Below are 57,233 nucleotides of genomic sequence, written 5' to 3'. Positions count from 1 at the left end.
TGGAATCCATCCAGCGTATCAGCGACCAGAAACTGGCACGGCTGGACACCCGCACCGGCGTTACCCGGGAAGAGGTCATCAAGGACCTGGTGCGCTGTAGCTATGTGAAGACTGCAGACCTGGCAGACCGCTTCGGCGACCCCTCCACCCTCAACCCGGAGATGGATCCGGATATCGTCGGCCCTTCGGGTATCTTTACCGCGAGCGAATTCAGTAACGAACGGGAGTTCCGCAAAACCGCCTCGGTGATGAAACTGGTGCTGAACGGCTTTGCCGGCGCCGGCACCATCACCATGGGCGGCTACGACTACCACACCGGGGAACGGGCCACCGGCGAACGTCGGGACCTGCTGGCGGGACGCTGCATGGGAGCCTGCCTGGAATATGCCGCACGGGTGGGCATGCCACTGATGCTCTATGTGTTCAGCGATGGCTCAGTGTCCAGTAACGGTCGTATCGACGACTCCATGGACGGCCGTGGCAAGGGCGAGTGGACCTCGGACAACCAGCAGACGGCGGCGTCGTTCTACCTGGTCTACAACCCCAATGGCCGGCCTGCAGCCATCCGCAACCAGGTGGGCTGGATGCGGGAAGACGGCAACGTGGAAACCTCTTCCAGCCCTGCCGCCAACAACGTCAATCAGCTGGTGCAGACGGTGTTGCTCAACTATATGGCGCTACACGGCGAGCAGGGGGATTTCGGATCCCGATTCGCCGGGCATGGGCTTGGCAATAGCGCCTCACAGGACCGGCTCATCGGACTTGAACCCATCGTCAGCGGCACCATCGGCTGACGCCGTCCCCGCCCGCTACAGAATCGCACTGAGCGGGCGGGACCCTGACGCTACTCCCCGGACATCAGGCCCCGGGAATAATGCATGCGACGCTTACCGTCGATCACCACGCCATCGATCCCATCAAGGCTGTCAATCAGCGCCAGGCCCTGCTCGGCACCCAGCACGAAAACCGCTGTCGACAGGGCATCGGTGGTCACAGCGTCGTCGCCGAGAATGGTCACGCTCTGTACCTCACCCACGGGACGGCCCGTGGCCGGTGACAGGATATGGTGCACCCGCTGACCTGTGTCATCGATAAAGAAACGCTCGTAGTCACCGGAGGTGGAGATCGCGGTGTCTTCCAGAGGAATCACCACCGCCTGACGCTCCCGGTGGCGCGGGTCCCGCACCCCGACCATCCATGGGCGCCCCCGCCGGTCCCCCAGCAACCGCATATCACCGCCAGCGCTCAGGCGCGCGTGCTCAATTCCCGCCTGCCTCAGAACCTCAATGCCCTGATCCACTGCGTATCCCTTGGCGATGCCTCCCAGGTCCAGCATCAACCCCGGGTTACCGAAGCGTACAGTACCGCTGCCCTCGTCCAGCGAGACGTCCCGGTAGTTAACCCGTGTCAGCCCTTCCCGCACCTCGTCCTGACCGGGCTGGTGCCCCGCCCGGAAATCATACAAATGTCCCACTGAGGCAAAGCTGACATCGAAGGCCCCGCCACTGAGCCGGGCAATGTCCCCGGCCCGGGCCAGAACCTCGAACAGGGGTTTACTGACCCGCACCTCACGCTCGGCCGCCTCACGGTTTACCCGGGACAGTTCCGAATCCTCACGGTAACGGCTCATCATCCTGTCAACGGCCGTGAACTCGGCAAACACCGAGCGCCAGAGGGCTTCCGCCCGTTGCCCGTCCTCCGCCCAGAGCTCCAGGGAAACCGGTGTGGTCATGGCACTGTCGCTGAAACGGAACCATTCCGCCCTGGCAGTTGTGGCCACCACCAGGCCGGCGAGAAATAATGTCAGGCATTTCGACAGGATAGGTACAGGCATGGTGTTCTCCCGAAAAACAGCTGGCTTATTGTGCCACCGAAAATCATCGGTTACCGGCACTGAATCTCAGCCACAGACCATCTGACTCAGCCAGCCATAACCGGTATACTCCCGCCAACAGTCACTCTTATTCAGCCAGGTTTCATTCATGCTTAATGCGGACGCGCTCAACCAGTTGCGCCAGCTCAAAACCGACATCAAGGAAAACAAGGTGGTCTACCCCGGCACCGTCAAGGCCACCAACGGTCGTTTCGGGTTTGTGGCACTGGACGAAGGTCGCGATGTGTTCCTGCCGCCGGAGGAAATGCAGAAAGTACTGCCGGGTGACCGGGTTACGGTGACCGAAGTGCCAGGCGAGAAAGGCCGCACCCAGGGCGTCGTGGACGAATTGCTGGAAACCAGCCTGACGACTTTCGTGGGCCGTTATCTGGTGAAGGGCAAGGGGCATTTTGTGGCGCCGGAAACCCCGGGCATTGGCCGCTGGATCTTTATTCCGCCCAAAGAGCGTAACGACGCGAAGCCGGATGACTTCATCTACTGTCGCATACTTCGTCACCCCATCAAGGACGGCAAGGGCCAGGCCCAGGTTATCCGGGTGATCGGCAAGGCTGGTGATCCCGGCATCGAACGCAGCTTTACCCTTGCCAGCTTCGATATGGACGATGCCTTTCCTGAAGCCGTGGAGCAGCAGGCTGAGGGTCTCTCTGAAGAGTCCATAACGCCCCTGCGCGAAGGGCGTGAGGACCGCACCACACAGCCCTATGTCACCATCGACAGTCCCGGTACCCAGGACATGGACGACGCTCTGCTGGCGGAGCCCAATGCCACCGGTTGGCGCCTGTCGGTTGCCATTGCTGACCCCACGGCGCTGATTCCGGAGGGCTCACCCGCTGACCAGGAAGCCCGTAACCGGGCGACGGCGATCTACTTTCCCGGCGAGCCGCGCCCCATGCTGCCGGAAGCCATCAGCACCCGGCTTTGTTCGCTGATGCCGGACACCGACCGGCTTGCCCTGGTGTGTGATCTGCAGGTGAACAACGACGGCAGCCTCGGCGAGTTCAGTTTTCACCGGGCGGTGATCCGTTCCCGGGGCAAGCTCAGCTATGAACTGGTCAGCCAGTTGCTGGAAGACCAGCACAACGAGGAAACCGATGCCCTGACACCGGAGGTCACCAACAACCTGGACCAGCTACACCAGGCAGCCACTGCGTTGCGCAAATGGCGCTCGGACCATGCCCTGCTGAACAGCGACCGGCCGGAATTCCGCCTGCGACTGGACGAAAATCGTCGCATCCGCACCATTGAGCCGACGGTCCAGAATGAAGCCCACCGGCTGGTGGAAGAGTGCATGGTGGCGGCCAACCGCTGCGCTGCAGATTTCCTGGGCAAGCAGGACCATGGTCTGTTCATTGCCCACCCGGGCCTGCGGGACGACCGCGCGGACAATATCCGGGCCCTGCTGGAGCGCTACGCTCCGGAACTGGCCAGCATCGACCCGGCCACGCCGGAAGGCTTCCGCGAGCTGATGGTACGGACCTCTGACCTGGATGCAGAAGTGCCGGTCAGGACCATCATCGCCCGTCAGCTGGCCCGGGCGGAGATGGTGTTCGAGGCAGCGCCCCACCAGGGTATGGGGCTGCCTGCCTATACCACCTTCACCTCACCGCTGCGACGCTATGTGGATTTCTACGTGCATCGGCTGATCAAGGCGGCACTGTGGGATGAACACCACGACCGGCTGGCAGACACAGGCCTGAACCAGCTGCAGTCCGCCCAGATACAGGCTCGCCAGGCATCAAGCACCCTGGAGAGCTGGCTGAAGAGCGATTACGCCCGTCAGTTGGACGGGGGGGCCACCTTTACCGGCGTGATTACCCGCACTGTGCCGGCAGGCTTTTTCGTGCGACTGGACAGCAACGGGCTGGAAGGCTTTGTCAGCTGCAAGACCCTGTCAGGCAAGTTCAGCTTTGACCCGGTCACCCTGCGCCTGGAAGCCACCAAGGGAGCCCGGACCTTCCAGCTGGATCAGGCTGTAACCGTAAAGCTCGCGGGTATTGATGAGGAGCGGCGCCAGATCAACCTGGAGCTGGTCTCTGACAGCACTGAAGAGGTATCGCCTCCCCCTGAGGACTGATGGCTCGGGCAAGGGCTCAGCGGCTGACGCTGGGCTCTCCCTTGCCGGCCTCCGTCAGCATTCGCTCCAGTCGCTGGTCTTTCTCCCGCCACAGAGCTCCCAGCCAGTCCTTGAGCTGACGGCGATACTCAGCGTCTTTGGCGTAGTCCCGCCCCTTGAGGGCTTCCGGAATGGGGTGGGTATGGATTTCCATGCGCACCTCACTGACCCGGCCGCACACGAAATCCCAGAAGCTGGGGGCGCCACCCGGGTAGGCGATGGTGACATCCACCAGCGTTTCCATGGCGTCTCCCATGGCATCAAGCACGAACCCCACACCGCCGGCCTTGGGCTGCAGCAGGTGCTGATAGCGTGATTTCTGCTTAAGGTGCTTCTCGGGGGTAAACCGCGTACCTTCCACAAAGTTCATAACGCTGACCGGCGTAAAGCGGAACTTCTCACAGGCCTTGCGGGTGGTCTCCAGGTCCTGCCCGCGCTTTTCCGGGTGCTTTAACAGGTACTGGGGGGAATGCCGCTTCATGAAGGGGAAGTCCAGCCCCCACCAGGCGAGACCAATCACCGGCACCCAGATCAGTTCCTTTTTCAGGAAGAACTTGAGAAACGGCGCGCGGCGATTGAACACCCACTGCATGGCCAGGATATCCACCCAGCTCTGATGATTGCTCAGCACCAGGTACCAGCTTTCCCGCTCCAGCTCCTCGGCGCCTGCCACATACCAACGGGTACGCTGGGTCAGGCGCATCCAGGCGTTGTTACCGGCCACCCAGTTCTCTGCCACCCAGATAATCAGACGGGTACAGCCCACCCGAAAGCCCTTGTGGGGCACCACCAGCTTGAGCAGCGCCGGTATATAGAGAAAGAGTGCCCAGAACAGGGTATTGAGGATCAACAGGGTGACCGCGATCACGCCAATCAGGGGCTTAGGCAGGAATCCCAGCATCTTGTCTTCCGTTTTCCGGTGTTATAAGGCGTGCATGATAACAACGCAGGGCTCGATTGGGCAGGCCTATGGCGTGCTACACTGCATTCATGAAATCCGTTGATCAATTCCACCTCGACACCCGCTCGCTGGAGGTGTTTCTCGCCGTACTCCGGGAAAACAGCGTTTCCCGGGCGGCGGTGACCCTGGGCATGAGCCAGTCTGCGGTCAGCCATACCCTGGAGCGGCTGCGCCAGACCCTGGGGGATCCGCTGTTCGTCAAATCGGGCCGCGGTATCGCGCCAACCCGTTATGCCCTGAAAACCGGGCCCCATATCCAGCAGATCCTGGACGAACTGCGCGCCCTGTCGGCCGGGCCGCCCTTTGACCCGGCCACCGCGGAATTCACCTTCACCATTGCCGCCAACGACTATCAGCGGGACCTGCTGTTGCCGCCGCTGATGAAGCAGTTGGCTACAGACGCCCCCGGCATCCGGCTGCAGGTGATTCCTTCCGGCATCCCCGGGCCAGAGTTGCTGCGGGAGGATGTTTGCGATCTCATCATCACCCCCCATGCCCCGGAAACCGGCGACATCATCCAGAAGGGCCTGTTACGGGACCAGATGGTGATTTTCTATGACCCTTCGGTACGCGCAGCACCGGCCACACTGGCGGAGTATCTCCGGGCCCGGCATGTCGACGTACTGTTCGGCACCGGCGAGCGCACCGGGCTGGAAAACGCCCTGCGGGCCCGCGGCCTGAGCCGGAATATCGCGGTCACGGTATCCAACTTTTCCGGCCTGCCGGAGTTCCTGCGGGGTACCGACCTGCTGGCCTCCGCGCCGTCGCGCATGCGCCACCAGCTGTTGCGGGGCTTCGCCACCGCGCCGCTGCCCTTCGATTACCGTGACGTGCACCTGCTGATGATCTGGCACCAGCGTTACCAGGCCGATACTGGCCATCGCTGGCTACGCAACCGGCTGGCGACGGTAGCCCGGAACATCAGCAACTGATCGATATCCTGCATAGGTCCTATGACCGGCCAGGCCGTTATCTTTCCGGTGACAGGCCGTATAGTAGGCCTCTCACTTTTTTTCACCGGAACACCCATGCTTGCACTGACCAGTATCTGGACAACGATATTGTTGGCGGCGGCCGTGGCCCTGGGGCCACTGGCCACCGACATGTACCTGCCGGCGCTGCCCGCCATGGGGCAGGCCTTGTCGGCAGGCCCTGACCAGGTACAGCTTACCCTGAGCCTCTACATGGCCGGATTTGCCGTCGCCCAGCTGTTCTGCGGACCGCTGGCGGACCGGTTTGGCCGCAAGCCTGTCATGATCGGCGGCCTGTTGCTGTTCTTCCTTGCCAGTATCGGCTGCGCCCTGGCCAGCAACGTGGAAACCCTGATGCTGTTCCGCTTCCTGCAGGCCCTCGGTGGCTCGGCCGGCCCGGTTCTTGGCCGGGCGGCTATCCGCGACATCTATACGCCAAGGGAGGCCGCCCGCATCATGGCGCTGCTAGCCAGCATCATGGCCCTTGCCCCGGCAGTGGCACCCACCGTTGGCGGCTTCCTGCTGGCCGGTTTCGGCTGGCCTTCCATTTTTGTGGCACTCGGTGTATATGGACTGATCGTGGCCGGGATTGTCGCCTTTGGTATCCGCGAACCCATGGCTCCGGAAAACCGGCAGTCCCTCAGGCTGCGGTCGCTGGCCAGTAATTACCGGTACATAGGCACCGACCCGAGCTTTATCGGATACACCCTGACCAATGCCTTTGCCTTCGCCGGCCTGTTTGCTTTCCTGTCCGGTTCTTCCTATGTACTGATCGATTTTCTCGGTGTCCGGCCAGAGCATTTCGGGCTCTATTTCGCCTGCGTGGTGGCGGGCTACATTGCCGGCAACCTGGTGGCGATGCGCCTGGGCCGGCGCTGGCTGCCTGATCAGATCCTGGTGCGGGGGCTCCTGGTCAGCGTCGCCGGCGGAACATCCATGGCGGGGCTGGCCATGGCCGAGGTCTATAGCGTGTGGGCGGTAATGATTCCACAAAGCCTGTTCATGGCCGGCGTGGGCATGACCCTGCCCCAGACCATGGCCGGGGCACTGGCCAATTTCCCCCGCATGGCCGGGTCGGCTTCGGCCCTGTTCGGGTTCGTGCAGATGGCCCTGGCAGCCTGCGTGGGGTCTCTGGTGGGCTATCTCTACACGGGCACTTCGCTGGTTATGGCCAGCGTCATCGCTATCTGCGCCGTGGCTGCCATGGGCGCCTACCTGCTGCTGGTACAGCGTTATCCTGCGCCGGGTTTCGAACCGGTGAAGGCCACCCATTAACTCCCTGACAGTCAGGGTTTATCCGGAGCGGAAGGACGTTTTCCTGCTCGACGGGTCATCCAAAATGCACTAAACAGGTGTATGTTACGGATACCGGAAACGGAAACACCAACCCGAAAGTCAGGAGACACCCATGAGCAAAGTTACACTCGACGGCAACCCGCTGGACGTCAGCGGCACCTTTCCCCAGCCCGGCGACGCGGCACCGGATTTCACCCTGACCACCGGTGATCTGCAGGATGTGGGGCTGGACAGGTTTGCCGGCAAGCGCAAGATTCTCAATATCATTCCCAGCATCGACACCGGGGTCTGCGCGACGTCAACCCGCAAGTTCAACGAGAAGGCCGGCAGCCTGGACAACACGGAAGTACTGGTTGTATCCGCTGACCTGCCCTTCGCCGCTGGCCGTTTCTGCGGGGCTGAAGGCCTGAAGAATGTGCAGACCCTCTCCACCTTCCGCAACTACAGCTTCCAGCAGGACTACGGCGTCGCGTTGCAGACCGGGCCGCTGGCCGGTCTCTGTGCCCGCGCGGTTGTGGTACTGGACGAGGACAACAAGGTGCTGCACAGCGAACTGGTCGACGAGATCAAGAAAGAGCCGGATTACGACGCGGCACTGGCCGTACTCTGACCGGCCCCGCAGTCGTTGCCATAAAAAAGGGGCGTCCCCCACGGGCTCGCCCCTTTTTTCGTGATCAACCGGTAAATCAGGACACCTTGATTACCAGCTTGCCGCGATTACGGCCCTGCAGTAGTCCCTGGAAGGCGTTAAGGGTGTTCTCGATACCCTCGACCACGTCTTCCTGGTATTTCACCTTGCCTTCCTTCAGCCATTGCCCCATATCCCGGCGGAAATCCGGCAGCAACTCGTTATGGTCGGACTGGATAAAGCCCCGGAACATCAGTCGCTTGATCAGGATCTGTCCCATGAACGGGATCAACCGGTCCGGCCCTTCCGGTAACTTCGTCTGGTTGTAATGGGCAATGCGACCACACACCGGGATGCGGGCAAAGTCATTGACCAGCTTCATCACCGCATCGAAGACCTTGCCGCCCACGTTTTCGAAGTAGACATCAATGCCGTCCGGACAAGCCGCCCTGAGCTGGTCCTCGAAGTCATCTTCCTTGTAGTTCACGCAGGCATCAAAGCCATAGTGCTCCACCACGTGCTGACACTTGTCGTCGGCGCCGGCGACACCCACTACCCGGCACCCCTTCATCTTCGCAATCTGGCCCACAACCTGGCCCACCGCTCCGGAGGCGGCTGAGACCACCACGGTTTCACCGGCTTTTGGCTGACCGAATTCCCGCAGGCCTACGTAGGCGGTAAAACCAGGCATGCCGATAACGCCAAGCCAGGCGCTCGGGGGAGCCAGGTCCGGATCGATCCGGAAGAGTATGTCGGGACTGGCCACGGAGTGGGTCTGCCAGCCGGTACGACCAATGACCAGGTCCCCGGGTGAAAGATCAGGGTGCCTGCTTTCGAGCACCTCACTGACCGCCTCACCCGTCATCACCTCGCCCAGGCCGACGGGCGTGGCGTAGGAGGCGGAGTCATTCATGCGACCACGCATATAGGGATCCAGGGACAGGTAACGGGTCTTCAGCAGCACCTCGCCATCGCCGGCAGTGGGCATATCCACCTCTTCCAGCTTCAGGTGGGTTTCATCGGGCATGCCAACCGGACGCTGTACCAGCGTGTATTGTTGTTTCTTGGACATATCACACCTCTTTGTTCTGGGGGAGTTTTTGTTGTTGCACCGAAAGCCCGGGTCCATGAGAATAGCTTACGAAATTGATTTTCGCGAAACGGAACCAGGAGACAATAATGACAAGTATCGCACTCGAAGATCTGCCGAACCACAAGGGCAAGGTTGTAGGCCAGAGCACCTGGAAAAACGTCAGCCAAGAGATGATCCAGGCCTTTGCCGACGCCACCGGCGACCACCAGTGGATTCATGTGGATGTGGAACGGGCAAAGAAAGAAGCCCCCTGGGGCGCACCGGTCGCCCACGGCTTCCTGACCCTGTCACTGATCCCTCAACTCAATCAGCAAGCCATGACCGTGACAGGTCCGGCCGCAACCATCAACTACGGCATGAACAAGGTACGCCTGCCCGCCGCGGTCAAGTCCGGCTCGGATATCCGTTCCACCGTGGAACTGGTGGATATCCAGGACGTGGATGAGAAGCGGGTTCTGGCCACCTACAAGACAGTGATCGAGATCAAGGGCGAGGACAAGCCAGCCGTAGTAGCGGAAAACCTGGCCATGTACGTCAAGCCGTAAGTTTAATCGGTTCCGGGGAATACCTGGTATTCTCCGGACATGAAAAAAGGGGGCCGAGGCCCCCTTTTTTATGGAAGATTACCCAGGCAATGCCTCAGAACTCTTCTTCCACGATTTCGCCATCCTTCACCACCGCCATGGTGGGCTGGACAACAAAGCCACCTTTCTCATCGATTTCCTGAACCGAGTATGGGTTCTTGTTCCCGTCCATGCTGGTCACAGCTTCGCTGAGGTTTTCCCGAATCTCCGTGGGATCTGTGGATTCGGCAATATCCATCGCTTCAACCAGAGCATGCAAGGCCAGGTAGTTATAGGCCGCTTCTGAACCAGGTGTCTTGTCGAACTTCTCCTGGTAGCGCTTGACGAAATTCTGCGCCGCTTCGGTCTGCTCGGCTGCCAGCGGAACTACGCCAACGGTCCTGTCGAGATCGTTGAGGCCACCGGTAACATTGGCAGCTTCGTCAATCTTGGCCTGGTCCATCATGATGAAACCGCCCTGATAGCCCAGCTGGCGCGCCTGCTGGATGACCAGGCCGGTCGGCTCGGAAGCACCGCCCACGAACATGACGTCCGGCTTCTCGGAGATGATACGGCTAACGCCGGTAAAGAAGTCGGCGGACTTGTTGTAGTCCATCGCGTTTTCTGCGACGACTTCGCCACCCTTCTCGGTCCAGGCCTTCTTGATCATCTGGCCCCAGATCTTGGCGTACTCGTGGGTAGCGCCACCCATACCCAGCTTGGTGCCCCAGTTCTCAAGGGCGTAGTCGGTGAAGGCGTCTACGTAGCCGTCAAAGGTCGGCGGAATACGCAGGGTCAGGGGATTACCCTGTTCAGTCACTGACGGAACACTGGTGTAGGCCATCACCAGGAAGTCGTCTTCCACGTTGAAGTCCATCAGTGCAAAGATACCACCGGAATGGGGAACGAAGACGGCAGGAACATCGTCCTCCTGCTTCAGGCGCTTGGCGTTGGTCGCCGCCTGTGAGGGTGAATATTGATCGTCCAGGGCGACAACATTTACGGTGTACTTTTCACCATTGATGTCGAACCCACCCGCCTCGTTGATTTCGTCGGCGGCCATGCGCAGTCCGGAGAGAGTGTTCTCACCGTAGAGAGCGGCGCCACCGGACAAAGGACCGGTAAAGCCGATGTTGACCTCACCGGCCATGGCGGAGCTCATACCCATTGTGGTTGCTACAGCAACTGCCAGTCCAAGTTTCTTCGCTGTTTTCATTGTTTTCTCCTGGTTTTATTTCGCCTGTTCACAGGCGCTTGTCAGGTATATTTACAAGCGAGCCGGGGTTATCACGCCCCGATGTATGCTTTGCGCACTTCCTCGTTACCCAGCATCGTTTCACGGTCGCCGTCCATAACGAGCTGGCCGTTCTCCATAACGTATGCGTGTGTGGCAATTTTAAGTGCCGCAAAGGCATTCTGTTCAGCCAGCAGCACAGTGGTGCCAAGGCTGTTGATCTGTTGGATGGTCTCGAACATCTGCTTGACCACCAGAGGCGCCAGGCCCAGCGACGGCTCATCCAGCATCAGCAGGCGCGGGCGGCTCATCATGGCACGGCCGATGGCTACCATTTGCTGCTGACCACCGGAGAGCGAACCCGCCGGCTGGTGGGCCTTCTCCTCAAGGATGGGGAACAGCTCCAGCACCTCGTTGAGGCGCTTGCGATTGCCGTCCTTGTCCTTGCGGTGAACATAGGCGCCCAGCATCAGGTTGTCGTGAACGCTCATCTGGGGGAACAGCTGCCGGCCCTCCGCACACTGGACCACACCAGCGGAGACGATGGCGCTGGGCTTCATACCGTTGAGAATCTTGTCCTCAAACTCGATGTTGCCGGCAGAGGGCTTGATCAGGCCGCTGATGGCATTGAACAGGGTAGACTTGCCGGCACCGTTGGCGCCGAGCAGCACGACCAGGCCGCCGGTATCAACCGTCATGTTGATGTTGTTCAGTGCCTTGAAGCTACCGTAGTGGACGTCGACGTTTTTAAGCTGCAGCATCGTGATCACTCCCCAGGTACGCTTCAATGACCACCGGATCGTTTTTCACTTCTTCCGGCGTGCCTTCGGCGATCTTCTCGCCATGGTCCAGCACCATGATCTTGTCGGCCATGCCCATGATCATGTCCATCTTGTGCTCAATCAGACAAACGGTGAGGCCGTGTTTCACCATCTTTTTCATCAGTTCGGCAAGACCTTCGGTTTCTTCCGGGTTGACCCCGGCCGCCGGCTCATCCAGCAGAACGATCTTGGGGTCTGTGGCCAGCGCCAGGGCGAAGGCCACACGTTTGCGCTCTTCCTGGGTGCAGTCCGCGATGTAGCGGTTCTCGGCATGGCTCAGGCCAACAAAGTCCAGTGCCGCACGGGCCTTTTCACGGGCCATTTTCTCCTCCGCCTGCAGGCGTTTGGAGTTGATCAGCACGTCCCAGAGCCCGGAATGGGTTCGCAGACGGTGACCGACGATCAGGTTGTCCAGCACCGTCGCTGTCTCGAACAGGTTGGTGGTCTGGAACGTCCGGCCAACACCCAGCTTGGCCACATTGTCACAGCGCATGGTGGTGACGTCCGTGCCGTCCAGCAGGATCCGGCCGGACGTGGGCTGATGCACGCCGGAGATCAGGTTAAAAAAGGTACTCTTGCCAGCCCCGTTGGGGCCGATAATGGCGTTGATCTGGTTGGCACCGAACTCCACGGACACATCGTTAACCGCAGCCAGGCCGCCAAACATCTTGGTCAGGTGTTCTACCTTAAGCATTGTTCTCTACCTCCCGGGCGGTGTTGACCTTGCTTGCCTGCTGCACTTTCTTGGGGCCAAGACCAAGGGCCTGTGCCTTGCGGTGCATCCAGGTGAGGAAGGAGCCGGAGATACCCAGCGGGAAGAAGATCACCAGGATCACCAGCAGCGGACCGAAGATGATCATCCGGTACTCTTCCAGGAACTGCAGCGACTGGGTGATCCAGACGATACCCAGTGTGCCGACCAGCGGGCCGAACAGGGTGCCGATGCCGCCCACCAGCAGGTAGGTGATCATGTTGAAGGTATGCAGGATATTGCCGTCTTCCGGACCCACGAAGCGGATCATGCCCGCGTACAGGGCGCCAGCGAGGCCTGCGTAGGTGGTGGAGATCACAAAAGCCAGGATCTTGTTCTTCATCAGGTTGATACCCAGGGACTCGGCCAGGTCATCACCGTTACGGATCGCGATGAAGGTGCGGCCCAGCAGCGACTTCTGGATGCGGCTGGTGAACCAGATGATGAAAACCAGGAAGAACAGGATCAGGTAGTACACAGGAATGGTTTCCCGGAAATTCACCAGGCCGAAACCGTCTGGTGCGGCGATACCGCGCACGCCGATGGCACCATGGGTCAGCTCTTCCCACTTGTCCAGCAGCAGGTAGATGATGAAGCCGACACACAGGGTGAAGATGGCGAAGTAATGCTCCTTGAGGCGGAGGGATACCGCACCCACGAGCAAACCGAGAACCGCGGTAAGAACCAGGGCAGCGATAAAGGCCGGCCAGAAGTTCCACCCGTAATCAGCGGTGAGCAGCGCCACAGCATAGGCGCCGATGGCAAAGAAACCGCCATGGGCCAGGTTGAGCTGGCCACAGTAGCCGGTGATCACGTTAAAACCGTAGACGGCGATGGCCCAGATAAAGGCCGTAGCCATGACATAGACCTGGTATTCATTGGTGGCCAGTGCCGGGAACAGCAGGGCCAGGGCCAGCAGCATGTACTTGCTGGCCGGGTGCATGATAAGGGCTCCGAGTTTAAACATCATGATCAGTGCGCCCCCTTGGCAAACAGACCTTGTGGACGGATGGACAGGATCACCACCAGCAGGGCGAAGGCGATAATGTCCTTGTAGGCGTCAGAAATGTAGTAACCACCGAAGGCTTCGGCGAAACCGATGATCATGCCACCCACGATGGCACCGGGAATGCTGCCCATGCCGCCAAGGATGATGATCACGAAGGCCTTCATGATGACCAGGTGGCCCATGGCGGGGTATACCAGGTTCATCGGCGCATACAGGGTGGCTGCCACGGCGGCGAGGATACCGGAAATGGCAAAGGTCATCATGGCCACACGGTTGGCATCAATGCCCACCAGGAAGGCGCCATCACGGTTCTGGGCCATGGCAATAATGGTGGCACCCACCATGGTCTTGCGCAGGAATAGGTTGAGGGCAACCACCAGGACCACGGTGGAGGCAATGATCAGGATACCCTGCTCACGCAGGAAGACGCCGTCCAGGTTGACCACACCGCTGAAAGGCGTGGACATACGACGGAAATCGGAACCCCAGAACATGTGTACCACCGCCTCCAGGAACAGGAGGATACCGATGGCGGCAATCTTGTCGTGTATCGGCGGCGAGTTTCTCAGGGGATGGAATACCAGGCGCTCACAGATGATGCCCAGCACGGCTACCACAACGGCCGACCCGGCCATGGCAACCCAGTAGTGGACACCCATGTCCACCATAAAGAAGTACGACATGAACGCGCCTACCATGTAGAGCGCACCATGTGCGAAGTTCGGGATGTGGAGTATCCCGTAAACAAGGGTCAGACCGAGCGCTACGAGACCGTAGATACTGCCCAGGGTCAACCCGTTGAAAACCTGTTGGAGAAATGTAGTCAAACCGGCCCCTCCCGTGGCGACGTTGTTTTTGTAGAGTTGCCGTTACCGCAACACTGTCATTTGATTTTATTGGGTTTACGTTTTCTGGTTTGTTTTTGCTTTTCGTTGCAATTCAGACGTATCGGCAAAATGCCTCACGCCGATGCACAAGAGTACACTGCGAGCATGCACTGTCAATAGACAGAATGTGATTTCGCTATGCGAACCTGATTGTTAATTTCAATGAGAAAAATGAAATCCGGAAGGTCCTCCAATAGCCGTCATAATAGGCCGGGAGGCAGGGGCAGGTCAGGTACCCCACTGGCCAGGATGACCAGTGGGGTAGTCAGTCAGGGCCGGATTACTTCTTCCATTCCTCTTCCTGCAAAGCACGCCACATCAGCTTGCCCGTGGGCGACTTGGGCAGCTCACTCACGAACTGGACCTCTGAGGGCACCTTGTACGCCGCCATTTGCTCCCGGCACCAGGCAATAATGTCCTCTTCGGTGGTGGAACCTTCGGCCTCGGGGGTCAGGACGACCACGGCCTTCACGGTTTCCCCCCGTTTTTCGTGGGGTGCCGAGATGATGCACACCTCGTGGATAGAGGGATGCTGGTACATCATGCTTTCCACTTCCGACGGCCATACCTTGAAGCCGGAGGCGTTGATCATCCGCTTGACCCGGTCCACCATGAAGAAGTAGCCGTCTTCATCGTAATAGGCCAGGTCGCCGGTGCGGAAAAACTTCTTGCCGTCGAGCTCCACGAAAGCGGCTTCCGTCTCCGCCGGGCGGTTCCAGTAACCCACGGTCACCTGGTAGCCATTGGACACGATCTCGCCCACTTCTCCCGGCCCCTTCTCTTCCAGGGTATCGACGTCAATGATGCGTGAGTCCACGTCGAACACCGGAATACCCAGGCACTGGGCCTTCGGTGCGTTGGGCGGGTTGATGTGAGTGGCCGCCATGGTTTCCGACAGGCCATAGCCTTCGATGTAATCCAGTCCGGTAAGATCCTTGAGCTTCTTCGCCACCGCCTGAGGCATGGCCGCCCCGCCGCCACCGATGGTGACCAGGGAGCTGATGTCGTACTTGCCCAGGTCCGGGTTGGACAGGAAGTCCACCGCCATGGTGACGATATTGGTCCAACCGGTCACCCTGTAGCGTTCGATCAGCAGGCCGGCGACATCCCGGTCCCAGCGGGTCATGATCACCATGGTAGCGCCGGAGAAGATGGGGCTGTTCATGGAGCCGGTCATACCGGTGACATGGAAGAACGGCAGGGTGCACAGCTGGACGGAGTCCGACGTGGTAATGTTCCAGAATGACCGCTGCACCGCTGTCGCCATGGGGCCCCGATGCACATGCATGCAGCCCTTGGGCTGGCCGGTGGTGCCGGAGCTGTAGGGGATCACCGCCAGGTCGTCCGGCCCTGCGGTATGCTCGCCGGGCTTGTCACCGGCGTTCAGCGCGTCTTCCCAGGAAATCAGGCCCGGAGCGTTCAGCTCGCGGGGCTCCGCCGATACTTCCGCCGGCAGTTTCAGGTCGGTGGGCTGGCGCACATAGCTGCTGTAGGCCGCAACCACCACACGCTCGAGGTAGGTATTGCCCACCAGCGGCGCAATGAATTCCGCCAACTCCATCCCGGCCAGGCAGATGGTTGCCTGGGTATCAGAGACATAGTGTTCCAGCTCGGCAGCACGGTTCATGGGGTTGACCGGGATCACCGCCGCGTCGGCCCGCAGGATGGCGTAGTAGCCGATCACGTACTGGGGGGAGTTCTGCATGTACAGGAGCACCCGGTCGCCTTTCTTGACGCCGTTCTGCTGCAACCACCCGGCCAGCGCTTCCACTTCGTCCAGCAGTTCACGATAGGTGATCTTTGTGTCGTAGTAGACGATAGCGGTATGGTCCGGGTACCGCAGTGCCGAGATCTCCAGGTTGGTAAACAGACTGGTCTGCGGCAGGGTCATGGTCTTGGGCAATTCTCTCGGCCAGACCTTGTGGTGTCGTGTAAACATTCAGTAGTCTCCGGTTATCTAGCTTGCAGACGGCAACCGCCCCGGGCCGAACCAACGATTGCCGGGCCATGCCCGGATATTATCGCCGATTCCGCCCGGAGCGGCTCTGTCAGGTCTTTCGCAGTGCGATGGATGCCCCGTCGCCAGGCATCCTGTGCTCACCCCGCAAGGGCGATGCCGCCACACCACGACGGCGCAGAACGGCCACATCGGAATCGTCCGGTACCTGGTGTTCAGTGTTCCGGTCAAAACCCAGCCACCAGTAGGACAACCCGCGACTGTCCTGCCCCGGCAGCAGTTGCGGTCGGGCAATGGAACCGGCGGACTGGGAAGCGTATTCCATGGTGGTGATGTCACTGGCCGCACACGCCGGGAAATTCACGTTCCAGCAGCACTTGTCATCCTTGGCAGAGGGCCATAGCGCCCGAATGGCCGCCTCACCCAGTTCGGTCACAGGCGTCCAGTCGATCTGCTCCCGGTTTACAAAGGACTGACTCAACGCGATGGCCGGTATACCCAGGTGCTCGGCACTGAGTACCGCGCCCACGGTGCCGGAATATTGCACGGAATCACCAATGTTGGCACCGGCGTTGATGCCGGAGAGCACCAGGTCCGGTGGCGTTTCACCAAACCATTCGGCCAGGGCGTAGAGCACACAGTCTGCCGGCGTACCGGACACCGCGAAGTGCCGCTCACCATGCTGGTAAACCCTCAGGGGATCATGCAGGGAAATACTCTGCCCGGCGCCACTGCGGTCGTGCTCCGGTGCAACGATCCACACTTCTTCCGCCAACCGGTTGGCGATATCCACCAGGATCTTCAGACCAGGGGCCGCAACGCCGTCGTCATTAGTGATGAGTATGCGGCGAACCATGGGGTCCGCCGCTGCCTGGTCGCTCATAAGCCTGTGCCCTTGCTACCCTTCTGGGCCACGGCCCAGCCGGCATCCGCCAGGATATGGGCCCGTTTACCCACTTCCAGGGCGTCAGCGTTACTGGCATTACCCGCCAGGGCACGGGCGTAGACGCCCTGCACAATCGCCGCCAGGCGGAACAGGGAGAAAGACACGAACACGTGCCAGTCGTCGATGCCATCGCGCCCGGTCGCCTTACAATAGCGCTCAATGGTCTCCTGCTCGTTGGGAATACCGAGTTCGCCCAGGTCCTCGCCCACCACGCCACGCATACCCTCGAAGCTGGAACTCAGGTGGTAGTGCAGGCAGTAGTAAGCCAGGTCCGCAAGCGGATGGCCGAGGGTGGACAGCTCCCAGTCCAGGATCGCGATCACTTCGGGCTTGTCCGGATGCAGCATCAGGTTACCCAGGCGGTAGTCGCCGTGGGCAATGGCGCATTCGTCCTTTGCCGGCAGGTTCTCCGGCAGCCATTTCATCAGCTTGTCCATGGACGGCATGTCGTCGGTCTTGGAGGCTTCATACTGCTTGGACCAGCGAGCCACCTGGCGCGCGACGTAGCCCTCGGGGCGACCGAAGTCACCCAGGCCGACCTTGTTCACGTCCACCGAGTGCATCTTCGCCATGGTGTCGATGGCGGCTTCGTGGATGGGGCGACGTTCCGCCTTCTCCAGCTCCGGCAGTGCCGGATGGCTCAGAACGCGGCCTTCCATGAAATCCATGACATAGAACGGTGTGCCGATCAGATCGCTGTCCTCACAGAGCACCCGTGCCTTGGGCACAGGAACATCGGTGTTGTCGGACAGGGCACGGATCACCTTGTATTCCCGCTCCACCATATGGGCAGAAGGCAGGGTCTTTCCGGGTGGCTTCTTGCGCAATACATAACGATTGCCACCAGACGTCAGCAGGAAGGTGGGGTTGGACTGCCCTCCCTGGAACTGCTTGACCTCAAGGTCGCTGCCGAACTCGGGGATCTCCTTCTGCAGCCACTTCAGCAGGGCTGCCTCATCAAACCGGTGGGCGTCGAGGACGTCCACCAGGTTGGGTCCAGTACTCATAAAAACCTCAGCAAATGGTCTCGCCGCCATCCGCCACAATCACCTGACCGGTGATATAGGCGCTGGCCTTGGTGGACAGGAACACCGCCAGCCCGGCGATATCGACCGGGTCGCCGATACGGCGCAGGGGCGTCTTTTCCTCGGCGCGCTTGACGCGAACCGGGTCTTCCCACAGGGCCTTGGCGAAATCGGTCTTGATCAGCCCCGGCGCAATACTGTTGATGCGGATGCCCTTCGGCCCCCACTCGACGGCCAGGTTACGGGCCAGGGCGGCTTCCGCCGCCTTGGAAACCCCGTAGGTGCCGATGGTGGTATTGCCACGGATACCGGCGATAGAGGACAGCAGAACCACTGCCCCCTCACCACGTTCGGCCATGCCCGGCAGCACCATGTTGGTGAGCCAGAAGGTACCCTTGACGTTGGTGTCCATGATCTTGTCCCAGGCCTCGTCGGTCATTTCCGACGTGGGGCCGTAGACCGGGTTGGTGGCAGCGTTGCACACCAGCACGTCGATCTTGCCCCAGGCGTCCAGGGTCTTGTCCACCAGGTTCTGCAGGTCATCCTTCTTGCCCACGTGGCAGGGGATGGCGATGGCCTCAAAGCCCTGGGCCTTGAGTTCACCGGCCACCTGCTCACAGGCATCGGCCTTGCGGCTGGAGATCACCACCTTCGCACCGAGCCGGGCCATCTCTTCAGCGATGGACCGGCCGATCCCCTTGGTGGACCCTGTAATCAGGGCCACCTTGCCGGTCATATCAAACAGAGGGTTTGTCATGACAGCTCCGGGATTAATGGGTGCGCGGGTAGTTCTTCAGTTCCATCTTGGCGATGGAGTCCAGGTGCACCTCGTCCGGGCCGTCAGCCAGGCGCAGGGTACGTACACTGGCCCAGGCTGCGGCCAGGAAGGTGTCCTGGCTGACGCCGGCACCACCGTGAACCTGGATGGCACGGTCCAGAACCTTCAGGGCCATGTTCGGTGCGATCACCTTGATCATGGCTATCTCCTGACGGGCAACCTTGTTACCCACGGTATCCATCATATGCGCCGCCTTCAGGGTCATCAGACGGGCCTGCTCGATTTCCAGGCGTGAACGGGCGATGTCCTTGCGGATGGAGTCGAATTCCACCAGCGGACGACCAAAGGCTTCACGGGCGTTGGCGCGTTCACACATCAGTTCCAGGGCGCGCTCGGCAACACCGATAGTACGCATGCAGTGGTGGATACGGCCTGGCCCAAGGCGACCCTGGGCAATTTCAAAGCCGCGACCTTCACCCAGCAGGATGTTGGAAACCGGCACCCGTACGTTGTTGTAGTGAACCTCGGCGTGGCCGTGGGGCGCGTGGTCATAGCCGAACACGTGAAGGGCACGAACAATTTCCACGCCCGGCGCATCCAGGGGAACCAGGATCATGGACTGCTGCTTGTGCTTCTCAGCGGTCGGGTCGGTCTTGCCCATGACAATGGCGATCTTGGTGGTAGTGGTCATGGCACCGGAGGACCACCACTTCTTGCCGTTGATGACGTACTCGTCGCCTTCGCGGCGGATTTCGGTACCAATGTTGGTGGCATCAGAAGATGCAACATTCGGCTCGGTCATGGAGAAGCAGGAACGGATCTCGCCTTCCAGCAGCGGCTTCAGCCACTTCTCTTTCTGCTCTTCGTTACCATAGCGCTCGATGGTTTCCATGTTGCCGGTGTCCGGCGCGGAGCAGTTGAACACTTCCGGCGCCATGTGAGAGCGGCCCATAACTTCGCACAGGTGGGCGTACTCCAGGTTGGTCAGGCCCGCGCCACGCTCGCTTTCCGGCAGGAACAGGTTCCACAGGCCGGCACTCTTGGCCTTGGCCTTCAGCTCCTCCATGATCGGAGTCGGAGCCCAGCGATTCTCAGCCTGCTCTACCTGCTCGTGATGCTTATGCTCATTCGGGTAGACATAGGCATCCATGAATTCGTTGAGTTCATTTAGCAGCTTCTTTGCTCTGTCAGACGGTTCGTACAACATCGTTGTGCCTCTCTATTTATTTATTTGATGGAGGAGGGGGTGCGTTCAGATGGGAACGCCCTCGGGTTTTTCACTACCGGATCGGATTCGGAAAGTACCCTCGGCAATGGCAAGCAGGTTACCTTTGTCATCGCGAACTTCACCGGTGCTGTTAAAAATTCGGGTACCGCCGGCGCGTTTGATTCCAGTGACGGTAATAGTGCCAGCGGAACACTGACCGGTAAACGTGGTTGTCAGGGTCAGAGTGATCGCCTTGCGCATCCGACCCGGAAAAGGACAGTAGGTACCAGCTTCCGCCAGCACAATATCCAGCAACGACGTAAGCACACCACCGTGGATCACGCCCCCAAGATTCAGGTGCTCCGGCTTGAGGTCCAGGGCAATCACAGCCTTGTCTTCCTCCCAGGAAACCTGACGGTATCCCAGCATGTTGTGAAAGCCGGGCAGATCCTTGCCACCGGTGATGTGGAGGTTCTGTGTTGCTTCGCTCATTACACTTTCATTCCGGGCATGTTCAGGGACGCGGTGTTGCCACCATCGACGGGCAGGGCCTGTCCGGTGATATAGCTGGCATCGTCAGACGCCAGGAAGCAGATGGCCGCCGCCAGTTCTTCCGGCCGGCCATACCGGCGCAGTTCGCAGCGGCCGCCGAGCTTGTGCTCCTTCTCGTTGGCACGGGCGTAGTCGAACACCGCCTTGGTCATACCGGTTTCCACCAGCCCCGGGCAAACCGCATTGACCCGCACATTGAAACCACCCAGGTCACAGGCAGCCGTCTGGGTCAGATTGATGACGCCAGCCTTGGATGCGCTGTAGGGATTGCCACCCGCTCCGGAGCGGATACCGGCCACAGACGCGGTATTTACGATGGCACCCTGCTGGCGCTCCTGCATATGGGGCGCGACATGCTTGATCATCAGCATGGCACCAATCAGGTTCACACCCAGGATTTTCTCCCAGTCGGCTTTTTCGTTCTCGGTAACCGGGGGATAACTGCCGCCGGAGATGCCGGCGTTGTTGACCAGGATATCAATCTGCCCGAACTGTTCCTTGACTTCCGACACCAGCGACCTGACGGCGTCTTCATCGGATACATCCAGCTTTCGCTCGACGTGGACGGCTTCGGAAGGCAGTAGTGAGGCGGTCTCCAGCAGGCCCTCTTCGGACCAGTCCGCCAGGACTACACGGGCGCCTTCGCTCGCGAGCCTCAGGGCGGTGGCGCGGCCGATACCACTGCCGGCACCGGTGACAATGGCGACTCGCCCAGTGAAACGCGTCATAGTCTGTGCTCCTTAAACCTTGCCTTGCTTTTATGATTGTAAATTCGGATGCCTAATCGCCTGATTCGGAACATAATTCCGACAGAACTGCTTGAAAAACAAACCATAAAAAGTGATTAGGGTGCTTTTCAAAAGCTTGAACAGGGCGTTTAATTTGTCACGCCTTCCAGTTTTGAGTCAATATATTCGGAAATAAATTTCACTAGTCAAAACACAACAACCACAGAGGCCCCCAAATGAGACAAACCGTTGCAGCGATGCCAAACTACGCTCCAGCGCTGGACCACGAAACCATGGACCCCATCGGCCACCATATCCAGGGTTTCGCCCGCTCGCAGGGAGAAAAGAGGGCGCTCACCGATGAAAAAGGCACCCTCACCTGGGCCCAGGTGATCAGTCGCTCCAACCGCATTGCCAACCGCCTGCGGGCTGATGGCCTGCAAACCGGAGACACGGTCGCCGGCCTGTCGGAAAACAGCAACGACTATATGTGCCTGTATCTCGGCACCCTGATTGCCGGTGGCTGCATGGTACCTCTCTCCGGCATGGCCAGCGGCAAGGCCCTGGCGTTGATGGTGGAGGACTGCGACACCCGCTTCCTCTTCGTATCGGAGAAAAACCTGCCACTGTTCAACGAAATCCGCGACCAGCTCAAGCGGGTCCTGCCGGCACAGCGCATCGGCCTTGATACCAGTGACGTCGACAGTGGCCAGGACCTGGACGCCTGGCTGGGGGACATCAGCGACGAAGCCCGCCCGGCGGAAGTTACCTTGGACGACCCCTTCAATATTATCTACAGCTCCGGCACCACCGGAACTCCCAAAGGTATACTGCACGATTACCGTTTCCGCCAGCGTCAGCTGATCCGCCTGGCCAACTTCGGCCTGGACGGTGACGCCATCAACCTGGTGTCCACACCACTTTACTCCAACACCACTCTGGTGTCGGCACTGCCCACCCTGTACCACGGTGGCACCCTGGTGCTTATGGGCAAGTTCAATGCCCACCGTTTCCTGGAACTGGCGGAAGAACACCGGGTAACCCACGCCATGCTGGTTCCGGTACAGTACAGCCGTATCATGGCGGAGCCGGACTTTGACCAGTTCGACCTGTCCAGTTTCAAGCTCAAGCTGTGCACCAGCGCCCCGCTGCGCTCTGACGTCATCGCCGAAGCCATGAAACGCTGGCCGGGCAATATTCGCGAGGTTTACGGTCTCACCGAAGGCGGCATCTCCACCACCCTGGACTGCGCGGCCAATCCCACCAAGTGGGATTCCGTTGGCGTACCCACCGAAGGGGCGGAAATCCGTATCATCGATGACAATGGCAATGAGCTGCCCCAGGGCGAAATCGGCGAGATCGTCGGTCGCGCCATCTCCATGATGCGGGGCTACTACCACCGGGAACAGCAGACAAAGGACATGCTCTGGACCAGCCCGGAGGGGCTCACCTTCTATCGTAGTGGCGACATGGGGCGGATGGACGAGGATGGCTTCCTTTATATCCTCGATCGCCGCAAGGACATGATCATCTCCGGTGGCTTCAATATCTATGCGGTGGACCTGGAGAAGGTCCTGCTGGAGCACCCGGCCGTGGCAGACGTGGCCGTGATCGGCATTCCCAGCGAACACTGGGGCGAGACCCCACTGGGGCTGGTGGTCCGCAAGCCAGGCTCACAGGCTTCCGAGGAAGAGATCCTTGAGTTCGCCAACAACAAGCTGGGCAAGACCCAGCGCCTGGCCGGTGTCGAGTTCCGGGACGAGCTGCCCCGCTCCACCATCGGCAAGGTGCTCAAGCGTGAACTGCGGGAGCCCTACTGGGCTGACCAGAAGAAATAAAGCGGCGGTTCCTCCCCGTACCCGATGAGGCGACCACTCCGGTCGCCTCTTTTATTGCTACTACCACAAAACTGCTAGAATCCCCCGTTCCCTTCACCAGCCGGAGCTTTGCACCGCACCCGTGAACGCCACCGATCCACAGGTCAGCCTGCCCCGCCAGCTCTATACCATGACCTGGCCCATGCTGTTCGGCGTGCTGTCACTGATGACTTTCCAGCTGGCTGACAGCATCTTTATCGGGCAACTGGGCCGCGACCCGCTGGCAGCCCTGGGCTTTACCGTGCCCATGCAGCAGCTGATCACCGGACTCCAGGTGGGCCTGGGAATTGCCACCACAGCGATCATTTCCCGTACTCTCGGTGCCGGGGATGAACAGCGGGCCTTCCGGCTCGCCGGCCTGGTGGTCACCACCGGCGCCGCGCTGGTTCTCCTGCTTGCCCTGGCCATGTGGCTGTTACGGGACACCATCATGACCCTGTTGGGGGCGGAGGAGTCCCTGCTGCCCATGATCCGCCTGTACTGGATGCCCTGGCTGGTGGCAGCCTGGACCGGGGCGGTGCTCTATTTTGGCTACAGCATCTGCCGGTCCCACGGGGATACCAGGCTACCGGGCCTGATGATGGTGGCTGCCAGCCTGCTCAATATCGCCCTGGACCCGCTTTACATCTTCGTGTTCGGCTGGGGGCTACCGGGAGCACCGCTGGCAACCATCACCTCATTCGGGGTCGGCTGCCTGGTGATCTACCCGGCCCTGCTGAAACGGGGCTGGCTGAGTTTTGACCTGGGTGCGCTCAAGCTGGGCCAGTCCATCCGGCAACTGGGAGGCATCATGGCACCGGCCATGGTCAGCCAGCTGATGCCACCGGTGTCTGCCATGCTGGCCACGGCACTGGTGGCCGGTTTCGGTTCTGCCGCTGTGGCCGCCTGGGGCCTGGGTACCCGGCTGGAATTCTTCTCCATCGTGGTGGTGCTGGCGCTGACCATGTCCATGCCGCCCATGGTGGGCCGGCTGCTGGGGCAAGGAGATCTCGGCACCATCCGCAAACTCGTGCGGCTGGCCGTAAGGTTCGTGGTCATCTGGCAACTGGGTATTGCCCTGGTATGGCTGGCCGCCTCGGGACTGGTGTCCGAGCTGTTCACCGCCGACCGGGAGGTCAGTGACGTACTGGGGGATTACCTGCTGCGGGTGCCCCTGAGTTACAGCGGGCTTGGAGTCTGTATGCTGATGGTGTCGGTCAACAACGCCCTGGGGCTGCCCATGCGGGCGCTGCTGATCTCCACTTTACGCCTGTTCGCCTGTTACCTGCCCATGTTGTGGCTGGGCGGCCAGCTGGGTGGCCTGCCTGGGTTGATGACCGGGGCCCTGGCCGGCAACCTGATGGCCGGCATAATGGCCTACCTGCTTTACCGTCAGGGGATTGCCCGCCTCAGGCAGGCCAGTGCGTAAACAGCCTCAGGAGAACCGCTCGCGGAAGTACTCCGGCAGCTCAACCACCTTCTTCTGGCGAAAGCTGAAGAACACGAACCCGTACTTGGCCAGGGCCACCGGCTGGCCGCTGGCTTCCTTGGTGACCCGGAACACATAGTCACCGCCGTACTTGTTCAGGTCGGTCACACCCACTTCAAAACGCAGGATCTCCGGGAAGAACGACTCGGACTGGTACATGGTGGCCAGGTCGGTCACCACGATGCCCACGCCGTCCGAGATCTGCTCCTGCAGCCCCATCTTCACCATGAACTGCGCCCGCGCCTCGGACAACATCGAGATCAGCGCATCATTACCCAGGTGGTTGGCACCGTTGATGTCGGTAATTCGTACCGGCATGGTGGTGGAGAAAATGAATACCTCATCGGGGAAGGACAGTTTGATACGGGCCATGACACAGTAACCGGGCAGGTGGATCGAAAAAGAAGGTGCGCATCATACCGCCCCGGGACCGGCAAATCATCTGGAGCCTTCCGGCAACTTCCGTTATGTTAGGACCTATCGAATGCGCCAAAAACCATAAAAACGACCATCCCCAAGTTGTAACAGATCAAGGTAACGCCAATGGAAATCCGCCCTGCCGCCACCCTGGCCCTGACCCGGGATACTTCAGAGGGCATCCAGGTATTGCTGCTCCAGCGCACCTGGGACGCCAGTTTCATGCCCGGCTTCTACGTCTTCCCCGGAGGCGCGGTGGACGAAGCCGACCAGCGCTGCGCCGAATACCTGACCGGCGGAGACGACCGCTCGGTCAGCCACGACCTCGGCATTGAAGCTGGCGGCAGTCACTATATGATTGCCGCTATCCGGGAAAGCTTCGAAGAGGCCGGTGTTCTCCTGGCGCTGGATGATAACGGTGACTTCCTGCCCCAGGACCACCCCGTGTTCGCCGACCGGGATGCCATGATTGCCGGCGACCAGACCCTCGCCGGCGTCTGCCACCAGCACCAGCTCAGCCTGCCCCTGGACCGGCTGGCCTACCTGGCCCACTGGATCACACCACCCGGGCCGCCCCGGCGTTTTGATACCCGCTTCTTTGTGGCGGTAATGCCTGAGGGCCAGACTCCCGCCCATGACCGGGTGGAAACCATTGACCACGTCTGGCTGACGCCACAACAGGCCATGGACGAACATCGCCAGGGGACCCGGCTGTTTGCCTCCCCCACCCTGCGGACGTTGCGCATTCTGGCGGGTTTCGAGACCACCTCGGACCTGCTGCGCCACGCCCACTCACAGCCACCCACGCCAGCACCGGACAAGCCCTGGCCAGCGGTCCGGCAGGGCAAGCCGGTATCCGTGGAGCCCGGCACTCCGGCCTTCGATGAGGTCCACAAGATCGACCCCGAGGGTCGCGGCCATGCCCTGGCGGAGATTGTTCCTGGCGAGGCTGTCCAGCTGGCGGATGGCGTCATCCGGCTGACCTGCCCCAACCCCGGCGCCATGACCGGCCCGGGCACCAACACCTACTTGCTGGGTCATCCGGGTGAGGACTGGACGGTCATCGACCCGGGCCCGGCGGACGAGTCCCATATGGCCCGCATCCTGGAAGTGACCGGAGGCCGGATTGACCAGGTACTGACCACCCATACCCACCCGGACCATTCCCCGGGAGCCAGCTGGCTGCGGGAGCGCACGGGGGCGCCGTTGCGAGGCATGCCGGCGCCGCCGGAAGATCCGATACAGGACCACGACTTCCGGCCCGACTCGGTGCCTGAGGATGGTGACCGCATCGAAACCGCCGCCGGCACCCTGAAGGTGCTGTTCACACCCGGCCATGCCTCCAACCACCTCTGCTTCCTGCTGGAAAACGAGCGCATGCTGTTTGCCGGCGACCACATCATGCAGGGATCCACAGTGGTCATAAATCCACCGGATGGCGACATGAAGGATTATCTGGAGTCCCTGGACCGCCTGCTGATCGAAGAGATCCGCTGGTTCGCCCCGGCCCACGGCTTTCTGATCGGCAAGGTGGAATCGGTGGTCGACTGGCTGATCACCCACCGCCTGACCCGGGAGAAGAAGATTGCCAAGGCCCTGGCCGATCATGGTCCTGGCACCCTCAAAGAGCTGGTGAAACACGCCTACGACGACGTGCCAGCCAACATCCATGGCCTGGCAACACGCTCACTGCTTGCCCATCTGATCAAGCTGCGCAAGGAAGGCAGGGCCAGGGAGGACGGCGAAGTCTGGGCCGCCGTGGGGGACTAGTCCCCTTTCCGGACCGTCGGAGACTAGTGCACGCAGTTCATGAACCCTGACAATTCGTTGCAAATTCATACCCCAATTTACACCGGAACGGGGTATGAATGGAGTGGTCAATAATCCGGCAGCGAATGACAGTACGGTTAAACCTTGGTCAGACCTCTATACCGCTGATTTCGCTTTCGGTTAGCCTACGCCGTTGCCGGACCCAGCGACCGTCCACCCATGGAGACCCGATGCGCAACCGCCTGACCCAACGCTTGTTATCCGCTTTGCTGGCGGGCCTGATCCTCGCCCCGGTGGCCTGGAGTCAGTCGTCGGAAAACGCGCCGGAGCAGGAAACCACAGAGCCGGACCAGATCCGTGATGACGGGCCAACGGTTATCGACGCTCCCGTCATTGCCGAAGTGAATGCACCAGGCACGCCCGAAGATGAAGAGGGCGAGGCGCCCGCCGTCATCGAACTGCCGGAAGACGAGTCGGTGGAGGATATAGCGTCGTCCGACCAGGACCTCACTGCCCGTGGAGACGCCCCGAGAGACGAAACAGCCACCCCGGGCGACACGGATGAACCCGGTACCGCAGGCTCCGGTGCCAGGAAAACCGGAACAGAAAACCAGCAGGGCACCGTCGACGTCATTCCCGAAACCAGACCGGCCCAGGCAAAGCCCTTCCGCCTGCTCAGCGGCGAGGTGCTGCCCGGCACCACAGCGCGACTGGCGTGGTCCCCCGGCATCCAGATCGCCGGCCTGTCGCAGCCTACCCCGGTACTGGTGGTCAACGGAGACAAGCCCGGTCCGGTTATGTGCATGACCGGCGCGGTCCACGGTGACGAGCTCAACGGCATCGAGATTATCCGCCGGGTGATCTACGAACTGGACCCCGGTGAACTCTCCGGTACCGTGGTGGGTATTCCCATCGTCAACCTGCAGGGATTCCAGCAGGGTAGCCGCTACCTCGCCGACCGACGGGACCTGAACCGCTACTTCCCGGGCAGCGAAGACGGCAGCCTTGCCCATCGCATTGCCCACAGCCTGTTCGAACAAGTCATCCTGAACTGCGACATGCTGGTGGACATCCACACCGGCTCCCTCAAGCGCACCAACCTGCCCCAGTTGCGGGCCGATATGAAAAACCCCGACGTGGCGGAACTGAGCAAGGGCTTCGATTCCATGGTGGTGGTCCACAGCAGCGGCAGCTCGGGCATGCTGCGTACCGCTGCCACCGAGGCCGGTGTGCCTGCCGTCACCATGGAAGTGGGTGAATCCATGCGCATCCAGGAGGAGCACATCGGTGCCGGGGTCAACAGCCTGATCAGCCTGATGGAAAAGCAGGGCATGACCGCCCGCCTGTTCCAGTGGGGTGACCCCGAGCCGGTGTACTACCAGTCCCACTGGGTCCGCGCCAACCAGGGCGGAATCCTGTTCAGCGACGTCAAGCTGGGGGCCTATGTCACAGAAGGCACGGTATTGGGTACGGTGTCTGACCCCATTACCAACGAACAGTCGGACATCCGCGCCGATGCGGACGGCCGCATCATCGGCATGGCCGTGGACCAGGTGGTGATGGCGGGGTTTGCCGCCTATCACCTGGGCTCGCGGGCGGAAACCGAAGAAGAAGTGGAGTAGACTGTCGGGCCCGGTGTTTCCCTTACGCAGTATTGACGGAGCAGTACCGTGGCTCGATATGCAAATCATCCCCTGGCACTGGCCTATATTGGCCTGGTCCTGACGCCCCTGTTCTGGGCAGGCAACGCCGTGGTTGCCCGTGGCGTTGTGGATGATATTCCACCCACCTCCCTGGCCTTCTGGCGCTGGGTGCTGGCCCTGCTGATAATCCTGCCTTTCGGCCTGCCCGGCGTGCGACGGGAGTGGGCGGTGATCCGCGACCACTGGCACCGCATACTGGTGCTGGCCCTGTTCAGCGTTACCGCCTTCAATACCCTGCTCTACCTCGCCGCCACAACGACAACCGCCATTAATATCGCCCTGATCAACTCCACCATTCCGATCATGGTGGCGCTGTTGGCCTTCCTGTTGCTCGGCGAACGCACCCGGGCCATGCAGGGTCTGGGCATTGCCGTGGCCCTGGCCGGCATGTTGCTGGTGATCGGCCAGGGAACCCTGGGCCGGCTGGTGGGGCTGTCATTCTCCGCCGGGGACCTGATCATGGTCACGGCGGTGGCCAGCTGGGGTGTCTTCTCGGTGCTGTTACGGCGCCTCTCGGTGCCCGTGAAAAGCCTGACCTTCCTCACCATGCAGATCGCCCTGGGCACCGCAGTGCTGGCCCCGATCTACCTGGTGGACCTGCTGTTCTTCTCCGGCGGTTTCGAATTGTCCGGAACCACCCTGCCGCCACTGGTCTATGTGGCGATTTTCCCGGGCATACTGGCCTACGCCTTCTGGAACTATGGTGTCCTCAACGTCGGCCCGGCAAAGTCCGCCATGTTCATGTACCTGACGCCGGTCTTCGCCGCCATGCTGGCCTGGGTATTCCTGGGCGAGCGGCTGGGCTGGTATCACCTGGCCGGTGGCGCGCTGATCCTGGCGGGGCTTTACCTCACCACCCGTAACCCATCTATCGCAGCAGCCAACAAAACCCCGGACTGACCGGCTCAGGCCGTCAGCTCATCAAACACCCGCTGGTGCAGCTCCCGGTCCTGCTCACTGAACAACACGAAACGAATCAGCCTGACCGACGCCAGGCGCTCCGCCTCTGCCAGCAAGGTTGCAAACGCGACCCGGGCCGCCGGCTCCATAGGGTAACCAAACGCCCCGGTGGAGAGTGCCGGAAAGCCAATAGCGGCCAGTCCATGCTGTTCCGCCAGCTGCACCGCATGACGGTAACAGTCCGCCAACAAAGCATCCGACGGCTCATCCACCCCATACACCGGCCCGAGACAATGGATAATATGACCGTTGGGCAGCCCGAAACCCTTAGTCATCACCGCTTCCCCCGGCTGGATCGGCGCCAGCGATACACAGGCCTCAGCCAGCTCCGGCCCCGCAACCCGGTGAATCGCCCCGGCCACTCCGCCACCGGGCATCAAACGCGCATTGGCCGCGTTGACCACCACATCCAGGTCCGACTGGTTGGTGATATCGCCCTGGATACATTCGAATCCAACACCATTCGTACTCTGAAATCGTGCAGACATCTGACACCTCCGAGCAGTGGAAGAGAGACTTTTGCACTGCAGTCTCACGCGAGATGGGGTGGGGGCTTTCGGAGCAGCGCCAGGGATGGCGCGGTCCAAGGTCGGCACAAGGAAGTGCCGTGAATTGGAGCGGAGAAAGCCCCCACCGCAGCTCGCACGCCCCCAAAAAAAGCTGGCTCATCAACGGGCCGTGAATTTGATTGGGGAAAGCCCCACCACCACTCCGCCTGCACCCAGACTCGCAGGCTAACCTCATCGCAGCCCGACCACCGCAACCTCAATTTGCTCCAACGCCCCCCGAATCACCGCCAAAGGCGACCCAAGGTTCAGCCGCATAAACCCGCTGCCCTGCTCCCCGAAGGTAATGCCAGAATTCATCCCCACCCCGGCCTGCTCCACCATAAACCGCTTCAGCCCCGAGTCATCCAGCCCAAGACCCCGACAATCCAGCCACAGCAGATAGGTCCCCTCCGGGTCCGTCACCTTGATCTCCGGTAACCGCTGCTCCACAAAGCCAAGCACAAAATCCCGGTTGCCGCGAACATAGTCCATCATCTCCGCCAGCCACTCGCCACCGTGGCGATAGCCGGCCTCAAAGGCCGTCACACTGAACGGATTGCACTGCACCATATGCAGCGAATCAAACACCCTGTTGAGCTGCTCCAGCAGGTCCGACCGCTCCGATACCACCGCCGACAGGCCCATGCCCGGAATATTGAACGTCTTGCTGGGCGCCACCGTCGTCAGCAACGGATCGCCCGGCTCACAGACCGTTGCCAGCATGGTGTGGAAAGGCCGGTCCCGGTACACCAGGTCGGCGTGTATTTCATCGGAAATCACCACCAGGTCGTGACGCCGCGCAATCGCCATCACACTTTCCAGCTCCTCCCGGCGCCAGACCCGGCCGACCGGGTTATGGGGCGAACAAAGGAACAGTACCTTGTTGGATGGATCGGAAGCACAGCTTTCCAGGTGTTCCAGGTCCATCTCATACCGACCATCCCGCTCCACCAGCGGATTTTCCACCACCCGGCGACCGGCCTTGCGGATACTGCTGAAAAACGGTGGGTACACTGGCGGCTGGATAATGACTCCCTCGCCTGCCTCCGCAAACGCCATGGCTGCCGCATGCAGGGTCGGCACCACCCCGGGGGCCATACGTATCCACGCCCTCTGGATGGTCCAGGCATGGTGTTCCCGGAACCAGTGGATCATGGACTGGTACAGACTGTCCGGAAACAGGGTGTAGCCATAGGCCGGGTGCCGGGCCCGCGCCACCAGGGCGTCGGTAACCGCCTGGGGCGCAGCAAAATCCGTATCCGCCACCCATAGGGGAATCACATCGTCCCGCCCGAACACCGCCTGGCGGGCATCAAATTTCACGGCGCAGGTATTTTCCCGGGAGAAGCTCTGGTCAAAGTTCATGGTCTGGTTCCGGTCCTCTGGGGTCGCTCGCATGCTGAACGGCAGCTTAACACGGACAATCCCAACCTCGACCAAAGCCCGGGTGACGCCCCCACCCTGAACGATTACACTTGCAGGCCTACTATTTATCCTGCTGTTACAGGTCTTTCCATGCTGGGCCAAATCCTTGCCACCCTGTTGCCGGTGTTCCTGATTGCCGGCTGCGGCGCCCTTTACGGCCGCTACCGGTCACCGGACATCCAGAGCATGAACACCGTCAACATGGAGCTGTTCGTGCCCATGCTGGTGTTCGCGGTGCTGGCAGACCAGGAGGCTCCGCTGGCAGATTACGCCTGGCTCGCCACCGCCGGCGTGGTCGTTGTGCTGGGTTCCGGCCTGCTGTTGTGGCCCTTGGCAAAGATGTTGCGGCTGAACCTGAAAACCTTCCTGCCGCCGATGATGTTCAACAACTCCGGCAACATGGGCATTCCGCTGATCGTGCTCGCCTTTGGCGAGGCCGCCCTGCCTGCCGCCGTGGTGCTGTTTATTGTCGAGATGATCCTGCATTTCTCGGTGGGCCTGTACATGCTGGACCCGCACACCTCCATGCTCAGGCGCCTGCGGGTGCCGGTGGTTCTGGCCACCATTGCCGGCCTGGCGGTGAATATCGGGGGCGTGGCCCTGCCGGGCTGGCTGATGGAAGCCCTCAACATGCTGGGCGGCATCTGCATTCCGCTGATGCTGTTCACCCTGGGCATCCGCATGCTGGAGGTAGACTTCAGTGACTGGAAACTGGGACTGCTGGGCGCCATCGCCTGCCCAGCCAGCGGCCTGGTCCTGGCCTGGCCGATGATTGCGTTACTGGACCTGCCCGGTATCCAGGTGGCGAGCCTGTGGGTATTCGCAGCGTTGCCGCCGGCGGTGCTGAACTACATGGTTGCCGAGCAGTACCGGCAGGAACCCCACAAGGTGGCCTCGCTGGTACTGATCAGCAACCTGGGCAGCCTGGTGGTGATGCCCATTGTACTAGGGCTGGTATTCAGCGCCGGTTACCTCTGAGCACACCGGATTCCACGGAGCCCTCAGGCCTGTCCGGCGCGGAAGAAGGATACTTCCTGGCGCAGCTGGTCCGCCAGCGTATCCAGCTCCCGGCTTGAGGAAGCCACCTGCTCGGAACCGGCTGCCGTCTCGACCGTGGCATCGTGAATACGGCTGATATTGCGGTTCACTTCCTCTGCCACTGCACTCTGCTGCTCCGCCCCGCTGGCAATCTGGGCATTCATATCATTGATAGCTCCCACTTCGTGGCGGATGCGACCGAGGGCTTCCTGGGCCTCTCCGGTCTGGGCCACGGTCTCCCGTGCCAGTTCGCGACTGGTCTCCATGACCGAGACGGCCTGGCCGGCACCGGTCTGCAGCTTGCCGATCATCTCCTGGATTTCCCGGGTGGAATCCTGGGTGCGGGTCGCCAGCGAGCGCACCTCATCAGCGACTACCGCAAAGCCCCGGCCCTGCTCCCCGGCCCGTGCAGCCTCGATGGCCGCATTCAGGGCCAGCAGGTTGGTCTGTTCGGCGATGCCGTTGATGACTTCAATAATGGATTCAATATTGGCACTGTCCTGGCTGACCTGGCGGACGGTTTCAGTAGCACCCTCCAGGGTGTCCGCCAGGTTGCCGATAGCCACAGCGGTATCACTCACCACCCGGTTGCCATTCTCCACTTCTTCATCAGCGGTACGGGTGGCAGAGGCCGCATTGCCGGCAAAGCCGGCCACCTCGTTGACGGTGGCGGCCATCTGGTTGACGGCAGCCGCCATTTGCTGGGCTTCTTCCGACTGCAGGCGAATCTGTTCACGGTTGTTGCCAGCGGTGTCCAGCAGCTCGGTAGCCGCCTCGGCCAGCTGGGTGGAGGCCTGGCGGACCCGCCCCATGGTATCCGACAGACGGATGGTAGTTTCCTTCAGTGCACCCATCACACTGTTCGGGTACCGGGTCTTGATCGCCTGGTCCAGCTGACCATCCGCCAGCGCCCGGATGACATCGGCCACCTCTTCCGGCTCCGCGCCGAGGGTGGACTTCAGGTTACGGATAATCAGCACCACAACCACGATACCTGCCAGGATGGCGACCCCGGTTACGATGAAAATCAGTGCCTGGAAGCCGGAGGCAGCCTCCTGTACCCGGTCGATGTCCCCCGCAATGATGTCTTCCTTGTGGTCAATAAACGCGTTTACCCGGGCGAGCCATTCTGTGTAGGCCGGGGACACCTGTTCCAGCAGGAAGACACGGGCCGCCTCGGCGCCTTCATTCTGACGGAGGGTTACCAGCTGGTCGGTCAGCGCCAGGGTCCGGCGTTCGATATCCTGGATGTCTGCCAGCAGCCGGGTTTCCCGGTCGCTGGCCCCGAGCTCGTCGAACAGTCGGTCCATTGCGACCGCCGACTCCCGGTAGAAGGCCTTCAGTTGCTCCACCTCCTGCAGGTGTTCCCGCAGCGTCGCGTCATCCCGCACGAGTACCGCATCCCGGATCGCAATCGCACGGTCGTGAACGCTGCCGCGGAAGTTGATGGCATGGCGCTGCTTTACTGAGGCTCCTTCCCGGACTTCCTGCAGGGTCCGGTCCATGAAACCCACCCGCAGGTTACCCACCACGCTGATGAGCACCATCAGGGACAACACGAAACCAAAACCGAGACCCAAGCGCCCCGCAACCGTCAGCCGACCGAACATGGCAATACTCCGACACTGTAATTTTATTGATCGAATCTATGATTTCTCTAAAAATCGAAGACTGGATCAATTGTTCAGCGTTGATTTCGGTACTTTTGACAATAGTTTGCATTATGACCTGGTTGTGAACGCACTTCAGGTGTGGTTCTGGCCTTCCTGCCCCAGCAGTTTCTGGAGGGCTTCCCCACTGAGCACCTCTACCTCCAGCAACCTGTGGGCACCGTTTTCCAGTGTTTCCCGATGGGACTCGAGAATTGCCGTAGCCTGGTTGAACGCCTGGTCGATCAGCTCGCGAATGGCTTGGTCGATGGCTTCCGCCGTCGCCTCACTGTATTGCCGGGAACTGTCCAGCCAGCGCTGCTGGAGATGGTTCTGCCCGGCCTTCTCGTAGGTGACCTGGCCAAGGGCCGGGATCATCCCGAAGCGGGTGACCATGTCCCGGGCAATATCGGTGGCCTTTTCCAGGTCATCAGCAGCACCGGTGGAGGTGGCCCTGAACACCAGGCTTTCCGCAGCACGGCCCCCGAGCAGAACGGTCATACGATTGCGCAGTTCCTGTTCTGACAGCAGGAAGCGGTCTTCGGTGGGTCGTTGCAGGGTGTAGCCGAGGGCACTGATACCCCGGGGGATGATGGAGACCTTCTGAACCGGGTCTACCCCTTCCAGGGACATGGCGACAAGAGCATGGCCCAGCTCGTGGTAGGCCACGGTGCGACGTTCCTTTTCACTGAGAATCCGGTTTTTCTTCTCCAGGCCAGCCACGATACGCTCGATCGCCGCATTGAAGTCGTCCAGGGTGACCACGTCGGCATTACGCCGGGTGGCCAGCAAGGCAGCCTCGTTCACCAGGTTGGCCAGGTCGGCGCCGGTGAAGCCCGGTGTCAGGGCGGCAATGTGGTCCAGGTCGGTATCCGCATCCAGCTTTATCTTGCGGATATGCACCTTCAGGATCTGGGCCCGGCCGATACGGTCTGGCCGGTCCACCAGCACCTGCCGGTCAAACCGCCCGGCCCTCAGCAGCGCCTGGTCCAGGATCTCCGGGCGGTTGGTGGCGGCCAGCAGGATCAGCCCGCTGGACGGATCAAAACCATCCAGTTCGACCAGCAACTGGTTGAGGGTCTGCTCCTTTTCATCGTTGGCCATCATCGGGTTGGCACCCCGGGCCCGGCCGAGGGCATCCAGCTCATCGATAAAGATAATGGCCGGGGCCATGCCCCGGGCCTGGTTGAACAGATCCCTTACCCGGGCGGCACCCACCCCCACGAACATCTCTACGAACTCCGAGCCGCTGATGGACAGGAAAGGCACGCCCGCCTGTCCGGCCACCGCCCGGGCCATCAGGGTCTTGCCGGTACCCGGCGGGCCAACCAGGAGCACCCCCTTGGGGATATGCGCGCCCAGGCGGCTGTACTTGTCCGGATCGCGGAGAAAGTCCACCACTTCCTGCAACTCGGCCTTGGCTTCGTCCACACCGGCCACGTCATCGAAAGTCACTTTCGTGTCCTTCTCCATGTAGACCTTGGCCTTGCTCTTGCCGATGGACATCATGCTGCCGCCACCGCCGCCCATGCCGCCCATCCGCCGCAACAGGAAGCTCCACAGCAGCACCAGCAACGCAAAGGGCAGCAGCCAGGACAGCAGGGACGTGAGCCAGGTGTTCTCCCGCACGCCGGTATAGTCCACGCCGGCCTCCTCCAGCACCTGTACCAGATCCGGGTCGTCCACCCGGATTGCGCGGATGCTCACCAGGTCACCCTCGGAGGAGCGCAGCCGGTTCAGCTCCTCGGACGACAGGAAAGGTGAAAGCTGGTTGCGGGGTATCGAGGCCTTCACCTCTTCACTGGCAACGGTCACGTCCTGCAACTCCCCGGACAGGGCCAGCGTACGGAATTCGCTGTAACGGATGGTCTGTGGCTGGGTAGAGAGCCAGTCCGGCAGCAGAAAGAGAAGCAACAATACTCCCACGAAGTACCAGATGGAGAATTGCGTACGCTTGTCCGGTGTTGGCGTTGGCATGGGTCGCTTCCTGTTAACGGCTCTGATTTTGCAGGACTTCCAGTATAGCCTGTTCATCGCAAGCTAACGGGTGATATGTATCAAAGCGCACTGGAAGGACTGTTGCAGCTGTCGTTCCGGCACTGGTCCCCACTTGCAAGCCCAGCGGGTTTGACCGATGGTAAACACAGTTATGGTGCATTCCATTCCCGATACGGAGGTCTGTCAATGAGCGTTCTGTTCCTGATCATCAGTGCCCTGGTGCTGATCTATCTTGGCCTTGGCGGCACGGTGGCTACCGTGGTGCTGGTAGCCGCCACCCTGGCCGGCATGGCCCAGGATGACTGGCATATTCTCAGCATTCTCCTCGGGGGCGGTCTGCTGGCCCTGGCCATGATGATCCTGCACGCCGATGAGCTGCGCCGCGACAAGCTCAGCAAACCCCTGCTGGGCTGGGTACGCGGTCAGCTGCCCAAACTGTCCGACACCGAGCAGGAGGCCCTGAAGTCCGGTTCCGTAGACTGGGACGGAGAGTTGTTTTCCGGCCAGCCGGACTGGTCGAAGCTGCTGGATGCCAGGCCCGCCCACCTCTCCAGCGAGGAACAGGCGTTTCTCGATGGCCCGGTGGATAAACTCTGCGCCATGCTGGACGACTGGAAGATCACCCACGAGGACTACGACCTGCCGGACAAGGTCTGGAAATACATTCGGGAGAACGGCTTTTTCGGTTTGATGATTCCGAAGGAGCAAGGTGGCAAGGGCTTCTCCCACACCGCCCACTCGGAAATCGTGATGAAGATTTCCACCCGCAGTGTGTCTGCGGCCGTAACCGTGATGGTCCCCAACTCCCTGGGGCCGGGCGAACTGCTGATGGAATACGGCACCGACGACCAGAAGCAGCACTACCTGCCCCGCCTTGCCAGTGGCGAGGAAATCCCGTGCTTTGCCCTTACCTCACCGGTGGCCGGATCCGACGCCGGAGCCATTCCCGACAAGGGCATTGTCTGCAAGGGCCAGTGGAACGGCAAGGAAGTGCTGGGCCTCAAGGTCACCTGGAACAAGCGTTATATCACCCTGGCTCCCGTGGCGACCCTGATCGGCCTGGCCATCAAGGTCTACGACCCCGACAAGCTGCTCGGTGGCAGCGACAATGTGGGGGTCACCTGCGTAATGATCCCGAGGGATACCGAAGGCGTCCATGCCGGCGCCCGCCACCTGCCCATGAATACCGTCTTCATGAACGGACCCACCTGGGGCAACGATGTCTTTATCCCCATGGAGCAGGTCATCGGTGGCCAGGAGATGCTAGGCAAGGGCTGGACCATGTTGCTGGAAGTACTGTCCATCGGCCGCTCCGTTTCCCTGCCCGCCCTGGGCACCGGTGCCGGCAAGGTCGCCAGCCTGGCCACCGGCTCCTATGCCCTGGTGCGGGAGCAGTTCGGTCGTTCCATCAGCCAGTTTGAGGGGGTGCAGGAAGCCCTGGAGCCCATTGCCGGCTACACCTGGATGATGGACTCTGCCCGCTTGCTGACCGCGGGCATGCTGGACCGGGGCGTGCGGCCCTCGGTGCCCTCGGCGGTACTGAAATACCGCAACACCGACCTGATGCGGGTGGTGATCAACAACGCCATGGACGTGGTCGCCGGCCGGGGCGTGATCACCGGCCCTCGCAACTTCCTGGCCCGAGCCTACCAGGCTGTACCCATTGGCATCACGGTGGAGGGGGCCAATATCCTCACCCGCAGCCTGATGGTATTTGGCCAGGGTGCAATCCGCTGCCATCCATTCATCGTGGATGAAATTGAAGCGGCGGGCATGGCCGACGAGCGGGAGGCGGTTCGCAAGTTCGACGACACCTTTTACCGGCATATCGCCCATACCACCCGCAATGCACTGCGGGCGCTGGTACTGGGCCTTACCCACGGATTTGCGGAACCCGCCCCCCGTGAGGGCAACATTGGCAAGTATTACCGGCAACTGGCCCGATTCTCCGCCGGTTTCGCGCTGATGACCGACGTTACCCTGCTGACCATCGGTGGCGGCCTGAAGGCCCGCCAGCGACTGTCCGGCCGCATGGCTGACTGCCTGGTTCAGTTGTACTATGCCTCCGCCGTGATCAAGCAATGGCACGAGGAAGGCTACCCGGACGATCAGCGTCCCCTGGTGGAGTGGTGCCTGCAAACCTGCCTGAAGGACCTACAGGCAGCCATGCGCGAAGCGGTGATCAACTTCCCGGTACCGGCCCTGCGCTGGCCGCTGCGGATTCTGATATTCCCCCTGGGCGCTACCGGTCTCAACGGCCCGGATGACCGCCTGGGCACGGAAGTAGCCGCCACCATTGTGAAAGACACGCCACTGCGCCAGCGCATCAGTCGGGGCGCCTACGTCAACGACAAGCCGGACGATGCCCTGGGCCGGGTGCTCAACGCCTACCGTCTGGCCAACGAGACGGTGGAAGTACGGGCCCGCCTGCACGACGCCATTCGCAACCGTGACCCCGAAGAGCTCGGCGGTATCGATATGTTGCTGGGTCATCAGCGCAAGGAGCTGGTGGACTGGGCCTGCAAGGAAGGCATTATCCGGGATGAGGAGTGCGACAAGCTGCTGGAGGCCCTGACCGCGCTCTACGACGTGATCCGGGTGGATGCCTTCGATGCGGACGGCCTCAAGGCCCTTTCCCGCTGTGCCAAGGGCAAGCGCAAGGTGGTGGAGCGGCCGGCCAGCGACGACCAGGACACTGAGTCACTCCCGCCGAAGAAGCCGGCCACCAGCGGGAATTCCACCACCAGCGCGACAAGGAGCCGCAAGGGTACCAGTAGCAAGACCAACGGCCGGAAAACATAACCTTCCGGCCGTCAGGCAGGCATCAGACGTGGGTCAGGGCGTGCCGGCGTCCTGGCCGGTCCAGGTGGGGTACGTTATTGAAGCTCAGCACCCGGCGGGCACTGCGGCCCACGATCACTTCACAGAAACCCGTGTTGCGGAACTGGAAGTTGAAATGGATGGCGCCCTTCTGCGGCCCTTCAACCAGCTGGGTCAGGGCGCTGCCAATCACCCCACCGGAGGTCACCACCAGTACCGCATCGTCCCGGTCCGCACCTTCGCAGGCATGGCTGATGGCATCTTCAATACGCTGACCGAAGTCGCCCCAGGTTTCCGGTACATCGGTGAGCCGGTCGTCGATCCAGGCCTCGTAGGCGGAGCGGAAGGTGCGCCAGTAATCCTTGAAGTCCCGCTTCTGGTGCAGGTGCTGGTCCCCCTGCCCGGTGAATGCCCGGTACATCATCTCGCCGTCGTATTCATTGAGACCGGGATGGGTAGAAACGTCGATGCCGGCGTGTGCCATACCCTCAAGGACACCCCTGGCGGTATCCTGCTGGCGCTGCAGGTCGCCGGCCACTACCCGGTGGAAGTTCAGTTCGCGCTCGGCGAAATACTCCCCCAGCCAGCGGGCCTGTTGCCAGCCAAGCTCGGAAAGCTGGTCGTAGTTTGCCTCACCAAACGAGGCCTGCCCGTGTCGGACGATAAAGAGTTTTGCCATGGGATACGTGCTACCTGTGTGTGACTGCAAAAGCCACATCCTGCCTCAGCTGTGACCCGTTGACCAGTCGACCGGCTCAGAAATTGCTGGCCAGTTGCCAGCCGATGAACCCCAGGGTACCTCCGCTGAGCACCAGGGCCAGCACCGCCACAACACCGTCCCGGGCGATCATGGCGAGGCCGAAGGCCATCAGGGCCAGCCCCCCTCCGTTGGCGCTCAGGGGGACGAACTCCATCAGTGGCAGGGCCAGGGCAACCACCAGGCAGGCCAGTGCCAGCAGCAGGTTGCCGCCCCCGGTCATCAGCCAGGTCAGCCGGGGCCCGGTGAACCTGTCCAGGAAGCGGGCCGGTTTACGCAACCACGCCAGCCCCCTGTGCAGCTTGTCCCGCGGCACCTGCCGGTGGCTCAGCCAGCCGGGCAACCAGATATGGTCCCGGCGGAACAGGCGCTGGCCAACGGTGAGAATCACCAGCATTCCCATCAGGGTGGGCACGCCCGGCAGGTCGCCGATCAGGGGCGCCAGCACCACGAGCCCGGCCACCACAGCCACGGGGCCGAAACTCCGGGTACCGGCCGCATCGAGAATTTCCCTCACCGTTACCCGCTGGCCGTCACCGTCAGTGTCCCGGATCCGGGCCAGCAGCTCCTCCAGGCTGTCAGCGCGCTGCTCGTCGCTCATTCAGGCTCCTTCGGGTTGTCCGTAGTACCGGCGTTGCCGGGTTTCTCATCCAGCAGGCCACTGTCGATGGCCCGGGCCAGCAACCAGTTCCGCAGTGATCGCAAACCAGGTTCCTGGCGCCGGCTGACCTTGACAGCGAAATAGAAGCTGTCTCCGGTGACGACGCTGTGCAGGGGTAAACGCACAAAATCGCCGGCGTCGTCCCGGTTGCTCAGCATGTAGTCATTGGTCAGGGCGATACCCTGGTGATAACGGGCCGCCTCCAGCGCCAGCAGCATATGGCTGAAATGCTGTACCTGAGCGGTGGCCGGAATGCCCATTCCCGCCTCGCCAAACCACGCCTCCCAGTCGCCGCAGGTGCGATTGTAGATGCTGAAGGTGGACAGCAACGGATGGTGCGCCACGGAGTCAGTGGTCAGCGATTCTCCCTCCAGCTTCTGCCAGTACTGGCGACTGCATACCGGAAACAGTCGCTCACGGTATAGCAGATCATAGCTGTAGGCGGGTGAATCCGTATTGATGGTAATGAAGCTGTCAGCCACACGCCCCGACAGCACCGGGTGCTCTCCGGTCATTTCCAGTATCAGCTGGATTTCCGGGTGTTGACGGTGCAGGTCGGGTAACCGGGGCACCAGCCAACGCACGGCGAAAGAGCTGAACACTGCCAGGCGCAAACTGCTGTCCTGACGACCCAGCAGCTGACCTGTGGCCCGGTCGATCTGCACCAGGGCCGAAGAAATGCCTTCCAGGTAGTCCTGTCCCTCCCGGGTCAGGGCAAGGCTGCGGCCATGGCGCACGAACAGGGGTTCACCCAGAAAGGTTTCCAACTGCTTGATCTGATGGCTGACCGCACTCTGGCTGACGCTGAGCTCTTCGGCGGCGCGAGAGAAGCTGTTCAGCCGGGCGACCGCTTCGAATACGGGCAGGGATTTCAGGGGTGGCAGTTTCATTATCGATTTTTCTCATAGTTGAACAATAAATATCATTTTATCGGATATGCATGCATCCCTATACTTTTTCCTCCCCATCACTCAACCAGCCGGAGGCACCATGTCAGGCAAGACCGTCAACAGCGCCATTCTGCTGCTGATTATCGGCAATGCCCTGGCCATTGTGTCCGATGTATTCATCAAGCTGATGGAGCCGGACGCACCGGTGTTCCAGTTTGCGTTCCTGCGCAATCTCATCACCGTCTGCCTGCTGATGCCGCTTCTGAAACGGGCGGAATACCCGCGGCTGTTCGAGGGCTTTATGGTCCATGCCATCCGCTCCCACGTTTTGCTGGCCGGATTACTGTGTATGGTGGTAGCCCTGACCACCCTGCCCCTGGCAACCGCCAACGCGGTGTTCTACGCCGCGCCGGTGATCCTGATGGTGTTGTCGGTGCTGGTATTCCGTGAGCGGCTTTCGCCCCTGAGTGTGGTGGCGGTTATCAGTGGCTTTGCCGGGGTACTGGTGATCCTGCGCCCCACGGCCCTGGATTTCTCGGCCCTTTCCGCACTGGGCACCGCTTTCTGCCTGGCAGTGGCTGCACTGATGGTGCGCCGGCTGCCCTCCGGCCAGTCGACCCTGCACAAGCTGTTTCTCAACTCGCTACTGGCTATTCCCGCCAGCTTCGCGCTGGCGATGTGGGAAGGGGCCTCCTGGCGATGGGAGATTATTGCCAGCGCCGTGGGCTCGGCGGTGTTTATCCTGGGTTACAACGCCGGTGTACTGATGGCTTACAAGCATGTGGACGCCAACCAGGTCACCAGCGCCGAGTATACCGGCCTGATCTGGGCCATTGCGGTGGGCTGGCTCGCCTTTGGTGAAGTGCCGGACCTGTGGTTCCTTACCGGCAGCCTGATGATTATCGTGCCGCTGTTAATGATCGGCCTCAATCAGCGTCGCAAGCAGCGCCTGATTCATCGCCGGCCGGGCGCCGAAGCCCAGGAGGCATGAACGGGTTCCCAATTCGGGATACTTAACAGATTTTCACATGAGCTCGAAGGCACCCAGCAGGCACCATGGTGTGAATAACGACGGAACCGATCTATTCGCAGGAGGCGTCCATGTCCAAAGCCCTGGCCTTTGCAGCCGGCATTGCAGTTGTCATTGCGGCACTGCTGTTCCTGTTTTCGCCGGTTACCACCGACCCGGTGCCCGGAACACCGGGAGATAACCCGGAAGCAGGCAACCCGCACACCGACACCGGGGAAACGCACGCTCCGGGCGTGGCCAATGCCGGTGTTCCGGATAATGTTCCCCGCTGGCCAGACCCTGAAGCCACCGCCGCCCTGCCGGCGCGGCCCGACAGTCCTTCCCGCAATGCCCGGCCAGTGATTGCCCTGTGGCGTACCGACGGCGACCCTGAAAAGACCGAGGTGGACGGCTTCCCGGCGATCCGCCTGAAAGGCGACCCGGAAGCAGCTGCTTCGCTGCACGTGGGGCAGCAGCTGGCACTGCAGCTACCTGAACTGGACCGCACCCTCACCGCCCGCCTGGACAGCACCCATAACCAGCTCAACGACATACAGGTCTTCCGCGGCCCCGTCAGTGGTGGCCATGAAGACGACAACGTCGTGGTTACCCGGGGGAAAAAATCCACCTACGTGGTGATCAGTACCCGCGAAGGGGTCTACTCGGCGGTCATCGACAACACCACCGGTGACACCACCCTGACCAGCGAAACCGACATACAGGGCAACCTGGCCGGTGAGGATGATGCCATCCCGGTGCCCGGCGTGGATCAGGCGCCGCCCTCCGACTGACGCAGTAAGGCAGCGACAGCTGCCGGCAGTACCCGGAACCCCACGGCGGACAGGAGTACCCGCCGTACAAACACACCCTTGATCAGGGATCGACACTATGAAACAACCCATTCACTGGCTTGCCAGCCTTTCCATTGCGCTGGCAAGCCCGCTGACCCTCGCCAACCAGGTCGACGTGCTGGTGTTCTACACCGGCGAAGCCGCCGCCACCGCCTCTGGCCAGGACATCGAAGCCCGCATCGTGTCCTATGTGGAACATGCCAACCAGGCCTACCGCAACAGCGATGTGGATGTGCAACTGCGGCTGGTGGGTACCGAGCAGGTTCAGGGCAGCTTCGGCAGCGTTGACGGTAACGTGCTGGGGCGCTTCCGGGCCGACAGCACCGTCGCGCGCCTGCGTCAGCAATATGGAGCAGACCTGGTCGCTCTGATCAGCACCCCGCAACGCAGCGGCGCCGGTTATGTCTGCGGTGTCGGCTACCAGCCCGGCGGTAACGAGAATACCGGTCGTTTCTATTCCAACGCATCCGCCTACGGTTACAGCATGACCGGCGTGACCTGCGGCTATAACACCTTTGTCCACGAGCTGGGGCACAACATGTCACTGGGCCACTCCCACGCCCAGAACTCCTTCGGTTCCGTGTTTCCCTGGGGCCGTGGCCATGGGGTGTCCGGCCTGTTCAGTACCGTCATGGCCTACCCCCAGTCCTATGGCACCCGCAACCACCTGGCACAGTTTGCCAGCCCGGACCAGGTGCGCTGCGAAGGCCAGCCCTGCGGCTCCGACATCAATCGCAGCGATGGCGCCGACGCGGTTACCGCGATCAACCAGCTGGCTGCCCAGGTGGCGGACTTCATGCCCACTGCGGTGATCGACGATGGTGACCCGGAAGAAGAAGAGCCGGGCAACGATAATCCCGGTGATCCTGGCGATGGCGATGGTACCCCTGGTAACGGCGACGACAACGGCGGCAACGACAGTGACAACGGCAGCGATCCTGACCTGCCTGTCTGTGACAAGCCGGAACTGGCGGAGAACAACCTGATCCAGGCCCCCGACTTTAATGACCTGGCGCCCTGGAGCAGCTTCAACAACGCGGCCAGCCTGACCACCGCCAGCATCAATACCAGCTGTGGCCGGGACAACCTGCTGCTGGTGACCGACCGCACCGGGTATTACGGCGGGCCCGTGCAGCTGATCGAAGATGGGTTGGAAGCCGGAGCGCAATACCGGGTGTCCGCGAGACTGGCACTGGCCGGAACCGATACCCGTGATGTGGTCCGGGTCAGCCTGGAAATTACGGACAGCGAAGGCACCCGCTTCCAGGACCTTCCAGAACTGTCGGTAACCGCCAACGAACTGAGCCGTTATGAGGAGACCTTCACCGTTGCGGCTGAAGGCGCTGTCCGACAGGCCCGGCTGCTGATTGCTGGCCCCGCCGAGGGGGTTGATTTCGTGGCGGATGAGGTCCGGCTCGAGAAGGTCGCCGATGCCCCGGGCGAGGATGAAGGTGATGACAATAATGGCGGCAGTAGCATCATTCTGGAAGAAGGCTTCGAGGACGGCGGCAACGGCTGGTCCGGCTATATGGGCAGCTGGGTGTTCCGTACCCGTACCGCCAGCGAGGGCAACTTCGGCCTGGCGTCCCTGTTCCGGATGAGCACCTATTCAGGCCCGGCCCTCGAGGCAACCGGCCTGGTGGAAGCCGGCAAGACCTACCAGGCATCGTTTGATGTGATGCTCAGCAACCGCCGTCAGACCTCGGACACGGTGGAGCTCTGGGCCTGGTATGTGGATGACGAAGGCGCCCACTGGCAAAAGCTGGGCGGTGGCCAGATTGCCACCAACAGTTGGGCGACTATCGACAGCCAGTTCGGCCTGCAGCCCTCCGGCAACATCGACCAGCTGAGGCTGCACGTGATGGGTGCGGCGACCTCCAGCCGTATTGTTATCGATAACTTCAGACTCGGCCTGTAGTACCGGTTTGCCGGCTGGTGGCGACATCGCCAGCCGGCAAACCGGAGAAGTACTCGGTGACCTCTTGGGCCCTGGCTTCCCCGGCCGGGTGCCCCTTTTCCCTGATCCGTTCCCGCTTGCCCCTGACTTCCGCTGACCCGATCCACTGGACAAGCCACCGTCCGGCTGTCTAGGATCAGGTTTTGTTTTGCAACCTGATTCCGACCAACACCAACGACAGAACAACAGGCAGGAGCCCCACTATGTTTCTCAGCGAACCGAAAACCCTCTCGACCCCTCGTGGCCAATTTACCTGGCGGGAGGGCGGTGATCCCGACGGCGCCCCGGTGGTCATGATTCACGGCTGGCCGGAAAGCTCCTATTGCTGGGAGCACACCGGTCGCCACCTGAAAGAAGGGCTGCGGGTGATCGCACCAGACCTGCGGGGCCTGGGTGACAGCGAACGTACTGAAGGCCAGCAGCACTACAGCAAGCAGGCCCTGGCAGAAGACGTGGTCAGCATGCTGGACAAGCTGGGCATCCAGGAGTTCCAGCTGGTGGGCCATGACTGGGGCGGCATCGTGGCCCAGGAAGTGGCCCTGGCGATCCCGGAGCGTATCCGGAAGATGGTGATCATGAACATCGCCATCATCAACAACCTCAAGGGCAACATGGAAGTGATCGAGAAAGTCCGCTCCGGCAGCGGCAAGGCCTACTGGTATCAGCACTTCCAGCAGGCGCCGGGACTGGCCGAAGCCATGATCCCCGGCAATGAGGGCACCTGGATCCGCTTCTTCGTCAATGGTGTGGTGAAGCCGATCCCGGAGGATGCGGTGGCGGAATACGTGCGCATGTACAGCATCCCCGGCACCCCGGGCGCCGGCGCCAGCTATTACCGCGCCTTCAAGGACGACGCCAAGCGCTGGGCCACCCTGTCAGGCCATAAATGGAAAATCCCGAGCCTCTACATCTACGGCAACAAGGACAAGGTGATCATTCCGGAATACCTCAACCACATCGAGGATTGCTTTGAAGAAATCCGGGTGGAACAGGTGGATGCGGGTCACTTCCTGCAGGAAGAGAAACCGGAAGAAGTGGCTGGTCACATGAACGGCTTTTTCGACGCCGGCTGAGTAGACATTCCGGACAGGGCGGCACTGGAGGCTGCCCTATTCTTCTTCGTCTTTCCGGCGCTCACCACCGCCCTGCCCCAGGGCCAGCCGGGCCACCAGGTTCTCGATCCTGGCCACGGCGTCTTCATTGCCCTTGCGACCGGAAAGCACCACCTGGGACCCCACTGACGCCACATACATCAACATCGCCAGGTCCTCGGTTTCGCTATCGGCGCTGCCCAGGTTGCGGAACAACAATTTGTTCTGCTCCACCCGGGCCTGGTCCACCTCCTCGACGATCTCGGCGGCATGGCGATTGCGGCGGGCGAAGTCACGGACCGCCAGTTCCACCTGTAACCGGCGTACGTTGCGGGAGGCGTCGGTCAGCAGCAGTTGCAGCAACTGGTGCAGTTCCTCTTCCGGGTGTTCCCCTTTGGGCCGCATGTAATCCAGTTCCACAAAGCGGCGGTCGCGCCAGCGGTCCAGGAAGCTGTCCACCAGGTCCTCATGGTCCCGGAAGTGCCAGTAGAAGCTGCCTCGGGTCACGCCGAGTTTCTTCGCGAGTGTGAGCACCCGCAGGCTACCAAAGCCGCCACTGGCCACCTCGCCGGCGGCGGCATCCAGCCAGTCGTCGCGGGTCAGTTGTGCCTTGCCGGACTTTTCAGTAGCGCCGGGGGATCGCCTGGAATCGGATGCCATAGTCTGCCTGTATCGGGTTGCCGGTGTGCCGGCTCGAAGTCCATGAAGTCCAAGGGGCGCGGAGTGTACAACCCCGTTGACCTTTAACGCCAACATACATTACTGTACGGACTCTCCAGACACCAGTGTATGGAATAAAACTCCCCCATTCCATTATCCAAAAGGCGCCGAACCGGGGACCGACCTGCCCCGGCAAGAGCCGAAAGAGCTATCCGGCACCTGTTGCCACCGCCAATAAGGAGCGAGCATGAGCACCGCACACTACGACACCAACGGCAATGTGGCCGTTATCCGCCTGGACAATCCGCCGGTCAACGGCCTCAGCCTCGGGCTGCGTCAGGGCATTGTCGACGGCATCAAGAAAGCCGAACAGGACAGCGCCATCGAGGCCATCGTCATCACCGGTTCCGACCGGGCTTTCTCTGGCGGCGCCGACATCACTGAGTTCGGCACCCCGAAAGTGATGCAGGAGCCCATCCTCACCACCGCCATCCACTATGTGGAAACCGCCAGGAAGCCGGTTATCGCAGCCATCAGCGGCAACTGCATGGGCGGCGGCCTGGAACTGGCCCTGGGCTGTAACTACCGGGTATCAAAGCCGGACGCGACACTGGCCCTGCCGGAAGTGAAGCTGGGCATCCTGCCGGGCGCCGGCGGCACCCAGCGCCTGCCCCGGGTGATCGGTGTCGAGCAGGCCCTGAACATGATCGTGTCTGGCGCCGTTGTTCCGGCGAAGAAGTTTGAAGGCACTCCGCTGCTGGACGAGATCATCGAAGGCGACCTGATGGAAGGCGCCCTGGCCTTCGCCCGTAAGGTCGTTGCCGAGAAGATGCCGCTGAAGAAGGTCCGCGACCTGAAGGTGAAGCACCCCAACCCGGAAGGCTTCTTCATGTTCGCCCGCAACACCATCGGTGCCATGGCCAAGAACTACCCCGCCCCCCTGAAGTGCCTGGAAGCGGTGGAAGCCGCCGCCACAAAGCCCTTCGACGAGGGCATGAAAGTCGAGCGCGACGGTATCAAGTACCTGATGCAGACCCCGGAATCCGCCGCCCTGCGCCACGCCTTCTTCGCCGAGCGCAAGACCAGCAAGATCGCCGACGTGCCCTCTGACACCCCCACCCGTGACATCAACAAGGTGGGCGTGATCGGTGCCGGCACCATGGGCACCGGTATCTCCATCAACTTCCTCAACGCCGGCATTCCGGTCACCATCGTCGAGATGAAGCAGGAAGGCCTGGACCGTGGCGTGGAAGCCATCCGCAAAGTCTATGAGGGCCAGGTGAAGAAAGGCCGCATGACCGAGGACAAGGCCAAGGCGAAGCTGGACCTGCTGACCCCGTCCCTGAGCTATGACGACCTGAAGGACGCGGACCTGGTGATCGAGGCCGTGTTCGAGGAAATGGGCGTCAAGGAGCAGGTGTTCACCAAGCTGGACGAGATCTGCAAGCCGGGCGCTATCCTGGCCTCCAACACCTCCACCCTGGACGTGAACAAGATTGCCAGTTTCACCAAGCGCCCGGAAGACGTGATCGGCCTGCACTTCTTCAGCCCCGCCAACATCATGAAGCTGCTGGAAGTGGTGCGCGGTGACAAGACCGCCAAGGACGTGCTGGCCACGGCGATGAAGCTCGCCAAGACCATCAAAAAGACCGCCGTGGTGTCCGGTGTCTGCGACGGCTTTATCGGCAACCGCATGATCAACCAGTACTCCCGCGAGGCCCTGACCATGCTGGAGGAAGGCGCCAGCGTGCAGCAGATCGACAAGGCCATCGAGAAGTTCGGTTTCGCCATGGGCCCGTTGCGCATGGCTGACCTGGCCGGTGGCGACATCGGCTGGGCCATCCGCAAGCGCCTGTACGCGGAAAACCCGGACATGAAGAAGAACCTGATCGCCGACCGACTGTGCGAGATGGGTCGTTTCGGCCAGAAGACCGGCGCCGGCTTCTACCGGTACGAGCCGGGCAACCGCAAGGCCCTGCACGACCCGGAAGTGGACAAGGTGGTGGAAGAGTGCCGCAAGGAAATGGGCATCACCCCGCGCAAGATCAGCAACCAGGAAATTGTCCAGCGTTGCGTCTACGCCCTGGTGAACGAGGGTGCCCGGATCCTGGAGGAAGGCATTGCTCAGCGCGCCTCCGATATCGACATGGTGTACCTGACCGGCTACGGCTTCCCGGTCTTCCGTGGTGGCCCCATGCACTACGCCGAGCAGGTTGGCCTGGCCAACGTGGTCCGCGACATGGAGCCCTTCGCCGAGAACCCCAACACCCAGCCAGGCTTCTGGGAGCCGGCTCCCCTGCTCGTGAAATGCGCGCAGGAAGGCAAGGGTTTTGATCAGTAAGGCCACCAACGAATCGATCGCCGGGGCCCGCGCGGGCTCCGGCACACAGGAGAAAGATTATGAATGATGTTGTCATCGTATCCACCGCCCGCACGCCCCTGGCCAAGTCCTGGCGCGGCGGCCTGAACATGACCCATGGCGCCACCCTGGCCGGCCACGCTATCCAGCACGCGGTTGAGCGTTCAAAGGTGGATCCCGCCGAGATTGAAGACGTACTGATGGGCTGTGCCCTGCCGGAAGGTTCTACTGGTAACGACGTGGCCCGTATGGGTGCCATCCGTGCCGGCCTGCCGGTGTCTGTGGCTGGTGCCACCATCAACCGGTTCTGCTCCTCCGGCCTGCAGGCCATCGCCATGGCCGCCCAGCACATTGCCGTGGACAAGGTGCCGGTGATGGTTGCCGGCGGTGTGGAGTCCATCTCCACCGTACAGGCTACCGTGAACCAGAACTACCTGGCCGAGCCCTGGCTGATGCAGAACAAGCCGGAGCTGTACTGGTCCATGCTGCAGACCGCCGAGACCGTGGCCCAGCGCTACAAGATCAAGAAAGAGGACATGGACGAATACGGCGTACGCAGCCAGACCTTGGCCGCCAAGGCCCGTGAGGAAGGCAAGTTCGACGACGAGATCGTGCCCATCACCACCACCGCCGGGGTTGCCGACAAGGCCACCGGCCAGCTGATGAGCAAGGAAGTGACCGTCTCCCAGGACGAAGGCATCCGCCCGGACACCAACCTGGAAGGCGTGAGCAAGATCCGCTCCGCCATGGAAGGCGGCGTAGTCACTGCGGGCAACGCCAGCCAGTTCTCCGACGGCGCCTCCGCCTGTGTACTGATGGATGGCAAGCTGGCCGAACAGCGTGGCCTGCAGCCGCTGGGCATCTTCCGTGGCTTCGCCGTCGCCGGCTGTGAGCCGGACGAAATGGGCATTGGCCCGGTCTACGCGGTACCCAAGCTGCTCAAGCGCGCCGGCCTCACCGTGGACGACATTGGCCTGTGGGAACTGAACGAGGCCTTCGCCGTCCAGGTGCTGTACTGTCAGCGTGAGCTGGGTATCCCCATGGACCGCCTGAACGTCAACGGCGGCGCCATTGCTGTGGGCCACCCCTACGGTACCACTGGCTCCCGCCTGGTGGGCCACGCCCTGATCGAAGGCAAGCGCCGCGGCGTGAAATACGTGGTAGTTACCATGTGCGTTGGTACCGGTATGGGTGCCGCCGGACTGTTTGAAGTGGCCTGATCGGGCATTTCGTTCGAATAAGACTTTTGCGTGAACAGCCCGGAGCCCCTGGTGCCACCCAGGGGCTCCGTTGCAACTGACGAGAAAGAGAGACAACCATGGAACTGAACTACACCCCTGAACAGGAGGCCTTCCGCCAGGAAGTCCGCCAGTTCCTGCAGGACAACCTGCCGGATGACATCCGCGAGCGGGTTCAGAAGCGCCTGCGTTTCACCAAGGACATGATCGTCCGCTGGCAACAGATTCTGTACAAGCAGGGCTGGGGCGCCAGCACCTGGCCGAAGGAATACGGCGGCACCGGCTGGACCGAAATCGAACAGCTGATCTTCGAGGAAGAGTGTGCCCTCGCCGGTGCACCCCGGCAGCTGGACTTCGGCCTGCGCATGGTGGCCCCGGTGATCATGAAGTTCGGCAACCAGGAGCAGAAAGACAAGCACCTGCCCGGCATCGTCAGCGGTGACGTCTGGTGGTCCCAGGGCTATTCCGAGCCGGGCTCCGGTTCTGACCTCGCTTCCCTGCGCACCACCGCCGAGCGGGACGGCGACTACTACATCGTCAACGGCCAAAAGACCTGGACCACCCTGGGCCAGCATGGCGACTGGATCTTCTGCCTGGTACGCACCAACAAGGACGTCAAGGCCCAGGAGGGCATCTCCTTCCTGCTGATCGACATGAAGACCCCGGGCATCGATGTGAAGCCCATCATCATGCTGGACGGCGAGCACGAAATTAACGACGTGTTCTTCGAGAACGTCAAGGTGCCGGTGGAAAACCTGGTGGGCGAAGAAGACAAGGGCTGGACCTACGCCAAGTACCTGCTGGGCCACGAGCGCACCGGCCTGGCCAACGTGGGCCAGTGGAAAGCCATGATGCGCCGCCTGAAGGAAATCGCCCGGGAAGAACAGGATGACGGCCAGGCCATCATCGAGAACCCCCGCTTCCGCGACCGCCTGGCCCAGCTGGACGCCGAGCTGCGTGCGCTGGAGCTGACCGTGCTGCGGGTACTGACCAACGCCACCGGCCCCGGGCCCGAGGCGTCCATCCTGAAGATCCGCGGTACCGAGATCGGCCAGCGCCTGTTCGAACTGGCCATGGAAGCCACCGGCCAGGACGCCCTCGCCCACACCCCGGATGCCCTGGAGCCGGACTACAACGGCCCCATGGTTGGCGGCATGAACGCTGTACCGGCGGCCGGCGACTACTTCAACATGCGCAAGCTGTCCATCTTCGGCGGATCCAACGAGATCCAGCGGAACATCATTTCCAAACTGGTGCTGGGGCTGTAAGGAGCGGACCATGAACTTCGAACTGACAGAAGAACAGCAAATGCTGCAGGACTCGCTGCGCCGCTTCCTGGCCAACGAGTACACTTTCGAGAAACGCCGCCAGATCATCGAATCCGGCAAGGGTACCGACGCAGGTATCTGGAATGCCCTGGCGGAAATGGGCCTGCTGGCCTTCACCTTCCCCGAGGACTACGACGGCCTGGGCGGCAACGGCATCGACACCATGCTGGTGATGGAATCCTTCGGCCGCGCCCTGGTGACCGAGCCCTACCTGGCTACCGTGGTACTGGCCGGTGGCCTGGTACGTGACGCCGGCTCCGACGCCCAGAAGCAGGCCATCCTGCCGGCCATCGCCAGCGGCGAGAAGCTGATGGCCTTGGCCACTTACGAGCACGGCGCCCGTTACAACCTGGCCCACATCAACACCGTTGCCACGGCTGACGGCAGCGACTACGTGCTCAATGGCACCAAGACCGCGGTCATCCACGGCGGCCAGGCCAACCAGCTCATCGTATCCGCCCGCACCAGTGGCGATGCCCGCAGTGAAGGCGGCATTACCCTGTTCCTGGTGGATGCCGATGCCAGCGGCGTATCCGTCACCGACTTCGTCACCCACGACGGTTTCCGGACCGCCGAAGTGACCCTGAAGGACGTGAAAGTGGGCGCCGACGCCATTATTGGTGAAGCCGACAAGGGCTTCCCGGCACTGGAAAAGGCCATCGACCAGGGCACAGCCGCCCTGTGCGCCGAAGCCGTGGGCGCCATGGATGCCATGACCGAAGCCACTTTGGAATACACCCAGACCCGCAAGCAGTTTGGCGTGCCCATCTCCAAGTTCCAGGTGCTGCAACACCGCATGGCGGACATGTTTATCCACGCCCAGCAGGGCCGTTCCATGGCCATCCTGGCGGCGGACAGCGCCGACTCCGACGACCGTGTGGCCCGTCGCGAGGCCATCTCCCAGGCGAAGATGCTCATCGGCCAGGGTGCCCGTGAGGTCGGCCAGGCCGGCGTGCAACTGCACGGCGGTATGGGCGTGACCGACGAAATGTGGGCTGCCCACATCTTCAAGCGCCTGACCCTGATCAACCTGGTGTTCGGCGACGCCGACTATCACCTGGGCAAGGTCAGCGACGCGCTGCTGGAAAAAATCGCCTGATCCCGCCTGCATAATGCCCGGCCCTGTTCGTTAAATAACGAGGCGGCCGGGCACATCACAACAACTACAGGAGCCCCCAATGAGTCTGAAACAGCTATTCGATCTGACCGGCAAAGTCGCCGTAATTACCGGCGGTTCCCGCGGCCTGGGCCTGCAAATGGCCGAGGCCCTGGGTGAGCTGGGCGCCAAACTGGTCATCAGTGCCCGCAAACAGCACGAACTGGACGACGCCCAGAAGCACCTGGAAGGCCAGGGCATCGAAGTGATGACCATCGCCGCCGACATGTCCAAACGGGAGACGATCCCCGGCTTTGTGGACCAGGTCATCGAGCGCTTCGGCGACATCGACATCCTGGTGAACAACGCCGGCGCCACCTGGGGTGCCCCGGCGGAAGATCACCCGGACGAAGCCTGGGACAAGGTAATGAACCTGAACGTGGACGCCACCTTCTTCCTTACCCGTGAAGTGGGCAAGCGCTGCATGATCCCCCGCAAGTCCGGCAAGGTGATCACCACCGCCTCCATCGCCGGTCTGTCCGGCAACCCGGAAGGCATGAGCACCATCGCCTATAACACCTCCAAGGGCGCCAACGTCAACTTCACCCGGGCACTGGCCGCCGAGTGGGGCAAGTACAACATCAACGTGAACAGCATCTGCCCCGGTTTCTTCCCCTCCAAAATGGCCAACGGCCTGCTGGACGCCATGGGCGAGAAGATGCTGGAGCGCATCCCCCTGAACCGCTTCGGCGGCGAGGAAGACATGAAGGGCCTGATCGCCCTGCTGGCCACCGAAGCCGGCCGCCACATCACCGGGCAGAACATCGCCATTGATGGCGGCACCACGGTCTGCTGATTAAAACCCCTCGGTTGCACTGTTCACAGTGACAGTCCCTTACCCGGATCCCTTTTGGTTATCCGGGTTTTTTGTTTTGGACAGTAGCCCGATCCCGATCAGAACGCGTGATTGGCGTCTCATTTGTGGGCGGGTGTTGACGTTTTCCTCGTATATCCACCGAATATTCACCGCTTTTGGCGGTATATTCGAAATCTACCGACATTTGTTCGCTTTTTTCGGTATGGATATGCAGGTAGGGTAAAGCGCGTGTTCCGGCAAGGAATTGAATTTTCGCGATATTCTGCTATACCCTCAAACGAGCTGGCTCATAAATATTGTCATTTTTGACGTAGAATAAACTGTTATGAATCAATCACAAGAAAGATAGCCTAGTATGTCGCACGAGGAAGATATTCAGCGGTTCGATCAGGACCATCCTTGGCCACACGACGACGGTGTGACTTCCCTCTTTAAATTTTCATCGGTAAATCGAGACAAAATTTCTCGACTTGAACAACTATTCTGTGAGGGCAAGCTTTATCACTCAACACCAGATCAATTTAATGATCCATTTGAGTGTAAGCCCCACTTTAATTGGCCGAAGGACCCCAAGAAGGTAGCCGAAATCCGAAAGTATTTAACTCAGATTTTGCGACGAAACGGAATCTCTTGGAAAGAGGCAAAAAGACTTGTGGCGAACAGCATGCGTCGCCCCGGATTTATCCACGAGTCTATTTATACCTCAGCTGAGCACTCGTTTAACCGAGCCAGAATTTGCAGCTTTACAACGAGCAACAAAAACCTCTTGTTCTGGGCCCATTATGCGAATTCCCATAAGGGCTTTTGTGTGGAATATGACGCTAAGATCCTTCCAATTAGCTATTCATTTAAAGTGAAGTATGTGGATGAGTACCCGGAAATCGAATATCCGGCCCCAGATGACAAACGGGCTCTAAGCCCGGCTTTGATGAAATCTACGGCCTGGAGCTACGAGGAGGAATACAGGAGCATTTTTATTCCTGGTGCTGAGAGGCAAGCAAAGCATGATGGGAGTAGCCTGATCCTTAACGGATCGGAGATGAAAAATATATATTTCGGAGCCAAGATGACTGACGATGATAAGGCTCTAATCGAAGATTTAGTAAACAAGGGACCGTTTACCGCGAAGCTCTGGGAAAGTAATTTATCAAGAACATCCTTCGAAATTGAGTTTTCGCCATATAAACCGGTAATTTCATAACAAAGTGGTCAACGGGACGCAAACTACGCTGCGCTCCGTTCGCGCCCATTACCACTGGCGTTATGCATTAAGGAGCTAGTCTTTTGAAAGGTGTGAGTTTCATGGGCTTTGTTGCACCGATGATTGCATTGTTCATCGCTATCGTTTGGATTGGTGTTGCTATCGTTGGAAAAAATGTTAATGCCAAGGACTTGGTATTTTCTTACACAGCACTAGCTGCGGCATTTGTGATGTTTTCTCTTAACCTAGGGTTTTCGTTGAGGAATGAAGACAGTACCCATGTCGTTCAGCCACATCTGATACTTACGCCGAACTGCATTGATGTCTACTCAGAGCTGATGACGAAATCAAACTTTGTCGTATTTAATCGAGAAAAGTTGAGTTCATCATTGAATCTTACGAGAATAAGTGAAAAAGCCGGTCTCCCCCAATTGTCTGACGATGAAAGCGCGGTATTCCAAAAGAATCTCGTTGAATTCTTGAGAGTGTCAGTGGTTGGACATTTGCTGTCCGAATACCCCGACTGGAATCCAGATGTAAAAACTTTCAGGGGAAAAAGGCAAGTTCAGTTCAATAACTCTGAGGAAGGTGCTGGCCATAACTCTTACTACTCTGTCCCGCAGCTGGAAAGCGCTCTGAAGATAGACGTAGACGATTTCGATATTTCTGAAGGTGTGGGTATAACTAATGGCCTTACATTACCGCCGAATACAGTTATTTCGAGTAATGGTGAAAATCTAATTTTTGAGAATCCCCACATTCGAATAGAAATCGATTTTGAGGTTGAAGATGGAATGAGTTTTGCCGTTCCATCCTACAATGGCGCTAATCTGACATTGGACCAGCAAGATCTGACCCAGGGTGTTGTCAACATCCAAAGCAACATTAGAGTTTCGGTGTCTCAGAAAAAGCAAAGATCAGGTAGTCCTGAGCGTCTTAAGTACAAAGCGTGGGCATCACAGATTGTTGACATCATACGAGCGGGATTTTCGCCAGTAGCATCTCAAAATGCATAACCAATGCAGGCACGGCGACGCCCATTACATTGCGCCTTCGGCTCCATTCCATGGGCGCGCATGCTGCAGGCGTTAAATCAGTAGTGGTAGCGAAGCTGGGCAATTAGCAGAGCGTCATCCGTGACTTTGTAGACCATGCGGTGCTCGTCGTTAATTCGGCGGGACCAATAACCAGCGAGGCTATGTTTGAGCGGTTCCGGTTTACCAATACCTTCGAACGGTTCTCGCTTGGTCTCTTTGATCAGCTTGTTGATTCGGTTAAGGATCTTTTTGTCGGTTTTTTGCCAGTACAGATAGTCTTCCCAGGCGTTCTCGGAGAAGATGAGTTTCATTCAAGAAGTTCCTTTTCTTGACCACCGCCTTGCTCCAGCTCGGCGACGGATTCCAACAAACGACGGGCGTTCTTTGGTGCGCGCAGGAGGTATGCGGTCTCTTGCAATGCCTCGTAGTCCTCAAGGGATATCATCACCACGGACTGCGACTTGCTCCGGGTGATGATCACAGGGGAATGGTCTTCGCAGACCTGCTCCATGGTTTTTGCTAGGTTGGTTCTAGCGGCTGTGTAGCTAATGGCATCCATAAGACTGCTCCTGTACAGGATGTTGATCATGGTCAGGATACCGTACGCCAAAGGATTTAACAATCGGCTGCACTGCGACCGATTTTCCGCCGCTTCGCGGCTCCAAACCGGCGCGTGAGCCGGGCGTTAAATCAAAAGGGGTCGACGATTGGGAAGGCGCTACAGAAGAAGGAAAAGCTCCAGCTTGTTCAGCATCGTAGCTGATGTTGTCCGCATGGCAGCAGCTTTGCCATGGTGGGGTGCTTTGGCGCTGGGTTTTATCAGCTACTTGGTAATTGCCGTCGGCTTCGGAGGGTTTGTTGAGTCTCAGATAGCCGCTCAGGAAGGAAGCCGCTTTCACAGCATCTTTGAGATTCGACTTGGGCGAATTGCCCAGGTCGCTGAATGGGTTGGACTTTCGTGCATTGTTGTCGGGGTTTTCTTTGCAGTTCGGAATCATTTCTTCGGCAATACTGCGGGACGCACGGAAAGAGGAGTCTGCGTAAACCGCTGAAGGTTGCCACCCATTCCACGTGAAGCCTGCCACCCGGACCGGGGCAAGGCTGCCACCCATCGGAGCGTAGCGACGCGGGGTT

51 protein-coding genes (1 of these 51 running past the window's edge) are annotated in these 57,233 nt (G+C 60.7%); 24 read left to right on the top strand and 27 right to left on the bottom strand.

Features of this window, described 5'->3' with window-relative positions; genetic code table 11:
* On the top strand, positions 1-794 hold the 3' portion of the coding sequence (locus tag ACESMZ_RS08940) for a hypothetical protein (RefSeq protein ID WP_372972501.1). Its footprint begins 769 nt before the window's first position; only the last 794 of its 1,563 coding nucleotides appear in the window; its start codon lies beyond the left edge, outside the window; its stop codon occupies positions 792-794.
* A gap of 50 nt (positions 795-844) precedes the next feature.
* Here ACESMZ_RS08940 and ACESMZ_RS08935 read toward each other — a convergent pair whose 3' ends face one another.
* The gene (locus ACESMZ_RS08935; protein ID WP_372957853.1) at positions 845-1,834 is read right to left on the bottom strand and encodes an FAD:protein FMN transferase; all 990 of its coding nucleotides are present in this window, start codon (positions 1,832-1,834) and stop codon (positions 845-847) included.
* A 148-nt stretch (positions 1,835-1,982) separates the two neighbouring features.
* Between ACESMZ_RS08935 and ACESMZ_RS08930 the strand changes: the two genes are divergently transcribed.
* Positions 1,983-3,968, top strand: a complete 1,986-nt coding sequence (locus tag ACESMZ_RS08930) for a ribonuclease R family protein (protein WP_372957854.1) — start codon at positions 1,983-1,985, stop codon at positions 3,966-3,968.
* Between the two features lie 16 nt (positions 3,969-3,984).
* On the opposite strand, the gene ACESMZ_RS08925 is transcribed toward ACESMZ_RS08930, so the two are convergent.
* The gene (locus ACESMZ_RS08925) at positions 3,985-4,908 is read right to left on the bottom strand and encodes an acyltransferase (protein WP_372957855.1); all 924 of its coding nucleotides are present in this window, start codon (positions 4,906-4,908) and stop codon (positions 3,985-3,987) included.
* An 89-nt stretch (positions 4,909-4,997) separates the two neighbouring features.
* Between ACESMZ_RS08925 and ACESMZ_RS08920 the strand changes: the two genes are divergently transcribed.
* From ACESMZ_RS08920 to tpx, 3 genes are all read left to right on the top strand, one after another.
* Positions 4,998-5,900 carry a LysR family transcriptional regulator gene (locus ACESMZ_RS08920; protein WP_372957856.1) on the top strand — a complete coding sequence of 301 codons (903 nt, stop codon included), beginning with the start codon at positions 4,998-5,000 and terminating at the stop codon, positions 5,898-5,900.
* A 96-nt stretch (positions 5,901-5,996) separates the two neighbouring features.
* Positions 5,997-7,214 (top strand): Bcr/CflA family multidrug efflux MFS transporter, encoded by a 1,218-nt coding sequence (locus ACESMZ_RS08915; RefSeq protein ID WP_372957857.1) that lies wholly within the window; start codon positions 5,997-5,999, stop codon positions 7,212-7,214.
* A gap of 133 nt (positions 7,215-7,347) precedes the next feature.
* Positions 7,348-7,845 carry a thiol peroxidase gene (gene tpx, locus ACESMZ_RS08910; RefSeq protein ID WP_372957858.1) on the top strand — a complete coding sequence of 166 codons (498 nt, stop codon included), beginning with the start codon at positions 7,348-7,350 and terminating at the stop codon, positions 7,843-7,845.
* Between the two features lie 76 nt (positions 7,846-7,921).
* Here the strand turns inward: tpx and ACESMZ_RS08905 are convergent, their stop codons facing one another.
* Entirely contained in the window at positions 7,922-8,935 is a 1,014-nt protein-coding gene (locus tag ACESMZ_RS08905; RefSeq protein ID WP_372957859.1) for an NADP-dependent oxidoreductase, read from the bottom strand.
* A gap of 107 nt (positions 8,936-9,042) precedes the next feature.
* Here ACESMZ_RS08905 and ACESMZ_RS08900 point away from each other — a divergent pair, with 107 nt between their 5' ends.
* Positions 9,043-9,501: a MaoC family dehydratase gene (locus tag ACESMZ_RS08900; protein ID WP_091852087.1), complete on the top strand. Its 459-nt coding sequence runs from the start codon at positions 9,043-9,045 to the stop codon at positions 9,499-9,501.
* 94 nt (positions 9,502-9,595) lie between these two features.
* Here ACESMZ_RS08900 and ACESMZ_RS08895 read toward each other — a convergent pair whose 3' ends face one another.
* The 12 genes from ACESMZ_RS08895 to ACESMZ_RS08840 form a co-directional block, all read right to left on the bottom strand.
* Positions 9,596-10,735: an ABC transporter substrate-binding protein gene (locus ACESMZ_RS08895; protein WP_372972500.1), complete on the bottom strand. Its 1,140-nt coding sequence runs from the start codon at positions 10,733-10,735 to the stop codon at positions 9,596-9,598.
* Between the two features lie 71 nt (positions 10,736-10,806).
* Positions 10,807-11,514 carry an ABC transporter ATP-binding protein gene (locus tag ACESMZ_RS08890; RefSeq protein ID WP_372957861.1) on the bottom strand — a complete coding sequence of 236 codons (708 nt, stop codon included), beginning with the start codon at positions 11,512-11,514 and terminating at the stop codon, positions 10,807-10,809.
* Positions 11,501-12,268, bottom strand: coding sequence for an ABC transporter ATP-binding protein (locus tag ACESMZ_RS08885; protein ID WP_372957862.1), 768 nt, complete (start codon positions 12,266-12,268; stop codon positions 11,501-11,503). The genes ACESMZ_RS08890 and ACESMZ_RS08885 overlap by 14 nt, the downstream gene beginning before the upstream one ends.
* Positions 12,261-13,295: a branched-chain amino acid ABC transporter permease gene (locus ACESMZ_RS08880; RefSeq protein WP_372957863.1), complete on the bottom strand. Its 1,035-nt coding sequence runs from the start codon at positions 13,293-13,295 to the stop codon at positions 12,261-12,263. The genes ACESMZ_RS08885 and ACESMZ_RS08880 overlap by 8 nt, the downstream gene beginning before the upstream one ends.
* Before the next feature lie 2 nt (positions 13,296-13,297).
* Positions 13,298-14,161 (bottom strand): branched-chain amino acid ABC transporter permease, encoded by an 864-nt coding sequence (locus tag ACESMZ_RS08875; RefSeq protein WP_372957864.1) that lies wholly within the window; start codon positions 14,159-14,161, stop codon positions 13,298-13,300.
* A gap of 340 nt (positions 14,162-14,501) precedes the next feature.
* Positions 14,502-16,160 carry a long-chain fatty acid--CoA ligase gene (locus ACESMZ_RS08870; protein WP_372972499.1) on the bottom strand — a complete coding sequence of 553 codons (1,659 nt, stop codon included), beginning with the start codon at positions 16,158-16,160 and terminating at the stop codon, positions 14,502-14,504.
* A gap of 109 nt (positions 16,161-16,269) precedes the next feature.
* Positions 16,270-17,061, bottom strand: coding sequence for a 5'/3'-nucleotidase SurE (gene surE, locus ACESMZ_RS08865; protein ID WP_264994710.1), 792 nt, complete (start codon positions 17,059-17,061; stop codon positions 16,270-16,272).
* Complete coding sequence (locus ACESMZ_RS08860; RefSeq protein WP_372957866.1) at positions 17,058-18,131, bottom strand: phosphotransferase; 1,074 nt, start codon at positions 18,129-18,131, stop codon at positions 17,058-17,060. Before ACESMZ_RS08860 ends, surE begins: the two co-directional genes overlap by 4 nt.
* A 7-nt stretch (positions 18,132-18,138) precedes the next feature.
* Entirely contained in the window at positions 18,139-18,906 is a 768-nt protein-coding gene (locus ACESMZ_RS08855; RefSeq protein ID WP_372972498.1) for an SDR family NAD(P)-dependent oxidoreductase, read from the bottom strand.
* A 13-nt stretch (positions 18,907-18,919) separates the two neighbouring features.
* Complete coding sequence (locus ACESMZ_RS08850) at positions 18,920-20,134, bottom strand: acyl-CoA dehydrogenase family protein (protein WP_248233667.1); 1,215 nt, start codon at positions 20,132-20,134, stop codon at positions 18,920-18,922.
* Positions 20,135-20,179: 45 nt separating this feature from the next.
* A complete protein-coding gene (locus tag ACESMZ_RS08845; RefSeq protein WP_091852116.1) occupies positions 20,180-20,626 on the bottom strand; it encodes a PaaI family thioesterase in 447 nt (148 codons plus the stop codon).
* Positions 20,626-21,414 carry an SDR family NAD(P)-dependent oxidoreductase gene (locus ACESMZ_RS08840; protein WP_372957867.1) on the bottom strand — a complete coding sequence of 263 codons (789 nt, stop codon included), beginning with the start codon at positions 21,412-21,414 and terminating at the stop codon, positions 20,626-20,628. The genes ACESMZ_RS08845 and ACESMZ_RS08840 overlap by 1 nt, the downstream gene beginning before the upstream one ends.
* A 236-nt stretch (positions 21,415-21,650) precedes the next feature.
* Between ACESMZ_RS08840 and ACESMZ_RS08835 the strand changes: the two genes are divergently transcribed.
* Entirely contained in the window at positions 21,651-23,252 is a 1,602-nt protein-coding gene (locus tag ACESMZ_RS08835) for a class I adenylate-forming enzyme family protein (RefSeq protein ID WP_372957868.1), read from the top strand.
* A gap of 169 nt (positions 23,253-23,421) precedes the next feature.
* On the top strand, positions 23,422-24,699 hold the full coding sequence (locus ACESMZ_RS08830; RefSeq protein WP_372957894.1) for an MATE family efflux transporter: 1,278 nt from the start codon (positions 23,422-23,424) through the stop codon (positions 24,697-24,699).
* A 6-nt stretch (positions 24,700-24,705) separates the two neighbouring features.
* Here the strand turns inward: ACESMZ_RS08830 and ACESMZ_RS08825 are convergent, their stop codons facing one another.
* A complete protein-coding gene (locus ACESMZ_RS08825) occupies positions 24,706-25,131 on the bottom strand; it encodes an acyl-CoA thioesterase (RefSeq protein WP_372957869.1) in 426 nt (141 codons plus the stop codon).
* A gap of 171 nt (positions 25,132-25,302) precedes the next feature.
* Here ACESMZ_RS08825 and ACESMZ_RS08820 point away from each other — a divergent pair, with 171 nt between their 5' ends.
* From ACESMZ_RS08820 to ACESMZ_RS08810, 3 genes are all read left to right on the top strand, one after another.
* Positions 25,303-26,946: an MBL fold metallo-hydrolase gene (locus ACESMZ_RS08820; RefSeq protein ID WP_372957870.1), complete on the top strand. Its 1,644-nt coding sequence runs from the start codon at positions 25,303-25,305 to the stop codon at positions 26,944-26,946.
* Positions 26,947-27,176: 230 nt separating this feature from the next.
* Positions 27,177-28,568 (top strand): succinylglutamate desuccinylase/aspartoacylase family protein, encoded by a 1,392-nt coding sequence (locus ACESMZ_RS08815; protein ID WP_372957871.1) that lies wholly within the window; start codon positions 27,177-27,179, stop codon positions 28,566-28,568.
* Between the two features lie 48 nt (positions 28,569-28,616).
* Entirely contained in the window at positions 28,617-29,549 is a 933-nt protein-coding gene (locus ACESMZ_RS08810; protein WP_372957872.1) for a DMT family transporter, read from the top strand.
* Between the two features lie 5 nt (positions 29,550-29,554).
* Here the strand turns inward: ACESMZ_RS08810 and ACESMZ_RS08805 are convergent, their stop codons facing one another.
* Together ACESMZ_RS08805 and ACESMZ_RS08800 are read right to left on the bottom strand one after the other, a co-directional pair.
* Positions 29,555-30,097, bottom strand: coding sequence for a macro domain-containing protein (locus tag ACESMZ_RS08805; protein WP_372972497.1), 543 nt, complete (start codon positions 30,095-30,097; stop codon positions 29,555-29,557).
* A 252-nt stretch (positions 30,098-30,349) separates the two neighbouring features.
* Positions 30,350-31,522: a MalY/PatB family protein gene (locus ACESMZ_RS08800; protein WP_372972496.1), complete on the bottom strand. Its 1,173-nt coding sequence runs from the start codon at positions 31,520-31,522 to the stop codon at positions 30,350-30,352.
* 150 nt (positions 31,523-31,672) lie between these two features.
* On the opposite strand from ACESMZ_RS08800, the gene ACESMZ_RS08795 reads away from it, so the two are divergent.
* The gene (locus ACESMZ_RS08795) at positions 31,673-32,560 is read left to right on the top strand and encodes an AEC family transporter (protein WP_372957875.1); all 888 of its coding nucleotides are present in this window, start codon (positions 31,673-31,675) and stop codon (positions 32,558-32,560) included.
* 23 nt (positions 32,561-32,583) lie between these two features.
* Here ACESMZ_RS08795 and ACESMZ_RS08790 read toward each other — a convergent pair whose 3' ends face one another.
* Positions 32,584-34,230 carry a methyl-accepting chemotaxis protein gene (locus tag ACESMZ_RS08790; protein ID WP_372972495.1) on the bottom strand — a complete coding sequence of 549 codons (1,647 nt, stop codon included), beginning with the start codon at positions 34,228-34,230 and terminating at the stop codon, positions 32,584-32,586.
* Positions 34,231-34,365: 135 nt separating this feature from the next.
* Positions 34,366-36,246 (bottom strand): ATP-dependent zinc metalloprotease FtsH, encoded by a 1,881-nt coding sequence (gene ftsH, locus ACESMZ_RS08785; RefSeq protein WP_372957877.1) that lies wholly within the window; start codon positions 36,244-36,246, stop codon positions 34,366-34,368.
* A 207-nt stretch (positions 36,247-36,453) separates the two neighbouring features.
* On the opposite strand from ftsH, the gene ACESMZ_RS08780 reads away from it, so the two are divergent.
* Positions 36,454-39,069, top strand: a complete 2,616-nt coding sequence (locus ACESMZ_RS08780) for an acyl-CoA dehydrogenase (protein WP_372957878.1) — start codon at positions 36,454-36,456, stop codon at positions 39,067-39,069.
* A gap of 22 nt (positions 39,070-39,091) precedes the next feature.
* Here the strand turns inward: ACESMZ_RS08780 and ACESMZ_RS08775 are convergent, their stop codons facing one another.
* The 3 genes from ACESMZ_RS08775 to ACESMZ_RS08765 all read right to left on the bottom strand — a co-directional run bounded on the left by ACESMZ_RS08775 (position 39,092) and on the right by ACESMZ_RS08765 (position 41,395).
* Positions 39,092-39,766 carry a histidine phosphatase family protein gene (locus ACESMZ_RS08775; RefSeq protein ID WP_372957879.1) on the bottom strand — a complete coding sequence of 225 codons (675 nt, stop codon included), beginning with the start codon at positions 39,764-39,766 and terminating at the stop codon, positions 39,092-39,094.
* Positions 39,767-39,842: 76 nt separating this feature from the next.
* Positions 39,843-40,445, bottom strand: coding sequence for an exopolysaccharide biosynthesis protein (locus ACESMZ_RS08770; RefSeq protein WP_372957880.1), 603 nt, complete (start codon positions 40,443-40,445; stop codon positions 39,843-39,845).
* Positions 40,442-41,395: a LysR substrate-binding domain-containing protein gene (locus ACESMZ_RS08765; protein ID WP_372957881.1), complete on the bottom strand. Its 954-nt coding sequence runs from the start codon at positions 41,393-41,395 to the stop codon at positions 40,442-40,444. Before ACESMZ_RS08765 ends, ACESMZ_RS08770 begins: the two co-directional genes overlap by 4 nt.
* A gap of 100 nt (positions 41,396-41,495) precedes the next feature.
* On the opposite strand from ACESMZ_RS08765, the gene ACESMZ_RS08760 reads away from it, so the two are divergent.
* From ACESMZ_RS08760 to ACESMZ_RS08745, 4 genes are all read left to right on the top strand, one after another.
* Positions 41,496-42,386: a DMT family transporter gene (locus tag ACESMZ_RS08760; RefSeq protein ID WP_372957882.1), complete on the top strand. Its 891-nt coding sequence runs from the start codon at positions 41,496-41,498 to the stop codon at positions 42,384-42,386.
* 110 nt (positions 42,387-42,496) lie between these two features.
* Positions 42,497-43,195 (top strand): hypothetical protein, encoded by a 699-nt coding sequence (locus ACESMZ_RS08755; protein ID WP_372957883.1) that lies wholly within the window; start codon positions 42,497-42,499, stop codon positions 43,193-43,195.
* A gap of 97 nt (positions 43,196-43,292) precedes the next feature.
* Positions 43,293-45,173 (top strand): carbohydrate binding domain-containing protein, encoded by a 1,881-nt coding sequence (locus ACESMZ_RS08750; RefSeq protein WP_372957884.1) that lies wholly within the window; start codon positions 43,293-43,295, stop codon positions 45,171-45,173.
* Positions 45,174-45,415: 242 nt separating this feature from the next.
* Positions 45,416-46,285 carry an alpha/beta fold hydrolase gene (locus ACESMZ_RS08745; RefSeq protein ID WP_372957885.1) on the top strand — a complete coding sequence of 290 codons (870 nt, stop codon included), beginning with the start codon at positions 45,416-45,418 and terminating at the stop codon, positions 46,283-46,285.
* A gap of 36 nt (positions 46,286-46,321) precedes the next feature.
* Here ACESMZ_RS08745 and ACESMZ_RS08740 read toward each other — a convergent pair whose 3' ends face one another.
* Positions 46,322-46,963, bottom strand: a complete 642-nt coding sequence (locus ACESMZ_RS08740) for a TetR/AcrR family transcriptional regulator (protein ID WP_372957886.1) — start codon at positions 46,961-46,963, stop codon at positions 46,322-46,324.
* A 247-nt stretch (positions 46,964-47,210) separates the two neighbouring features.
* Between ACESMZ_RS08740 and ACESMZ_RS08735 the strand changes: the two genes are divergently transcribed.
* From ACESMZ_RS08735 to ACESMZ_RS08705, 7 genes are all read left to right on the top strand, one after another.
* On the top strand, positions 47,211-49,304 hold the full coding sequence (locus tag ACESMZ_RS08735) for a 3-hydroxyacyl-CoA dehydrogenase NAD-binding domain-containing protein (RefSeq protein ID WP_372972494.1): 2,094 nt from the start codon (positions 47,211-47,213) through the stop codon (positions 49,302-49,304).
* A 59-nt stretch (positions 49,305-49,363) separates the two neighbouring features.
* Positions 49,364-50,542: an acetyl-CoA C-acyltransferase gene (locus ACESMZ_RS08730; protein ID WP_372957888.1), complete on the top strand. Its 1,179-nt coding sequence runs from the start codon at positions 49,364-49,366 to the stop codon at positions 50,540-50,542.
* Positions 50,543-50,640: 98 nt separating this feature from the next.
* Positions 50,641-51,828, top strand: a complete 1,188-nt coding sequence (locus tag ACESMZ_RS08725) for an acyl-CoA dehydrogenase family protein (protein ID WP_372972493.1) — start codon at positions 50,641-50,643, stop codon at positions 51,826-51,828.
* A gap of 10 nt (positions 51,829-51,838) precedes the next feature.
* Complete coding sequence (locus ACESMZ_RS08720) at positions 51,839-52,987, top strand: acyl-CoA dehydrogenase family protein (RefSeq protein ID WP_372957890.1); 1,149 nt, start codon at positions 51,839-51,841, stop codon at positions 52,985-52,987.
* 79 nt (positions 52,988-53,066) lie between these two features.
* Positions 53,067-53,840, top strand: coding sequence for an SDR family oxidoreductase (locus ACESMZ_RS08715; RefSeq protein WP_372957891.1), 774 nt, complete (start codon positions 53,067-53,069; stop codon positions 53,838-53,840).
* Between the two features lie 376 nt (positions 53,841-54,216).
* Positions 54,217-55,062 carry a DUF2971 domain-containing protein gene (locus tag ACESMZ_RS08710; protein WP_372972492.1) on the top strand — a complete coding sequence of 282 codons (846 nt, stop codon included), beginning with the start codon at positions 54,217-54,219 and terminating at the stop codon, positions 55,060-55,062.
* 101 nt (positions 55,063-55,163) lie between these two features.
* Positions 55,164-56,078: a hypothetical protein gene (locus ACESMZ_RS08705; RefSeq protein ID WP_372972491.1), complete on the top strand. Its 915-nt coding sequence runs from the start codon at positions 55,164-55,166 to the stop codon at positions 56,076-56,078.
* Positions 56,079-56,155: 77 nt separating this feature from the next.
* Here ACESMZ_RS08705 and ACESMZ_RS08700 read toward each other — a convergent pair whose 3' ends face one another.
* The 3 genes from ACESMZ_RS08700 to ACESMZ_RS08690 form a co-directional block, all read right to left on the bottom strand.
* A complete protein-coding gene (locus tag ACESMZ_RS08700; RefSeq protein ID WP_372972490.1) occupies positions 56,156-56,410 on the bottom strand; it encodes a Txe/YoeB family addiction module toxin in 255 nt (84 codons plus the stop codon).
* Positions 56,407-56,658: a type II toxin-antitoxin system Phd/YefM family antitoxin gene (locus ACESMZ_RS08695; protein ID WP_012137510.1), complete on the bottom strand. Its 252-nt coding sequence runs from the start codon at positions 56,656-56,658 to the stop codon at positions 56,407-56,409. Before ACESMZ_RS08695 ends, ACESMZ_RS08700 begins: the two co-directional genes overlap by 4 nt.
* A partial coding sequence (locus ACESMZ_RS08690; protein ID WP_372972489.1) for a hypothetical protein occupies positions 56,645-57,233 on the bottom strand: 589 nt, incomplete at its 5' end. The genes ACESMZ_RS08690 and ACESMZ_RS08695, both read right to left, overlap by 14 nt.

The organism is Marinobacter sp. (genome assembly GCF_041690615.1).
Classification (GTDB): domain Bacteria; phylum Pseudomonadota; class Gammaproteobacteria; order Pseudomonadales; family Oleiphilaceae; genus Marinobacter.
Note: the sequence above shows the minus strand (reverse complement) of the source record. Positions and strands in the feature narration are given on the sequence as shown.

Excerpts from the sequence above, each read along its gene's own strand:
- ACESMZ_RS08815 (WP_372957871.1), top strand. The coding sequence starts at position 27,177 with ATGCGCAACCGCCTGACCCAACGCTTGTTATCCGCTTTGCTGGCGGGC.
- ACESMZ_RS08925 (WP_372957855.1), bottom strand. The coding sequence starts at position 4,908 with ATGCTGGGATTCCTGCCTAAGCCCCTGATTGGCGTGATCGCGGTCACC.
- ACESMZ_RS08730 (WP_372957888.1), top strand. The coding sequence starts at position 49,364 with ATGAATGATGTTGTCATCGTATCCACCGCCCGCACGCCCCTGGCCAAG.
- ftsH (WP_372957877.1), bottom strand. The coding sequence starts at position 36,246 with ATGCCAACGCCAACACCGGACAAGCGTACGCAATTCTCCATCTGGTAC.
- ACESMZ_RS08740 (WP_372957886.1), bottom strand. The coding sequence starts at position 46,963 with ATGGCATCCGATTCCAGGCGATCCCCCGGCGCTACTGAAAAGTCCGGC.
- ACESMZ_RS08760 (WP_372957882.1), top strand. The coding sequence starts at position 41,496 with ATGTCAGGCAAGACCGTCAACAGCGCCATTCTGCTGCTGATTATCGGC.
- ACESMZ_RS08870 (WP_372972499.1), bottom strand. The coding sequence starts at position 16,160 with ATGTTTACACGACACCACAAGGTCTGGCCGAGAGAATTGCCCAAGACC.
- ACESMZ_RS08790 (WP_372972495.1), bottom strand. The coding sequence starts at position 34,230 with ATGTTCGGTCGGCTGACGGTTGCGGGGCGCTTGGGTCTCGGTTTTGGT.
- ACESMZ_RS08805 (WP_372972497.1), bottom strand. The coding sequence starts at position 30,097 with ATGTCTGCACGATTTCAGAGTACGAATGGTGTTGGATTCGAATGTATC.
- ACESMZ_RS08855 (WP_372972498.1), bottom strand. The coding sequence starts at position 18,906 with ATGACAAACCCTCTGTTTGATATGACCGGCAAGGTGGCCCTGATTACA.
- ACESMZ_RS08935 (WP_372957853.1), bottom strand. The coding sequence starts at position 1,834 with ATGCCTGTACCTATCCTGTCGAAATGCCTGACATTATTTCTCGCCGGC.
- ACESMZ_RS08820 (WP_372957870.1), top strand. The coding sequence starts at position 25,303 with ATGGAAATCCGCCCTGCCGCCACCCTGGCCCTGACCCGGGATACTTCA.
- ACESMZ_RS08880 (WP_372957863.1), bottom strand. The coding sequence starts at position 13,295 with ATGATGTTTAAACTCGGAGCCCTTATCATGCACCCGGCCAGCAAGTAC.
- ACESMZ_RS08860 (WP_372957866.1), bottom strand. The coding sequence starts at position 18,131 with ATGAGTACTGGACCCAACCTGGTGGACGTCCTCGACGCCCACCGGTTT.
- tpx (WP_372957858.1), top strand. The coding sequence starts at position 7,348 with ATGAGCAAAGTTACACTCGACGGCAACCCGCTGGACGTCAGCGGCACC.
- ACESMZ_RS08830 (WP_372957894.1), top strand. The coding sequence starts at position 23,422 with ATGACCTGGCCCATGCTGTTCGGCGTGCTGTCACTGATGACTTTCCAG.
- ACESMZ_RS08825 (WP_372957869.1), bottom strand. The coding sequence starts at position 25,131 with ATGGCCCGTATCAAACTGTCCTTCCCCGATGAGGTATTCATTTTCTCC.
- ACESMZ_RS08795 (WP_372957875.1), top strand. The coding sequence starts at position 31,673 with ATGCTGGGCCAAATCCTTGCCACCCTGTTGCCGGTGTTCCTGATTGCC.
- ACESMZ_RS08845 (WP_091852116.1), bottom strand. The coding sequence starts at position 20,626 with ATGAGCGAAGCAACACAGAACCTCCACATCACCGGTGGCAAGGATCTG.
- ACESMZ_RS08695 (WP_012137510.1), bottom strand. The coding sequence starts at position 56,658 with ATGGATGCCATTAGCTACACAGCCGCTAGAACCAACCTAGCAAAAACC.
- ACESMZ_RS08735 (WP_372972494.1), top strand. The coding sequence starts at position 47,211 with ATGAGCACCGCACACTACGACACCAACGGCAATGTGGCCGTTATCCGC.
- ACESMZ_RS08725 (WP_372972493.1), top strand. The coding sequence starts at position 50,641 with ATGGAACTGAACTACACCCCTGAACAGGAGGCCTTCCGCCAGGAAGTC.
- ACESMZ_RS08800 (WP_372972496.1), bottom strand. The coding sequence starts at position 31,522 with ATGAACTTTGACCAGAGCTTCTCCCGGGAAAATACCTGCGCCGTGAAA.
- ACESMZ_RS08700 (WP_372972490.1), bottom strand. The coding sequence starts at position 56,410 with ATGAAACTCATCTTCTCCGAGAACGCCTGGGAAGACTATCTGTACTGG.
- ACESMZ_RS08835 (WP_372957868.1), top strand. The coding sequence starts at position 21,651 with ATGAGACAAACCGTTGCAGCGATGCCAAACTACGCTCCAGCGCTGGAC.
- ACESMZ_RS08765 (WP_372957881.1), bottom strand. The coding sequence starts at position 41,395 with ATGAAACTGCCACCCCTGAAATCCCTGCCCGTATTCGAAGCGGTCGCC.
- ACESMZ_RS08775 (WP_372957879.1), bottom strand. The coding sequence starts at position 39,766 with ATGGCAAAACTCTTTATCGTCCGACACGGGCAGGCCTCGTTTGGTGAG.
- ACESMZ_RS08745 (WP_372957885.1), top strand. The coding sequence starts at position 45,416 with ATGTTTCTCAGCGAACCGAAAACCCTCTCGACCCCTCGTGGCCAATTT.
- ACESMZ_RS08895 (WP_372972500.1), bottom strand. The coding sequence starts at position 10,735 with ATGAAAACAGCGAAGAAACTTGGACTGGCAGTTGCTGTAGCAACCACA.
- ACESMZ_RS08885 (WP_372957862.1), bottom strand. The coding sequence starts at position 12,268 with ATGCTTAAGGTAGAACACCTGACCAAGATGTTTGGCGGCCTGGCTGCG.
- ACESMZ_RS08850 (WP_248233667.1), bottom strand. The coding sequence starts at position 20,134 with ATGTTGTACGAACCGTCTGACAGAGCAAAGAAGCTGCTAAATGAACTC.
- ACESMZ_RS08755 (WP_372957883.1), top strand. The coding sequence starts at position 42,497 with ATGTCCAAAGCCCTGGCCTTTGCAGCCGGCATTGCAGTTGTCATTGCG.
- ACESMZ_RS08720 (WP_372957890.1), top strand. The coding sequence starts at position 51,839 with ATGAACTTCGAACTGACAGAAGAACAGCAAATGCTGCAGGACTCGCTG.
- ACESMZ_RS08900 (WP_091852087.1), top strand. The coding sequence starts at position 9,043 with ATGACAAGTATCGCACTCGAAGATCTGCCGAACCACAAGGGCAAGGTT.
- ACESMZ_RS08905 (WP_372957859.1), bottom strand. The coding sequence starts at position 8,935 with ATGTCCAAGAAACAACAATACACGCTGGTACAGCGTCCGGTTGGCATG.
- ACESMZ_RS08780 (WP_372957878.1), top strand. The coding sequence starts at position 36,454 with ATGAGCGTTCTGTTCCTGATCATCAGTGCCCTGGTGCTGATCTATCTT.
- ACESMZ_RS08915 (WP_372957857.1), top strand. The coding sequence starts at position 5,997 with ATGCTTGCACTGACCAGTATCTGGACAACGATATTGTTGGCGGCGGCC.
- ACESMZ_RS08750 (WP_372957884.1), top strand. The coding sequence starts at position 43,293 with ATGAAACAACCCATTCACTGGCTTGCCAGCCTTTCCATTGCGCTGGCA.
- ACESMZ_RS08705 (WP_372972491.1), top strand. The coding sequence starts at position 55,164 with ATGGGCTTTGTTGCACCGATGATTGCATTGTTCATCGCTATCGTTTGG.
- ACESMZ_RS08715 (WP_372957891.1), top strand. The coding sequence starts at position 53,067 with ATGAGTCTGAAACAGCTATTCGATCTGACCGGCAAAGTCGCCGTAATT.
- ACESMZ_RS08710 (WP_372972492.1), top strand. The coding sequence starts at position 54,217 with ATGTCGCACGAGGAAGATATTCAGCGGTTCGATCAGGACCATCCTTGG.
- ACESMZ_RS08890 (WP_372957861.1), bottom strand. The coding sequence starts at position 11,514 with ATGCTGCAGCTTAAAAACGTCGACGTCCACTACGGTAGCTTCAAGGCA.
- ACESMZ_RS08930 (WP_372957854.1), top strand. The coding sequence starts at position 1,983 with ATGCTTAATGCGGACGCGCTCAACCAGTTGCGCCAGCTCAAAACCGAC.
- surE (WP_264994710.1), bottom strand. The coding sequence starts at position 17,061 with ATGAGCGACCAGGCAGCGGCGGACCCCATGGTTCGCCGCATACTCATC.
- ACESMZ_RS08920 (WP_372957856.1), top strand. The coding sequence starts at position 4,998 with ATGAAATCCGTTGATCAATTCCACCTCGACACCCGCTCGCTGGAGGTG.
- ACESMZ_RS08840 (WP_372957867.1), bottom strand. The coding sequence starts at position 21,414 with ATGACGCGTTTCACTGGGCGAGTCGCCATTGTCACCGGTGCCGGCAGT.
- ACESMZ_RS08770 (WP_372957880.1), bottom strand. The coding sequence starts at position 40,445 with ATGAGCGACGAGCAGCGCGCTGACAGCCTGGAGGAGCTGCTGGCCCGG.